This window comes from Rhizobium sp. BT04 (assembly GCF_030053135.1).
GTDB lineage: Bacteria > Pseudomonadota > Alphaproteobacteria > Rhizobiales > Rhizobiaceae > Rhizobium > Rhizobium binxianense.
In genome coordinates this window covers 3,205,514-3,261,134 of sequence record NZ_CP125652.1, presented here as the reverse complement: position 1 = coordinate 3,261,134, position 55,621 = coordinate 3,205,514, and the positions used below count along the sequence as shown (strand labels likewise).

58 protein-coding genes and 1 tRNA gene (2 of these 59 cut by a window edge) are annotated in these 55,621 nt (G+C 62.0%); 28 read left to right on the top strand and 31 right to left on the bottom strand.

All coding sequences use genetic code 11. From position 1 onward, the window contains the following. Window positions 1-1,254, top strand: the 3' portion of a protein-coding gene (locus tag QMO82_RS24075; RefSeq protein WP_183610043.1) for an amidase. It extends 171 nt beyond the left edge of the window; only the last 1,254 of its 1,425 coding nucleotides appear in the window; its start codon lies off the left edge, out of view; its stop codon occupies window positions 1,252-1,254. 56 nt (window positions 1,255-1,310) lie between these two features. On the opposite strand, the gene QMO82_RS24070 is transcribed toward QMO82_RS24075, so the two are convergent. The 3 genes from QMO82_RS24070 to QMO82_RS24060 form a co-directional block, all read right to left on the bottom strand. Further along, complete coding sequence (locus QMO82_RS24070) at window positions 1,311-2,168, bottom strand: NlpC/P60 family protein (protein ID WP_183610042.1); 858 nt, start codon at window positions 2,166-2,168, stop codon at window positions 1,311-1,313. A 23-nt stretch (window positions 2,169-2,191) separates the two neighbouring features. Further along, a complete protein-coding gene (locus tag QMO82_RS24065) occupies window positions 2,192-2,542 on the bottom strand; it encodes a MarR family winged helix-turn-helix transcriptional regulator (RefSeq protein ID WP_183610041.1) in 351 nt (116 codons plus the stop codon). Between the two features lie 167 nt (window positions 2,543-2,709). After that, window positions 2,710-4,101, bottom strand: coding sequence for a M17 family metallopeptidase (locus QMO82_RS24060; RefSeq protein WP_183610040.1), 1,392 nt, complete (start codon window positions 4,099-4,101; stop codon window positions 2,710-2,712). Between the two features lie 144 nt (window positions 4,102-4,245). On the opposite strand from QMO82_RS24060, the gene QMO82_RS24055 reads away from it, so the two are divergent. Then, window positions 4,246-5,082 carry a tetratricopeptide repeat protein gene (locus QMO82_RS24055; protein ID WP_183610039.1) on the top strand — a complete coding sequence of 279 codons (837 nt, stop codon included), beginning with the start codon at window positions 4,246-4,248 and terminating at the stop codon, window positions 5,080-5,082. A gap of 69 nt (window positions 5,083-5,151) precedes the next feature. Here the strand turns inward: QMO82_RS24055 and QMO82_RS24050 are convergent, their stop codons facing one another. The 10 genes from QMO82_RS24050 to QMO82_RS24005 form a co-directional block, all read right to left on the bottom strand. Further along, window positions 5,152-5,784 (bottom strand): LysE family translocator, encoded by a 633-nt coding sequence (locus tag QMO82_RS24050; protein ID WP_183610038.1) that lies wholly within the window; start codon window positions 5,782-5,784, stop codon window positions 5,152-5,154. A gap of 74 nt (window positions 5,785-5,858) precedes the next feature. After that, window positions 5,859-6,845 carry a type II secretion system F family protein gene (locus QMO82_RS24045; protein WP_183610037.1) on the bottom strand — a complete coding sequence of 329 codons (987 nt, stop codon included), beginning with the start codon at window positions 6,843-6,845 and terminating at the stop codon, window positions 5,859-5,861. Between the two features lie 15 nt (window positions 6,846-6,860). Further along, complete coding sequence (locus QMO82_RS24040; protein ID WP_183610036.1) at window positions 6,861-7,868, bottom strand: type II secretion system F family protein; 1,008 nt, start codon at window positions 7,866-7,868, stop codon at window positions 6,861-6,863. A 5-nt stretch (window positions 7,869-7,873) separates the two neighbouring features. Beyond that, window positions 7,874-9,349: a CpaF family protein gene (locus QMO82_RS24035; RefSeq protein WP_183610035.1), complete on the bottom strand. Its 1,476-nt coding sequence runs from the start codon at window positions 9,347-9,349 to the stop codon at window positions 7,874-7,876. Between the two features lie 112 nt (window positions 9,350-9,461). After that, entirely contained in the window at window positions 9,462-10,739 is a 1,278-nt protein-coding gene (locus tag QMO82_RS24030) for a CpaE family protein (RefSeq protein WP_183610034.1), read from the bottom strand. 14 nt (window positions 10,740-10,753) lie between these two features. Further along, on the bottom strand, window positions 10,754-11,512 hold the full coding sequence (locus QMO82_RS24025) for a CpaD family pilus assembly protein (RefSeq protein WP_183610033.1): 759 nt from the start codon (window positions 11,510-11,512) through the stop codon (window positions 10,754-10,756). Next, the gene (locus QMO82_RS24020) at window positions 11,509-13,008 is read right to left on the bottom strand and encodes a type II and III secretion system protein family protein (RefSeq protein ID WP_183610032.1); all 1,500 of its coding nucleotides are present in this window, start codon (window positions 13,006-13,008) and stop codon (window positions 11,509-11,511) included. The genes QMO82_RS24025 and QMO82_RS24020 overlap by 4 nt, the downstream gene beginning before the upstream one ends. A 12-nt stretch (window positions 13,009-13,020) precedes the next feature. Next, on the bottom strand, window positions 13,021-13,836 hold the full coding sequence (cpaB, locus tag QMO82_RS24015; protein ID WP_183610031.1) for a Flp pilus assembly protein CpaB: 816 nt from the start codon (window positions 13,834-13,836) through the stop codon (window positions 13,021-13,023). Between the two features lie 110 nt (window positions 13,837-13,946). Continuing rightward, on the bottom strand, window positions 13,947-14,459 hold the full coding sequence (locus QMO82_RS24010) for a prepilin peptidase (RefSeq protein ID WP_183610030.1): 513 nt from the start codon (window positions 14,457-14,459) through the stop codon (window positions 13,947-13,949). A gap of 124 nt (window positions 14,460-14,583) precedes the next feature. Continuing rightward, complete coding sequence (locus QMO82_RS24005; protein ID WP_183610029.1) at window positions 14,584-14,784, bottom strand: Flp family type IVb pilin; 201 nt, start codon at window positions 14,782-14,784, stop codon at window positions 14,584-14,586. 378 nt (window positions 14,785-15,162) lie between these two features. On the opposite strand from QMO82_RS24005, the gene QMO82_RS24000 reads away from it, so the two are divergent. The 7 genes from QMO82_RS24000 (at window position 15,163) to QMO82_RS23970 (ending at window position 20,615) form a co-directional block, all read left to right on the top strand. Next, window positions 15,163-15,573 carry a pilus assembly protein N-terminal domain-containing protein gene (locus QMO82_RS24000; RefSeq protein ID WP_183610028.1) on the top strand — a complete coding sequence of 137 codons (411 nt, stop codon included), beginning with the start codon at window positions 15,163-15,165 and terminating at the stop codon, window positions 15,571-15,573. A gap of 114 nt (window positions 15,574-15,687) precedes the next feature. Next, the gene (locus QMO82_RS23995; protein ID WP_183610027.1) at window positions 15,688-16,323 is read left to right on the top strand and encodes a TadE/TadG family type IV pilus assembly protein; all 636 of its coding nucleotides are present in this window, start codon (window positions 15,688-15,690) and stop codon (window positions 16,321-16,323) included. Then, window positions 16,323-16,904, top strand: coding sequence for a TadE/TadG family type IV pilus assembly protein (locus QMO82_RS23990; RefSeq protein ID WP_183610053.1), 582 nt, complete (start codon window positions 16,323-16,325; stop codon window positions 16,902-16,904). Before QMO82_RS23995 ends, QMO82_RS23990 begins: the two co-directional genes overlap by 1 nt. 105 nt (window positions 16,905-17,009) lie before the next feature. Then, window positions 17,010-18,230, top strand: a complete 1,221-nt coding sequence (locus QMO82_RS23985) for a phosphopentomutase (protein WP_183610026.1) — start codon at window positions 17,010-17,012, stop codon at window positions 18,228-18,230. Continuing rightward, on the top strand, window positions 18,227-19,195 hold the full coding sequence (locus QMO82_RS23980) for an adenosine deaminase (RefSeq protein WP_283196552.1): 969 nt from the start codon (window positions 18,227-18,229) through the stop codon (window positions 19,193-19,195). The genes QMO82_RS23985 and QMO82_RS23980 overlap by 4 nt, the downstream gene beginning before the upstream one ends. 93 nt (window positions 19,196-19,288) lie before the next feature. Next, on the top strand, window positions 19,289-19,918 hold the full coding sequence (upp, locus tag QMO82_RS23975) for a uracil phosphoribosyltransferase (protein ID WP_012759721.1): 630 nt from the start codon (window positions 19,289-19,291) through the stop codon (window positions 19,916-19,918). Window positions 19,919-20,045: 127 nt separating this feature from the next. Then, complete coding sequence (locus QMO82_RS23970; RefSeq protein ID WP_183610024.1) at window positions 20,046-20,615, top strand: TIGR02281 family clan AA aspartic protease; 570 nt, start codon at window positions 20,046-20,048, stop codon at window positions 20,613-20,615. A gap of 3 nt (window positions 20,616-20,618) precedes the next feature. On the opposite strand, the gene deoA is transcribed toward QMO82_RS23970, so the two are convergent. The 9 genes from deoA to QMO82_RS23925 all read right to left on the bottom strand — a co-directional run bounded on the left by deoA (window position 20,619) and on the right by QMO82_RS23925 (window position 29,348). Further along, the gene (deoA, locus tag QMO82_RS23965; RefSeq protein WP_183610023.1) at window positions 20,619-21,926 is read right to left on the bottom strand and encodes a thymidine phosphorylase; all 1,308 of its coding nucleotides are present in this window, start codon (window positions 21,924-21,926) and stop codon (window positions 20,619-20,621) included. 1 nt (window position 21,927) lies between these two features. Next, on the bottom strand, window positions 21,928-22,704 hold the full coding sequence (gene deoC / locus QMO82_RS23960) for a deoxyribose-phosphate aldolase (RefSeq protein ID WP_183610022.1): 777 nt from the start codon (window positions 22,702-22,704) through the stop codon (window positions 21,928-21,930). A 114-nt stretch (window positions 22,705-22,818) separates the two neighbouring features. Next, window positions 22,819-23,619 carry a purine-nucleoside phosphorylase gene (locus QMO82_RS23955; RefSeq protein ID WP_183610021.1) on the bottom strand — a complete coding sequence of 267 codons (801 nt, stop codon included), beginning with the start codon at window positions 23,617-23,619 and terminating at the stop codon, window positions 22,819-22,821. After that, window positions 23,616-24,005, bottom strand: a complete 390-nt coding sequence (locus QMO82_RS23950) for a cytidine deaminase (RefSeq protein WP_004673557.1) — start codon at window positions 24,003-24,005, stop codon at window positions 23,616-23,618. Before QMO82_RS23950 ends, QMO82_RS23955 begins: the two co-directional genes overlap by 4 nt. A 3-nt stretch (window positions 24,006-24,008) precedes the next feature. Then, on the bottom strand, window positions 24,009-24,980 hold the full coding sequence (locus tag QMO82_RS23945) for an ABC transporter permease (RefSeq protein ID WP_183610020.1): 972 nt from the start codon (window positions 24,978-24,980) through the stop codon (window positions 24,009-24,011). 10 nt (window positions 24,981-24,990) lie between these two features. After that, window positions 24,991-26,094: an ABC transporter permease gene (locus QMO82_RS23940; protein WP_183610019.1), complete on the bottom strand. Its 1,104-nt coding sequence runs from the start codon at window positions 26,092-26,094 to the stop codon at window positions 24,991-24,993. Window positions 26,095-26,101: 7 nt separating this feature from the next. Beyond that, complete coding sequence (locus QMO82_RS23935) at window positions 26,102-27,613, bottom strand: ABC transporter ATP-binding protein (protein ID WP_183610018.1); 1,512 nt, start codon at window positions 27,611-27,613, stop codon at window positions 26,102-26,104. Window positions 27,614-27,701: 88 nt separating this feature from the next. Continuing rightward, a complete protein-coding gene (locus QMO82_RS23930; RefSeq protein WP_183610017.1) occupies window positions 27,702-28,694 on the bottom strand; it encodes a BMP family protein in 993 nt (330 codons plus the stop codon). 336 nt (window positions 28,695-29,030) lie between these two features. Beyond that, window positions 29,031-29,348 (bottom strand): hypothetical protein, encoded by a 318-nt coding sequence (locus QMO82_RS23925; protein WP_183610016.1) that lies wholly within the window; start codon window positions 29,346-29,348, stop codon window positions 29,031-29,033. Window positions 29,349-29,576: 228 nt separating this feature from the next. On the opposite strand from QMO82_RS23925, the gene QMO82_RS23920 reads away from it, so the two are divergent. Then, window positions 29,577-29,666: transfer RNA gene (locus QMO82_RS23920), tRNA-Ser, on the top strand. Window positions 29,667-29,946: 280 nt separating this feature from the next. Here the strand turns inward: QMO82_RS23920 and QMO82_RS23915 are convergent. Next, window positions 29,947-30,693, bottom strand: a complete 747-nt coding sequence (locus QMO82_RS23915; RefSeq protein WP_183610015.1) for a hypothetical protein — start codon at window positions 30,691-30,693, stop codon at window positions 29,947-29,949. Between the two features lie 225 nt (window positions 30,694-30,918). Here QMO82_RS23915 and QMO82_RS23910 point away from each other — a divergent pair, with 225 nt between their 5' ends. Together QMO82_RS23910 and QMO82_RS23905 are read left to right on the top strand one after the other, a co-directional pair. Continuing rightward, complete coding sequence (locus tag QMO82_RS23910; RefSeq protein WP_183610014.1) at window positions 30,919-31,128, top strand: KTSC domain-containing protein; 210 nt, start codon at window positions 30,919-30,921, stop codon at window positions 31,126-31,128. A gap of 431 nt (window positions 31,129-31,559) precedes the next feature. Beyond that, on the top strand, window positions 31,560-31,799 hold the full coding sequence (locus QMO82_RS23905) for a CrpP-related protein (protein WP_097617186.1): 240 nt from the start codon (window positions 31,560-31,562) through the stop codon (window positions 31,797-31,799). Here QMO82_RS23905 and pncB read toward each other — a convergent pair. The 7 genes from pncB to QMO82_RS23870 form a co-directional block, all read right to left on the bottom strand. Next, window positions 31,781-33,085, bottom strand: a complete 1,305-nt coding sequence (pncB, locus tag QMO82_RS23900; RefSeq protein ID WP_183610013.1) for a nicotinate phosphoribosyltransferase — start codon at window positions 33,083-33,085, stop codon at window positions 31,781-31,783. The genes QMO82_RS23905 and pncB overlap by 19 nt on opposite strands. Window positions 33,086-33,272: 187 nt before the next feature. Beyond that, on the bottom strand, window positions 33,273-33,638 hold the full coding sequence (locus tag QMO82_RS23895; protein ID WP_183610012.1) for a hypothetical protein: 366 nt from the start codon (window positions 33,636-33,638) through the stop codon (window positions 33,273-33,275). Between the two features lie 378 nt (window positions 33,639-34,016). Next, window positions 34,017-34,976, bottom strand: coding sequence for a glyoxylate/hydroxypyruvate reductase A (locus QMO82_RS23890; protein WP_097617313.1), 960 nt, complete (start codon window positions 34,974-34,976; stop codon window positions 34,017-34,019). Window positions 34,977-34,984: 8 nt separating this feature from the next. Beyond that, a complete protein-coding gene (locus QMO82_RS23885) occupies window positions 34,985-36,622 on the bottom strand; it encodes an ABC transporter ATP-binding protein (protein WP_183610011.1) in 1,638 nt (545 codons plus the stop codon). Next, window positions 36,619-37,767: an ABC transporter permease gene (locus QMO82_RS23880; protein WP_183610010.1), complete on the bottom strand. Its 1,149-nt coding sequence runs from the start codon at window positions 37,765-37,767 to the stop codon at window positions 36,619-36,621. Before QMO82_RS23880 ends, QMO82_RS23885 begins: the two co-directional genes overlap by 4 nt. Further along, the gene (locus tag QMO82_RS23875) at window positions 37,767-38,855 is read right to left on the bottom strand and encodes a microcin C ABC transporter permease YejB (protein ID WP_183610009.1); all 1,089 of its coding nucleotides are present in this window, start codon (window positions 38,853-38,855) and stop codon (window positions 37,767-37,769) included. The genes QMO82_RS23880 and QMO82_RS23875 overlap by 1 nt, the downstream gene beginning before the upstream one ends. A gap of 150 nt (window positions 38,856-39,005) precedes the next feature. Beyond that, window positions 39,006-40,838, bottom strand: a complete 1,833-nt coding sequence (locus QMO82_RS23870) for an extracellular solute-binding protein (protein WP_183610008.1) — start codon at window positions 40,836-40,838, stop codon at window positions 39,006-39,008. Window positions 40,839-41,103: 265 nt separating this feature from the next. On the opposite strand from QMO82_RS23870, the gene mepA reads away from it, so the two are divergent. The 6 genes from mepA to QMO82_RS23840 all read left to right on the top strand — a co-directional run bounded on the left by mepA (window position 41,104) and on the right by QMO82_RS23840 (window position 47,126). Further along, window positions 41,104-42,180: a penicillin-insensitive murein endopeptidase gene (gene mepA / locus QMO82_RS23865; RefSeq protein ID WP_183610007.1), complete on the top strand. Its 1,077-nt coding sequence runs from the start codon at window positions 41,104-41,106 to the stop codon at window positions 42,178-42,180. Between the two features lie 85 nt (window positions 42,181-42,265). Continuing rightward, window positions 42,266-42,646 carry a methylglyoxal synthase gene (locus QMO82_RS23860; RefSeq protein WP_097617193.1) on the top strand — a complete coding sequence of 127 codons (381 nt, stop codon included), beginning with the start codon at window positions 42,266-42,268 and terminating at the stop codon, window positions 42,644-42,646. Between the two features lie 17 nt (window positions 42,647-42,663). Further along, complete coding sequence (locus tag QMO82_RS23855; RefSeq protein WP_183610006.1) at window positions 42,664-43,689, top strand: glucokinase; 1,026 nt, start codon at window positions 42,664-42,666, stop codon at window positions 43,687-43,689. 152 nt (window positions 43,690-43,841) lie between these two features. Next, window positions 43,842-45,629 carry an ABC transporter ATP-binding protein gene (locus QMO82_RS23850; RefSeq protein ID WP_097617195.1) on the top strand — a complete coding sequence of 596 codons (1,788 nt, stop codon included), beginning with the start codon at window positions 43,842-43,844 and terminating at the stop codon, window positions 45,627-45,629. 15 nt (window positions 45,630-45,644) lie between these two features. Then, window positions 45,645-46,469 (top strand): 4-hydroxy-tetrahydrodipicolinate reductase, encoded by an 825-nt coding sequence (gene dapB, locus QMO82_RS23845; RefSeq protein ID WP_183610005.1) that lies wholly within the window; start codon window positions 45,645-45,647, stop codon window positions 46,467-46,469. Window positions 46,470-46,490: 21 nt separating this feature from the next. Then, the gene (locus tag QMO82_RS23840) at window positions 46,491-47,126 is read left to right on the top strand and encodes a 2,3-bisphosphoglycerate-dependent phosphoglycerate mutase (protein ID WP_097617197.1); all 636 of its coding nucleotides are present in this window, start codon (window positions 46,491-46,493) and stop codon (window positions 47,124-47,126) included. Window positions 47,127-47,179: 53 nt separating this feature from the next. Here the strand turns inward: QMO82_RS23840 and phnF are convergent, their stop codons facing one another. Beyond that, window positions 47,180-47,917 carry a phosphonate metabolism transcriptional regulator PhnF gene (phnF, locus tag QMO82_RS23835; RefSeq protein WP_183610004.1) on the bottom strand — a complete coding sequence of 246 codons (738 nt, stop codon included), beginning with the start codon at window positions 47,915-47,917 and terminating at the stop codon, window positions 47,180-47,182. A gap of 117 nt (window positions 47,918-48,034) precedes the next feature. Between phnF and phnG the strand changes: the two genes are divergently transcribed. The 10 genes from phnG to phnE all read left to right on the top strand — a co-directional run. Continuing rightward, window positions 48,035-48,511, top strand: a complete 477-nt coding sequence (gene phnG, locus QMO82_RS23830) for a phosphonate C-P lyase system protein PhnG (protein WP_183610003.1) — start codon at window positions 48,035-48,037, stop codon at window positions 48,509-48,511. Next, a complete protein-coding gene (gene phnH / locus QMO82_RS23825) occupies window positions 48,511-49,119 on the top strand; it encodes a phosphonate C-P lyase system protein PhnH (protein WP_183610002.1) in 609 nt (202 codons plus the stop codon). The genes phnG and phnH overlap by 1 nt, the downstream gene beginning before the upstream one ends. A gap of 4 nt (window positions 49,120-49,123) precedes the next feature. Beyond that, window positions 49,124-50,230, top strand: a complete 1,107-nt coding sequence (locus tag QMO82_RS23820; protein WP_183610001.1) for a carbon-phosphorus lyase complex subunit PhnI — start codon at window positions 49,124-49,126, stop codon at window positions 50,228-50,230. Next, window positions 50,227-51,102, top strand: coding sequence for an alpha-D-ribose 1-methylphosphonate 5-phosphate C-P-lyase PhnJ (locus QMO82_RS23815; protein ID WP_183610000.1), 876 nt, complete (start codon window positions 50,227-50,229; stop codon window positions 51,100-51,102). The genes QMO82_RS23820 and QMO82_RS23815 overlap by 4 nt, the downstream gene beginning before the upstream one ends. Next, window positions 51,099-51,875, top strand: a complete 777-nt coding sequence (gene phnK / locus QMO82_RS23810; RefSeq protein ID WP_183609999.1) for a phosphonate C-P lyase system protein PhnK — start codon at window positions 51,099-51,101, stop codon at window positions 51,873-51,875. The genes QMO82_RS23815 and phnK overlap by 4 nt, the downstream gene beginning before the upstream one ends. A gap of 26 nt (window positions 51,876-51,901) precedes the next feature. Beyond that, entirely contained in the window at window positions 51,902-52,609 is a 708-nt protein-coding gene (phnL, locus tag QMO82_RS23805; protein ID WP_183609998.1) for a phosphonate C-P lyase system protein PhnL, read from the top strand. Then, the gene (locus QMO82_RS23800) at window positions 52,606-53,223 is read left to right on the top strand and encodes a DapH/DapD/GlmU-related protein (protein ID WP_183609997.1); all 618 of its coding nucleotides are present in this window, start codon (window positions 52,606-52,608) and stop codon (window positions 53,221-53,223) included. The genes phnL and QMO82_RS23800 overlap by 4 nt, the downstream gene beginning before the upstream one ends. A 117-nt stretch (window positions 53,224-53,340) precedes the next feature. Then, window positions 53,341-54,186: a phosphonate ABC transporter ATP-binding protein gene (gene phnC, locus QMO82_RS23795; protein WP_183609996.1), complete on the top strand. Its 846-nt coding sequence runs from the start codon at window positions 53,341-53,343 to the stop codon at window positions 54,184-54,186. An 83-nt stretch (window positions 54,187-54,269) separates the two neighbouring features. After that, on the top strand, window positions 54,270-55,175 hold the full coding sequence (gene phnD / locus QMO82_RS23790; RefSeq protein ID WP_183609995.1) for a phosphonate ABC transporter substrate-binding protein: 906 nt from the start codon (window positions 54,270-54,272) through the stop codon (window positions 55,173-55,175). Window positions 55,176-55,349: 174 nt separating this feature from the next. Continuing rightward, a protein-coding gene (gene phnE, locus QMO82_RS23785; RefSeq protein WP_183609994.1) for a phosphonate ABC transporter, permease protein PhnE crosses the window boundary here: on the top strand, window positions 55,350-55,621 show its start. Its footprint extends 688 nt past the window's final position; only the first 272 of its 960 coding nucleotides appear in the window; its start codon is at window positions 55,350-55,352; the stop codon falls past the right edge of the window.

The window sequence follows — 55,621 nt, the reverse complement described above, 5'->3', positions numbered from 1 at the left end:
TCGGCTGAGCGCTGGGCGAAGGGAGAAACGCTCGGCGCCCTCGACGGCATCCCGGTGACGCTGAAAGAGCTGATCGCCACGAAGGGCCAGCCGGTGCCGCTCGGCACGAAGGCGATGGAGCTGATACCGGCTGACGCCGATGCGCCAGCCGCCGCCAGGCTGCGGGAGGATGGCGCGGTGATCTTCGCCAAGACCACCTGCCCGGATTACGGCATGCTGTCCTCCGGGCTTTCGAGCTTTCATCCTCTCAGCCGCAATCCCTGGGACGCCACGCAGAATCCCGGCGGATCGAGTGCCGGGGCTGCGGCTGCGGCTGCGGCCGGTTACGGGCCGCTGCATATCGGCACCGATATCGGCGGCTCGGTGCGCCTTCCCGCCGGCTGGACCGGCATCTTCGGCTTCAAACCGAGCCATGGGCGCATTCCTGCCGATCCCTATTATGTCGGGCGCTGCGTCGGGCCGATGGCCCGCACCGTCGAGGATGCGGCCTTTTCGATGGCGACGCTGTCCCGGCCGGACTGGCGCGACGGCACCAGCCTGCCGCCAAACGATTTCAACTGGATGGATCTCGACATCGACATGTCGGGCATGAGGATCGGGCTGATGCTCGATGCCGGCTGCGGGCTTGCGGTGGAGGACGAGATCAGGGTCGCGGTCGAATCGGCGGCGAAACATTTCGAGAAGGCCGGCGCAACCATCGTATCCGTCCAGCCGGTACTGACACGCGCGATGCTGGATGGGCTCGACACTTTCTGGCGGTGCCGGCTCTGGGGCGATATCGCCGAGCTCGACGACAACAGACGCGACAGCATCTTGCCCTATATCGGGGATTGGGCAAAAGGCGGCGCCGACATCTCAGGCGTCGATGCGGTCAAGGGCTTCAACCAGACGATCGAGATGCGCAAAAGCTGCGGACGGCTGTTCACGCAAGTCGACGCCGTGCTGTCGCCGACCAATCCGATTGTCTCCTATCCGGCCGAATGGGCATCGCCGACCAACGATCCGGCCCTGCCGTTCGAGCATATCGGTTTCACGGTGCCGTGGAACATGTCGGAGCAGCCGGCCGCCTCGATCAATTGCGGCTTCTCCCGATCGGGCATGCCCATCGGCCTGCAAATCGTCGGGCCGCGCTTCGACGACATGCGGGTTCTGAGACTATCGAAAGCCTTCGAGGACTGGACGGGCGGGGTGCGATCCTGGCCGCGGCCGGTTACGGCGCCGCGCGTCTTTTCAGACGCGCAAAGCACGTTGTAAGACTTTAAATTGCTGCATAATTTTATCCTTAAATCGATTCCGAAGGAATTATGCAGTCAGCTGATCGGGCGGCGATAGCCTGTGGGCTGATCGTAGAGCCAGCCGATGCGCTTGACGGCGGCCTCGAAATTCTCGCGCGCCACCGTCATGCTGTGGCCGTTGGCGTGGAGGATGGTTTCCGGATCCTCGAAGACGGCGACATGGCCCTTCCAGAACACCAGGTCGCCGCGGCGGATGTCGGAGCGGTCGATCGGCTCACCGAGGCCGGCTGCCTGCATGTCGGTATCGCGGGGCGCAGCTCTGCCGGTCATCAGCATCGCCAGCTGGACGAGACCGGAGCAATCGATGCCGAGGCCGGAACGTCCGCCCCAGAGATAGGGCGTCTCCAGAAAACGAGCTGCGATGTCGACGTAATCGGCGCCATCCAGCGCGCCGATCGGCTGGACGTGCCTGGCGAAGATCGCCGTTCCGTCCTCGAGCACGACATAGCGATTGCCGCGCGCTTCCGCCTCGCCGGCGACATGGACGCGGCTTCCCATCGACAGGATCGCCTGGTGGGGTTTGCGCAGTTCCGGTTCCGGATAGAGAAAGCTGCGCTGAACGGTGACGATATGGGTCGGCGCCGGCCTGCCTTCCGACAGCGCCGCTTGCCGGAGATACCCGACATAACCGTCCGAGGCGGCTTTCACCCAGCACCAGCCGTCGGCGCGATCGAAAACCGTCACATCTTCGCCGAGAAGCAGTTCGGTATCGATGCCGCGCGCAAGATCCGGTTCAGGGCGCAAGCCCACGACCGGAACGGCGACGCGGGCCGCCGCACCTTCGACGAAGCGCAAAGCCTCGACCTTGCCTTCGAGCCCCGCTTCCGCGAGATCGGGCCTGTAGGCATGCAGGCGGCGGTCGAGCATCGTCATCGGCATTCCTTTCAGATCGCCCTTCAGATCAGTAGCCGGCGGCCCTGATCGCGGACGAGATCGCCGAGCTTTTCCAGGTAAAGCGCCCCGTCGACGGTGCGCTTGATAAGCACATTGCGCCGGTCGGCCTGGTCGCGCACCCGGTCGACCAAGCCCATCTCGCCCATCGTGTCCAAGGCCCGGGTGATGACCGGCTTGGTGACGTCAAGCGTCGCGGCAAGCCCGCGCACCGTATGCGGCGGCGGCACCAGATAAATATGCAGCAGGATCGCCATCTGGCGCAACGTCAAATCGCGGTCGTCATGGCGGACCTGATCGAGCGCCACGCCATGCCAGAGCCCCAGAGCCTGCGAGGCGGTCAGTTCGATCGGCACGGCCCCTCCGGAAGATCGTTACGCTAGCGTTCCATTTTCCGGCAGTTGCCGCGGACATGCAAGGGCCGTGGGGAATTGCCGCCCGGCAAGGTGAATAAAATTTTAACGATCGGCAGCGAGGCGCAGCGCGTGACCACGCAACGCCTCACCGCGTTTCGCGCATGGCTTTAGCGCAGGCTCTCGCGGATATGATGGAAGAGTGCGCGGATCGCCTGTGCCTCACCACCGCCCGGCGAATGCGGCCGTTCGGACTGGGCCCAGCCGTAAATGTCGAAATGCGCCCAACTCTTCGTCTTGCTGACGAAACGCTTGAGGAAGAGGGCCGCGGTGATCGCCCCGGCCATGCCGCCGGCCGGCGCGTTGGTGAGGTCGGCAAACTTGGTGCGGATATCCTTTTCATAGCCGGAATATAGCGGCAGGCGCCAGATCGGATCGTCGGTTTCCAGGCTCGCTTCGGTCAGGTCATGCGCCAGATTGCCGTCATCGGTGAAGAAAGGCGGCAGATCCGGACCGAGGGCCACGCGGGCTGCCCCCGTCAGCGTCGCCATGTCGATCAAGAGTTCAGGCTCTTCCTCGTCGGCATAGGCCAGCGCATCGGCCAGGATCAGGCGGCCTTCGGCGTCGGTATTGTCGATCTGCACGGTCAGGCCCTTGCGGCTGCGGTAGATGTCGCCGGGGCGGAAGGCATTGGACGAGATGGCGTTTTCGACGACGGGGACGATGACGCGCAGATCGACCTTCAGCTTGGCGTCCATGATCATCAGGGCAAGCCCCATGACATTCGCCGCGCCGCCCATGTCCTTTTTCATCAGCAGCATCGAGGCGGCGGGCTTGATGTCGAGACCGCCGGTATCGAAGCAGACGCCCTTGCCGACGAGCGTCACCTTGCGATGGCCCTTCTTGCCCCACCGCAGTTCGAGGAGGCGCGGCGCATCGGCGCTGGCGCGGCCGACGGTATGGACCAGCGGGAAGTTCTGCGTAAGCAGGTCGTCGCCCGATATAACCGACACCTCCGCCTTGTAATGTGCGGCCAGGCCGCGGAAGATGGCCTCGAGCTGGTTCGGCCCCATGTCGTTCGTCGGCGTATTGATGAGGTCGCGGGCGAGGAAAACGCCGGCGAGCTGGCGCTTGATATCGGCACCGTCGGCATCGCGGGGGATCATCAGCGTCGCCGCCGGCGATTTTTCCGATTTGTAACGGTCGAACCGGTAGCTGCCGAGCCCGAAGCCGAGGGCCAGGCGATTGGCCGTCAGCGGCGCCGTCTCGATGTGCCAGTCACCGGCCGGCAGCGCACGGGCGAGCCTGCCGGTGATATAAGGCTGCTCGGATGGATTGGTGCCGAGGCCGAAAAGCGCGCCGCCGAGATGGCCTTCGGCCGTCGGGATCAATAGCAGCGACCCGCTTTCGGCCTTGTAGCCCGCCCTTTTCGCCCAATCGAGCGCGATCGGATCGATCGTGCCGGTCTCGATATGGGCAGGCGTGACGGCAAAGATCGGCAGCGTCGAACCGCCCTTGGTGTTGAAAGGGGTCGGTCTCTCGATGAACTGATAGGGGGCCATGATTGTCCTTCGGCGGTCGTAAGGAATCGTTCCTTAACGGTCTGTTAGGGTTAACAGACTATTGCTGGAGCGAAGATTGCGTCAAACCTTTCCCTGTTCCGCGTTCGAGGTCAGGCGCCGATTTTCCGAATCCAGGAACGCGCCATGCCTGCCTCGCTCACCATCACATTCACCCATCGTATCCTGCAGAGTGCCGCGGCATCGCTGATCGTGCTCGCACTTGCCGGTTGCTCGACCACCAAGGACCGGATGACGACAGGCTCGGTACCGAAGCTCACCAAACCTGTTGAAGAGATGGACGCGACCGAGCTGCGCGCGGCGACGGACCGGCTCGGCCAAGCCTATGAAAAGAACCCGCGCGATCCCGTCACCGGCGTCAGCTATGCCAATCTGCTGCGCATGAACGGCCGCGACACGCAGGCGCTCGCCGTCATGCAGCAGGTGGCGATCGCCAACCCCAGCGACCGTAATGTGCTGGCCGCCTACGGCAAGGCGCAGGCGGCGGCCGGCCAGTTCCAGCAGGCGCTCGACACGATCGGCCGCGCCCAGACGCCGGACCGTCCGGATTGGAAGCTGATCTCGGCCGAAGGTGCGATCCTCGACCAGATGGGCAAGGCAAGCGACGCCAGACAGCGCTATCGTGATGCACTCGACATCCAGCCGAACGAACCCTCCATCCTTTCCAACCTTGGCATGTCCTACGTGCTGACCGGCGATCTTCGCACCGCCGAAACCTACCTGCGCTCGGCCGCCAGCCAACCCACAGCCGACAGCCGCGTCAGGCAGAATCTTGCCCTCGTCGTCGGCCTGCAGGGACGCTTTCCGGAAGCCGAGCAGATCGCGCGGCGTGAGCTTTCGCCACAGCAGGCCGATGCCAATGTCGCCTATCTCAGAAGCATGCTCTCCCAGCAGAATTCCTGGCAAAAACTCGCCGCCAAGGACAAGACGCCGGGAGCGACGGACGGCAGCAATACCAACTGACCGAATGATCCGGATTGTGTCGTCAACAGTCCGGCCTTCTTAACGGCCACTCACTTAACGAGCGCTCACTTAACGGGCACTCAGGCCCGAAAGAATGAGACGCAGGCCAAGGCCGCCCATGACGGCACCGGCGGCCCGGTCTATCCAGCTCTTCGCTGCGAGATAGAGCCGCCGCGGGTGGCGGGCCGAGAAAACGAATGCCACGATCGAATACCACCCCGCTTCCACCGCAAAGACGCCGAGCGGCAGCGCAATCATCAGATCAAGCGGTATCGTCCTTGGCAGAAGCGCGGCAAAGAGGCTGGCATAGACAATGATGGTCTTCGGGTTGCTGAGCTGGGTCAGCAACGCGGTCGTGAAGCTGCGCATCGGTGCTCGGTGGCTATGGACGGCGTCGGAAACCTCGAGCGGCTGCGCCGCGCCTCTCCAGATGTTGACGGCGATATAGAGGAGATAGGCACCGCCTGCGACCTTCAGCAAGATATAGAGCCATTCGAACTGCGACAGCAGTGCCGTCAGACCGGCGAGCGCCAGCACGGCAAAAACCACACCGCCGGCGCCCATGCCGAGTGCCGCCGCAAGACCGTCCAGCCGTGACCGCGAAATAGCAATCCTGGAGACGACCACGAAGCTCGGGCCGGGACTCATGGCACCGACCGCCAGGGCTGCCACGATGCTGATGAAAACGCCTGCAGAAGACATTCGGGAACCCTCGTTTGCGATCGAAGGCTAATGCATAATTGCTGAAATCGGAATCGATTTAACGGCGGCAAGCCTCAGAACTTGTCTGCCACCTGGATGCCGGCCGGACCGAGAATGACGGCGATCAGCACCGGCAGGAAGAACAGGATCATCGGCACCGTCAGTTTCGGCGGCAGGGCGGCCGCCTTCTTTTCCGCTTCGTTCATGCGCTCGTCACGTCCTTCCTGGGCGAGAACGCGCAGCGCCTGGGCGACCGGCGTGCCGTAGCGATCGGCCTGGATCAGCGCCTGGGTGACCGAGCGCACCAGCTCGATCTGGGTGCGCGTGGCAAGATTTTCGAGCGCGACGCGGCGGTCCGGCAGGAAAGAGAGCTCGGCCGTGGTCAGCACCATCTCTTCGGCCAGCGCCGGCGACTGCTCGCCGAGCTCTTCCGACACGCGACGCATCGCGGCCTCGATCGAAATGCCGGATTCGACGCAGATCAGCATCAAATCAAGCGCATCCGGCCAGGCGCGCTTGATCGAGTGCTGGCGCTTGCCCATGCGGTTCGAAATATAGATGTTCGGCGCGTAGAAGCCGAGATAACCGATGCCGATGACGGCGAAAAGGCGGATGGGCATGCCCCTTTCGGCGAGATTGCCGAGGCCGAAGACCCAGAAGGCGGCGAGCGCCAGGAAGAGAAAGGGCAGCAGGAAACGCGCGACAAGGAAGGTATTCAGCGCATTCTCCGAGCGGAAACCGGCGGCACGCAGCTTGTTGACAGTATTGTCGTCGACGAGCGCCTTGCGCAGGTTGAAGCGCTCGACGATCTGGCGGACCGAGCGGTTGTTCTGGCTCCTGAGCGAGGCCTTGCCGGCGCCGGGTTCGGTGTTCATGCGGGCGCGTTCGCGAGCGCGGATCTGCTCGCGCTCGGTCGAAACAGCCTTCATACGCTTGTTGAGATCGCCACGCTCGAAGAAGGGAATGGCGATCGTGTAAAAGGTGGCGAAGACGGCGATCGCGACGAAGAGGGCGATCAGCATGCTCGGATTGGTCAGGGTTGCGGCAAGATCCTGCGACATGGTGCTTCCTTCCCGCTAGATGTCAAAATTGACCATGTTGCGCATGACGAAGATGCCGATCGACATCCAGATCGCCGAGAAGCCCATGATGAAATGGCCGCGCGGATCGGTGAAAAGGATCATCATGTAGTTCGGCGACGTCATGTAGACGAGGGTCGCGACGATGAAGGGCAGAGCACCGATGATGACGGCCGACGCCTTGGCTTCCATCGACAGCGCCTGGACCTTGGACTTCATCTTCCTGCGCTCGCGCAGCACCTTGGAGAGGTTGCCGATCGCTTCCGACAGATTGCCGCCGGCCTGCGACTGGATGGCGATGACGATGGCGAAGAAGTTGACTTCCTGAAGCGGCATATGGATCGTCATGCGGGCGCAGGCATCGGGAATGCTGAGGCCTACCTGCTGCGCCTCGATCACGCGCCGGAATTCGCTTTTAACAGGCTCAGTGCCTTCGGTTGCGATCAACCGGATCGCATCGTTGAGCGGCAGACCCGATTTGATCGAGCGGGTGATGACGTCGAGCGCATTGGGGAGTTCGTTGAGGAACTTGTTCTGGCGGCGCTTGATCAGGAAGCCGACGACCCAGCGCGGCAGGCCGAGACCGGCGACGACGGCGACGCCGATCATCACCATCAGCGATGCACCGACGATGAAGGCCATGAGCAGCACCACGCAGGCAAAGATGGCGCTGAAGAGATAGAATTTCCCCAACGTGATCGTCAGGCCGGCCTGCACCAGCCGGGATTTCAGCGACAGGGCCTTCTTGGCCTTTTCGTGCTGGCGCTTTTCCAGATCCTTGAGATTGTCCTGCACCGATTTGCGGCGCTTCGACAGTTCCTGCACCCGGTCGCGGGCAGCCTTGACTTTGACCCGGTCACTTTCGGCCGATTTGACGCGGTTGATGCGGCTTGCCGATTTCTTGTCGGCCTCGATCCGGGAAAACATCAGGGCATAGGCCACCGCCGCCGCCGAGACGGCGGCGAGGACGACGATTGCCAGCACTATCGGATCGAACCCGAACATCTCGCCTATTCCTTCGATTTCGCTTCCATCGCGTCGAGGGCAGCGGCAAGACGCTTTTCCTCGTTGAAGTAACGGGCGCGATCCCAGAAGTGCGGCTTGCCGACGCCGGTCGACATGTGCCGGCCGATCAGGCGGCCGCCCGCATCCTCGCCTTCGATCTCGTAACGCATCAGGTCCTGGGTGATGATGACGTCGCCTTCCATGCCGATCACCTCGGTGATCTGGGTGATGCGGCGCGAACCGTCGCGAAGGCGCGCCGCCTGGATGATCACGTCCACCGAGCTGGAGATGATCTCACGCACCGTCTTTGCCGGCAGGGTAAAACCACCCATGGCGATCATCGATTCGATACGGCTCAGGCATTCGCGCGGCGTGTTGGCGTGGATGGTGCCCATGGAGCCGTCGTGACCGGTGTTCATCGCCTGCAGCAAGTCGAAAACCTCAGGTCCGCGCACTTCGCCGACGATGATGCGCTCGGGACGCATACGCAGGCAGTTCTTGACGAGATCGCGCATGGTGATCTCGCCCTCGCCTTCGATATTCGGCGGGCGTGTTTCCAAACGCACGACATGCGGCTGCTGCAGCTGCAGTTCGGCCGTATCTTCGCAGGTGATGACGCGTTCATCCCTGTCGATATAGTTGGTAAGGCAGTTCAGCAGCGTCGTCTTGCCCGAGCCGGTACCGCCCGAGATGACGACGTTGCAGCGCACGCGCCCGATGACCTGCAACACGGTCGCGCCCTCCGGTGTGATCGCGCCGAAACGGACGAGCTGATCGAGCGTCAGCTTGTCCTTCTTGAATTTGCGGATGGTGAGTGCCGGCCCATCGATCGACAGCGGCGGCGCGATGACGTTGACGCGCGAACCGTCCGGCAGGCGGGCGTCGCAGATCGGGCTCGATTCGTCGACACGGCGGCCGACCTGGCTGACGATACGCTGGCAGATCGACAGAAGCTGCGCATTGTCGCGGAAGCGGATCTCCGATTCGATCGTCTTGCCGCCGACTTCGATGAAAGTCTGGCCGGCGCCGTTGACCATGATGTCGGCGATATCGTCGCGCGCCAGCAACGGCTCCAGCGGGCCGTAGCCGAGAACGTCGTTGCAGATATCCTCGAGCAGCTCTTCCTGCTCGGAGATCGACATCGCAAAGTTCTTGATGGTGATGATGTCGTTGACGATGTCGCGGATTTCCTCGCGGGCGCTTTCGCCGTCGAGCTTGGAAAGCTGCGAGAGATCGATCGTATCGATCAGGGCGGAAAAGACCTGCGCCTTGGTGTCGTAATATTCATCGGTGCGGGCCGGGCGCTTGCGCTGCGGCGTCTGCATCGGCGGCGGCGTCACCTGCTGGCGTGCGGACTCGCGCGAAGGTTCGACCAGAATGGAGGGGGACGAGGCCGCAGGGGCAGCGGCCGGGGCCGGCGGCGGAGGAGCAATCGCCCCTCCGACCTTTCCGGAACCTTCATTTCCGCGTTTTCCAAACATGCCGCTTAATCCAATCTGCTCTATCTTTTTGTTTTCACGCAATTCCCAGCAAAAGTGTTTCACGCTTTGCCTAGCAAAACCGCTGCACAGTTTTGCCGGAATTGCTCATCGTCTACTTGCGCTTCAGGAGGCCCAGCAGGCCGCCCTTCTTCGCCTTCTTGATCGCGACACGGCCGGTGACGATGTGCGATATCTGCGAAAAGGTTTCCGCCGTCGGCGACTTCGGGTCGACCTCCGAGATCATCCGGCCGCTATTGGTGGCATTGCCGAAAAGATTGATGTCGAAGGGAATGATCGCGATCGGATCGATCTCCAGCGGCTCGCAGAAATCCGACGGTGAAATCTCCGGACGTTTCGGCATGCCGACCTGATTGAGGATGAGATGCGGCGGCTTGTCGTTCGGCCGCATCTTGCGCAACGCGTCCAGCATGTTCTTGGCGTTGCGCAGGTTGGCGAGATCGGGAACCGCGGTGATGACCACTTCGTCGACGCTCGACAGCACCGAGCGCGTCCATTCCGACCATGCATGCGGAACATCGAGCACGGTAACGGGCGCGCTGCGCTGCAGGACATCGAGCACCGGCTGGAAAGCCTGGCCGTCGAAATCATAGGCACGGTCTAGCAGCGAGGGGGCCGCAAGCAGGGAAAGATGCTCGGAGCATTTCGTCAGCAGGCGGTCGAGGAAGACCTCGTCGAGACGATCGGGCGCGAAGACCGCCTCGGCGATGCCCATGGCCGGATCCTGGTCGAAGTCGATATTCGCCGTGCCATAGGGCAGGTCGAGATCGGCCAGGATCGTCTCGGTGGAGAAGAGATTGGAAATACCGAAGGCGCAATTATGGGCGATGGTCGAAGCGCCGGCGCCGCCCTTCGAACCGATGAAGGCGATGCTGCGGCCGAGCGGCTCGGCTTCCGGATCGACGAAGATCGATGCCATCGACGCCAGGATATCGGGCATGGCGACGGGCTGGACCATATATTCGGAAATGCCGTTGCGAATGAGCTCGCGATACAGCCCGATATCGTTGTAGTGACCGATGATCACGACCTTGGTCGTCGGATCGCAGACCGCGGCGAGCGGCGCGAGTTCGCCGAGGAGGTTTGCGGCATTCGACTTGGTCTCGAGGATGATGAGGTTCGGCGTCGGGGCGCCGGAAAACATATTGGCGGCAGCGGCGATACCGCCGCTGGTGATGCGCATGCTGACCTTCGCCAGGCGCCGATCGTTGGCGCAGCGTTCCATGACCTGCTGCAGGGCCTCGCTCTCGCAGAATGCGTGGACGGAGATGCGCGGCAGCGGCCGCATGTTTTCCAGATCCGCCATGCGCACCGCCTCTTCGGCGTGGCGAAGCTCGCTGGGATTCTTGATTTCGTATTCGATCGCGCTCATCGTCCCGTTCCGCCTCAGAAGCTGCTGTCGCTGCCGGCGACCTCTTCGATCGTCGACGTCGTCGTCCGGTATTCCTGGATCGCATTGTTGCGCCGCTGTGCGTCGATCGGGGTCATGCCGCGGGGCGCCACCAGATCCTCCGGATTGGCGATCTGAGCGGCAAGGTTGTTCTGCGAGGCGCAGCCGAAATTATAGTAATTCTGGTTGGTGAAATCGTTGGAGATGTCCTTCGGCCACTGACCGCATTGCGTGGTGATCGCGGTGGTGCCGGTAAAGCTCAGCCGGATCGGCGCCGCATCGCCGGGACCGACCGCGGCATAGGAGGTGTTGACGATTTTCGAGCTGGCGATCCCTCTCGACGCCAGTTCGGCGCGGACCTGATTGCGCAGCTGATAGGCTGCCGCCGAATTGGGCGAGCCTTGCGGCGACAGCACGTAGACCGGACCCGAGGCGCGCGCGATGTAATTTGCGGCAAAACCGCGGATGAGGTCACGCTGAGCGATGGTCAAGCGGCGATCGGTGGAGGCGACGGGTATATCCACCGTCTGCTCCGCTTCCGTCACGATGATCGGGTGGCGGGCGCGGTAGTCATCCGGAATACCGCCTGTTGTCAGCTGGTCGTGCGGGCCGGCACATCCGGAAAGGATCATCACCGAAACGCCGGCTGCGACCATGAGCGCCTTCGAGATTCCGAGGCGGGGTGTCGTCGATTTCATCTGGGCCATCGCCTGATCTCTGTTCTCGTCCATTGCTGCCGATCCTGCCCCGCTCATTTGTAGATGAACCCGATCGAGCCGTGGAACTGCGCATCGGCGACGGGCGCCTCGCGCCGGCCATAGACCTTGTTGACACGATTGAGGAAGAAGGTTGCGCCGTCATTCTCGGGGCTGAAATTATCGTCCGGCCGATTGAGCTGATTGCGCGCCACCGGACGCACCAGATAGGGGGTCGCGATGATGACGAGCTCAGTTTCCTGACGATCGAAACTTTTCTGGCGGAAGAGGGTCCCGAGCAGCGGGATCTTCGAAACGCCCGGTGTGCCGCCCATGGTCTGGGAAACGGTGTCGCGGATCAGGCCGGCCAGTGCGATCGAGCCACCCGAGGGCAGTTCCACCGAGGTCTCTGCCGACCGGCGCTGAAAAGTGGCGCCGTTGCTGCCGGCCACCGGTTCGGAGACATTGGTCTTGATCTCCAGGCTGATGCGTCCCGATGACAGCACCACCGGCTTGAAGGCGAGATTGATACCGAAGTTGAACGGCACGACGGTGACGTTGCCGTTGCTGTCGGTCGTGGAAAAAAGCTGCTGGCCGCCCGAATTGAAGGTCGCGGCCTGGCCCGATATCGCCGTCAGCGTCGGCTCGGCCAGCGTCTTGACGACCTTGGCCTGTTCCAGCGCGTTGAGGTAGGTCGAAATGTCGTATTTGCCGATCGAACTCTTGAAGAGCGCCGCCAGGCCGCCGCCGATCGTCGATGCAGCGCTATCAGTGCTGGGAGTGCCGAGCTGGGCGACCGTCATGCCGGAGGAACTAGAAACCAGATTGTCGAAGCCGAGCTGCTTCAGCACCTCGCGGCGAACCTCGGCGATCGTCACCTTGAGGGTGACCTGGTCCTCGCCCTCAATCTGCAGAAGGTTGACGACCTGCGAGGCTTGGCGGCCTTCGGCAAAGAGCGCCACCGAGCTATCGCCGCCGGTTCCGGATGCGGTCTCGGTTCTGGTCGTCGCCTCGCCGCCCTTCAGGAAGACCTGCGCCAGATCGGCCGCCTGCGTGGCATCCTGCGGGGTGCGTACAGTGCCGGTCAGAACGATGTTGTCGGAGACGATTTCGACGTTGATGTTGGAGTCGGGAATGAAGCGGCGGAGATTGACTTCAAGGCCGGAAACGTCACGCTCGATCTCGATGTCGAGATTGACGATCTCCTGTCCACCGGCGCCAAAGACAAAGATATTCGTCTGTCCGACCTTCTTGCCGAACAGGTAGATGCGCCGCGAGGTGCGGGTCACGGCATCAGCCATGGTCGGATCGGATACGAGGATATCATGCGCATCCTCGGGCAGGTCGACGACGACAGCCTTGTTCAGCCCGAGCTTCAGCCGACGGTGGGCATCGCGGCCGGTCTGCGAGATGCGAACCAGGTTTTCGGAATCGGCACGCGCCTCGCCTGCCCCGAGAAGCGGCGCGAAAGAGGCCGGCGCCATACCGGAAACGCCGACTGCCAGCGAAAGGCAAGCTGTCAGGAGAAGCCCGGCGCGCCGCGTTGAATTGCCCATTTGCACGTCCTCTTACTCCGCCTTCGGCGCTGCGCCGGCATCCGTAACGATGGCGCCCGATTTGATGACCTGGATGATCGCACTGCCGTTGTCACCGCTCAGCAGATAGTCGGCGGCACTGGTATCCTGCTCCTGCGCATCGGCGACCGAGCGCAGCGCCAGGGACAGCCGGTCCGCCATCTGCTGGGCGACGGCGAGAACCTTCGTTTGATCGGGCGTGAGCTCGAGCGTCGCGGTCGTGCCGACCACCGATTTCGAGCCGTCGTCCTTTTCCTGGATCTGCTGGTCGATGGCGAGGACGCGGACATTGCTCAGCACGGTTTCGGTGATAAGCTTGTTTGCCTCAGTGCCCTTGCGAACCATGATGACGTCGACGCGGTCGTTCGGCAGGATGAAACCGCCGGCACCTGTTGCCACCGATATCTCGGTCGCGACGGCGCGCTTGCCGGCCGGCAACAGCGAGGACAGGATGCGGCTGTTGGAATCGGCGATCTTCTCCGGCCGGATCGGTTCGCCTTCGAAGATCGGCAGACGCACGACGGCGCCCTGCAGATCCTTGATCGCATCCGGCTTGTCGGTTTCGGTGATGAGGCCCGCGACGACGCCGCCCTGCGGCCAGGCCATCCAATGAACCGACTGGTCGCCCAGTCTTTCGCCGACCGCCAGATTGCCGGTGGAGACGAGGACGTTGACGGTCGGTTCCTTCTCGATCACCGACTGAACCTGGGTGACGACACCGCCACTGCCTGCCATTTGCATCGCCAGCAGGCCGGCGAGGCCGGCTGCCGTCACGGCGACAGCTAGGATTATAAGGCGGGCCGGTTTCATCAATCATTCCTCAGGGCACGATATGTTCGCCCCGCAGAATGCTCAGCAATTGGTATAATTATGGTTAATGGAACGCTTAGATTTTAAGTTAACGAGCATTTAAAATGCCGTTATTTCAGGCTTTCCAGCGCGGCGAGAAACAGCGGCGAGGAAGGAAAGGCCATGAAGCCGCCGATCGCGATTGCGATGCCGTAGGGAATCTTCTTGGCCAGCAGGACCGAGTTCGGCACCGGCAGGCCGATGGCGAGGATGGTGTCCGATTGCGCTCTGACCAGCAGGATCAGCAAGGTGATCAGGCCGCCGATCATGGCAACGTCGGTCATCAGGAAAGCAAGGGACTGGTCCAGGCCGAACCAGAGCGCAGTCGCCGTCAAGAGCTTGGCGTCGCCACCGCCCATTACGTTGAAGGCAAAAAGAGCAAAGCAGGCGCAGAAGACGATGGCAGCGCCAGCAAGATGCATGCCGATCGTCTCCAGACCCAGGCCGGAAAGCGGCGCGAGGACGAGGAAGGAACCGATCAGGATCAGCGAAACACGGTTCGGGATCGTCATGGTGAACAGATCCGAGAAGGCCGCCATGGCGAGGCAGAGTGGCAGTATCACGAAGACTGCAGCTGCGATCATGGGTATGCCCCTTCGGAACGAGATTCGAAAAGGCTCACGGCCTTTCAGCCTGTGAGCCCACACGAGAGATCGGCCGGATCCAATCCGACCGGCACTATGCGGATGCCGCTGGGCGGCACCTAAATTAGTTGGACGGAGCGGCGGCAGTCGCGGTTACAGCGTTATCCATCTTGGTACCCAAGTTGGTGAACGTGGTGCTGATCTTGCCGCCGAGGGTCGTTGCGCCGGTGATGAGCGCTACGGAAATGAGAGCGGCGATCAGGCCGTATTCGATTGCGGTCGCGCCGGATTCGTCCTTCAGAAAACGGCTAAAAAGCTTGGTCATGGTAACTCCTAACTCCAGTTGATGTTCAGCACGTCCGCCAACTGTTGCCGTTGATCGGATGACTGCAACCTAGCGAATGGCCGTTTCCATCGGCTTAAGGAAAAGAGTTAACAAGATCTGAACCGGACAATAGGCCCTTGTAGAGTAAGTATTTTCTTACGCGGACCCTTCAATATTTAATGATATTCCTGATATAACATCGCATTCATCCGGGAATAGCACAAGCATCGCCTCCAACCGATGCGTGCGCTGCCCGAGGCCGTGCCAAATCGGATCATTTACGCTTCATTCCGGAACAAGGTAGCGGGTTTAAGGCTTCATTCACCATTTTTTTCCATTCTATGCGGATATTGCGCTGTGATCGTGAAAGAGGACCCAATGTCATCGAGCGGCAAAACCATTTTCTTTGCCGGCATGATCGCCGTTTTCGGTATTTCGGGAGTTTCCGCGGCCGCAGACGATGACATGCTGCGCGTCTATATGGATCACGCGCGCGTATTGAAGCTCGACCGCCCGGTCAGCAAGGTCATCGTCGGCAATGCCAAGGTTGCCGATGCGACCGTCGCCGACGCCAAAACCATCGTGCTGACCGGACGCAGCTTCGGCACCACCAATCTGGTGCTGCTCGATGCCGACGGCAATGCGATCCTCGACGAGCGCATCCTGGTGTCGATCGACGAGGGCAACACGGTGCGCGTCTATCGGCAGACCGAACGCTCGGTGCTGTCCTGTACGCCGAACTGCGAGCAGCATGCACAGCAGGCGACCACCGGCACCACGTCGCCCTGATCGGCTAAACTCACGTCTTCGGCCATTCGTTAAAATCGTCGTGTCAGACTGAAACGGAAAATCAACGAACAGACCCTAGTGTGACGGACGGAGAATGTCGCTCGGGTCCAGGCTATGACGGTAATTGATCAGAAGACGGATAAGGCGCACTCCCTCGCGCCGTTCCGTTTCTTACGGTTTCGCGCTCTCGCCCGGTCGCGCGAGGGTGCTGCGGCGATCGAATTCGCCTTGCTCGCCATTCCCTATTTCCTGGTGATTTTCGCAATTCTCGAAACCTTCGTCGCCTTTGCTGCCGAGGAACTCGTCTCCAACGCCGTCGATACGATGAGCCGCAAGATGCGAACCGGGCAAATTACCTATAATCTCGGCCGCACGACCGATATGAATCAGGCGCAGTTCCGCCAGGCTTTCTGTGACGAGATCTCGATCCTGATCCGCTGCTCTGCGAGCGAAGTCGCCACGCCGAGCAAGCTCTACCTGGATGTGCAGACGTTCGGCAGCTTTTCAGCCATTCCGACGACAATCCCCAAGCTTTCCACCAACAGATATGCCGACATCAACACGGCAGCGTTCAAATATGCGCCGGGCGGCGCCGGCACCATCAACATGGTCCGCGCCTATTATCGCTGGGAAATCATCACCGATCTGGTCCGCCCTTATATCACGACGATACGTCCCTCTGACGGTTCGATGCCCAGTCAATATCTGATTGTCGCGACCGCGGCCTTCCAGAACGAGCAGTATCCATGATGGCGTTGCACAACCCGTTCTCCAGACTGGCGTTGTCGGCGCGGCGGCTGATCCGAGACCGCAAGGGCGCCGGCGCGATCGAATTCGCGATCCTCTTTCCCGTGCTCGTCATGCTCTATATCGGCGCTTTCGAGATCACGATCGGCCTCAGCGTCAGCAAGCGCGTAACACGCGCGGCAGGTTCGATCGCCGACCTCGTCACCCAGCAGCAATCCGTCACCAAGAGCGCGCTTGCGCAGATGCCCTCGGTCGCAACCGCGATCTTCGTGCCTTACAACTCGACGTCGCTGACGTTGAAGATCACCGGCATTACCATCGACGCCGGCGCCAATGCGAAGGTGCTGTGGTCCTGGGCGCAGGACGGCACGGCGCCCTATGCCAAGAACACCGCAGTGTCCAACGTGCCGTCCGATATGAAGACGGCGAACAGCTTCCTGGTTCGCACCGAGCTTAGCATCCCCTATACGATGTTCCTGTTTGCGCCGAACTTCATGCCGGATGGCATGCGCACGATCACCATCAGCCGCAGTTACTTCTACCGCCAGCGGCAAGGCGACTCGATCCCCTGCGGCGATTGCTGACGACTCTCTCTCTCGAATTTGCCAAGCCGGCCGCAGCATTATATGCCTGAGCGCGAGCTGCTTCCGATGTCCCGGAGGCCGGCGATCTGCTCTTTCGGGTGTTAAATGGCGCGTGCTTTTCTTTTCGTTCTGGATTCTTTCGGCGTCGGCGGTGCGCCGGATGCGGCGGCCTATGGCGACGAGGGCGCCGATACGCTCGGCCATATCGCCGAGTTCTGCGCAGCCGGAGCCGCAGACCGCGCCGGATTGCGCAGCGGGCCGCTTTCCCTGCCCAACCTGTCGGAACTCGGGCTGATGCAGATCGCGCGATCGGCCTCGGGCCGGTTTCCGGCCGGCATGCCGGTTCCCGAGAAGGTCTACGGTATTTATGGCGCCGCCACCGAAATCTCCCGCGGCAAGGATACGCCGTCAGGCCATTGGGAGATCGCGGGAACACCTGTCAGTTTCGATTGGGGTTATTTCCCGACAGAGGGCGACGCCTTTCCGCCGGAGCTGCTGGAAGCGCTGTGTAAAGAGGCGGGCGTGCCCGGCATTCTCGGCAATTGCCATGCCTCGGGAACGGACATCATCGCTCGGCTCGGCGAGGAGCATATCCGCACCGGCAAGCCGATCTGCTACACCTCATCGGACTCGGTCTTCCAGGTCGCGGCGCACGAAGTGCATTTCGGCCTCGATCGCCTGCTCACTTTCTGCCGTTTGGCCCGAGGGATGCTCGATCGCTACAATATCGGCCGCGTCATCGCCCGGCCCTTCGTCGGTCAATCCGCCTCTACCTTCCAGCGCACCGGAAACCGGCGCGACTTCTCCGTGCTGCCGCCGGAGCCGACGCTGCTCGACCGGCTTATCGAAAACGGCCGGCAGGTGCACGCTGTCGGAAAGATCGGCGACATCTTCGCGCATCAGGGCATATCAAGGGTCATCAAGGCGAACGGCAACGAGGCGCTGATGGATGCGACGCTTTCCACCATCGACGAGGCTGCGGACGGCGATCTCGTCTTCACCAATTTCGTCGATTTCGACATGATTTACGGCCATCGCCGCGACGTGCCGGGATATGCCGCCGCACTCGAAGCCTTCGACGCACGCCTGGGCGAAGTCCACAAGAAACTGAAGCCGGGCGACCTCGTCGTGCTCACCGCCGACCACGGCTGCGACCCGACCTGGCGCGGCACGGACCATACGCGCGAGCGCGTGCCGGTCATCGCCTATGGCCCCGGCATCCGGTCGCGTTCCATCGGTCTGCGCCGCAGCTATGCCGATATCGGCGAAAGCGTCGCGCGCCATCTCGGCATTCCGGCCGGGTCGCATGGAAGGAGTTTTCTGTGACATCGCATCTGAAGAAGGTCGAACTGCACTGCCATCTGGAGGGTGCGGCACCTCCCGCTCTGACCGAGGCGCAGGCGCGCAAATACGGCGTCGACATCAGCGGTGAGCTTCGCGGCGGCGCCTATGTCTGGCATGATTTCGCAAGCTTCCTCGAATGTTACGACAAGGTATCCGAGGTCTACCGGACCGAGGAGGACTATGCGCTTCTGACCGAAACCTATCTCGACGAACTCGCCGGCATCAATACGATCTACAGCGAACTGATCGTTTCGCCCGACCACGGCAAACGCATCGGGCTCGGCGCCGACGCCTATATATCAGGCGTCTGCGAGGGCATCCGGCGGGCCAGGGAAAAAAGCGGCATCGAGGCCCGCCTGATCGTCACCGGCGAGCGGCATTTCGGTCCGGAGAGTGTGATCGGCGCCGCCGAATACGCGGCCAGGGCCGGCAATCCCCTGATTACCGGCTTCAACCTTGCCGGCGAGGAGCGCATGGGACGCGTCGCCGACTATGCCCGCGCCTTCGATATCGCCCGCGATGCCGGCCTGGGTCTGACGATCCATGCCGGCGAGGTCTGCGGCGCCTTCAGTGTTATCGATGCGCTCGATGCCGTGCGTCCCTCGCGCATCGGCCATGGCGTGCGCGCCGTCGAGGATCTAGATCTGGTAAAGCGGCTTGCCGACCTCGGCACTGTGCTCGAGGTCTGCCCGGGCTCGAATATCGCGCTCGGGGTCTTTCCCGATTTCGCCTCCCATCCGCTGCGCCGGTTGAAGGAAGCCGGCGTGCGGGTGACGATCAGCTCGGACGATCCGCCTTTCTTTCATACCTCGCTGGAGCGGGAATACGAACCTGCCGCCGGGGCTTTCGGCTTCAGCGACGCCGAGATCGATGGCATGACGCGCACGGCGATCGAGGCGGCCTTCGTCGACGAAGAGACACGCAAGACCCTGCTTGCCCGGATTTAAGGGCGAGAGGCTGGGGAAGATTGGCCTCCACTCTTGCAGTCGGGCCGATTTCCGTGAAAGAAACATTCGATAGAAAGAATGAAAGGCTTCCCCATGGACGGCGTCACGGTCATCGATCACCCGCTGGTGCAGCACAAACTCACCATCATGCGGCGCAAGGAGACATCGACGGGAAGTTTCCGGCGGCTGCTGCGCGAAATCTCCACCTTGCTCTGTTACGAGGTGACCCGCGATCTCGAACTGACGATGGAAACGATCGAGACGCCGCTACAGACGATGGAATCGCCGATCCTCGAGGGCAAGAAGCTGGTCTTCGCCTCGATCCTGCGCGCCGGCAACGGGCTGCTCGAAGGCATGCTCGATCTCGTACCATCAGCCCGCGTCTCCCATATCGGCGTTTATCGCGACCACGAGACGCTGCAGCCGGTCGAATATTACTTCAAGGCGCCGGAGGATGTGGCCGAGCGCCTGATCATCGTCGTTGACCCGATGCTGGCGACCGGCAATTCGTCGATCGCGGCGATCGACAAGCTCAAGGAACGCGGCGCTCACAATATCCGCTTCCTCTGCCTGCTCGCCGCCCCGGAAGGCATCCGCAACTTCCGCGCCGCCCATCCGGATGTTCCGGTTTTCACCGCATCGATCGACAGCCATCTCAATGAGAAGGGCTATATCGTGCCCGGCCTCGGTGATGCCGGCGACCGCATGTACGGCACCAAATAGTTTCAGCCTTCCTTTACCAAATCGAAAGAGTTTAAAGGCCCGGATGGTTCGTTCCGGGCCTTTTGGTATGGATATTAGCAACTTATCAGGATTTGGAGTTTAGCAAGCTTGAAGCATGGGGCCCTGCATGAAGCCGGGTTTATACAGGAAGGATTTCTGTTTCATGCTCGTGCGTACCGTCATATTCGCCAGCATCGCCGCGGTGCTGGCCACACAGGCGCCTTCCTTCTTCGGAAGCACCGGCCAGCAGCCCACCGACGCTCTTTCCGCCAATTACGTATCGCCTGAAAGCGACAAGCCCGCCGCACCCGCGCCGGTTTCCGGCAGCAACGCGATCCGTCTGCAGGCGGATGCGCAGGGCCACTATACCGGCAGCTTCAAGATCAACGGCAAGCCGGTGCAAGGCCTGATCGATACCGGCGCCACCTATGTGGCGCTCAACGAGACGCTGGCCCGCCGGCTCGGCTACACGGCCAACCAGCTCGATTTCCGCTATGGCGTCAACACCGCAAACGGTCAGACGAAGGCGGCGCATGTAATGCTCGACCGGGTCGAGATCGGCGGTATCCGCGTGCGCGAGGTCGAGGCCTTCGTCCTCAAGGACGATGCATTGACGACGACGCTTGTCGGTATGAGCTTCCTGCGGAAACTCGCCTCCTATTCCGTCGCCGACGGCTCGCTTAGCCTCAAGCAGTAGGTGTCAGATAAGGCCTGTGATCACCGGCGTCGGCTCCAGCCGGTCCTCGGTGATGCGGTAATGCGCGGCAAGGGCAGCCGCCGCTTTCTCCGCCGCCGCTTCATCGGCGGCATGAACCAGCGCGATCGGGTCGCCGGCACTGACACGGGTGCCAAGCGGCAGGAGTTCGGAGAAGCCGACGCGATGGTCAATCCGGTCTTTGGGATGGCGTCTGCCGCCGCCGAGATCGATGACGCTGACGCCGATGCCGCGGGCATCGCAGGCGGCAAGCCAGCCGGACCGAGCGGCCGGGACAGATTTTTCCACCGGCGCCCTGGCCAGATATCGGTCGGGATTTTCGATGAGGTCGGCCGGCCCGCCGAGCATGGAGACCATGCGCGCGAAGACTTCAGCCGCCCTCCCCGATGACAAGGCCTGACGTGCCATCCCGTCAGCGTCATCAGACGAGGCGGCAATGCCTGATTTCACCAGCATTTCGGCGGCGAAGGCAAGGACGACGGTCGCAAGCCGTGTGTCCGCCTTCCCACCCGCCAGGAAATCCAGACAATTGCGCATTTCGACAGCATTGCCGGCACTATCGGCGAGCGGTTGGTTCATGTCGGTGATCAGCGCCGAGGTCTTTACGCCTGCGCCATTGGCCACTTCGACCAGCGACCGCGCCAGGATCTCTGCCTGGGCGCGGTCGGCCATAAAGGCGCCGTTGCCGACCTTGACGTCGAGCACCAGCGTCTCAAGTCCGGCCGCCAGTTTCTTCGAGAGGATGGAGGCGGTGATGAGGGGGATGGAATCGACGGTGGCGGTCACATCGCGCACGGCATAGAGCCTGCCGTCGGCAGGCGCCAAGGTGCCGGTCTGGCCGATGATGGCGCATCCCGCCTCTTTTACGACCTTGTGGAACAGATCCGCATCCGGGGTGATCATATAGCCTGGAATGGATTCGAGCTTATCCAGCGTGCCACCGGTATGGCCGAGGCCGCGCCCGGAGATCATCGGAACGGCGAGGCCGCAGGCCGCAGCGATCGGCGCCAGCATCAGCGAAACATTGTCGCCGACGCCGCCGGTCGAATGTTTGTCGGCGATCGGGCGGTCGATGTCAGCCCATAGCAGCCGATCGCCGGAGTCGGCCATCGCCAGCGTCAAGGCGACGGTTTCCTGGCGCGACATGCCCTTGAACCAGACGGCCATGGCGAATGCGCCGATCTGGCCCTCCGACAACTGGCCGGCAGCGAGTGCCGCGATGAAAGAGTTGATATCGGCGGGGCCTAGTTCCTCGCCGTCGCGTTTACGCCGGATGATCTCCTGCGGAATCATCTCAATAGCTCGACGCCGCAGCAGATGACGGCTGCGCTCCGCCGAGAACCGCCAGGATATCGTCGAGCAGGCCGGAGGCGCCGAAGCGGAAGGTCGAGGGCATCGCCCAGTCCGGCGCCATGATGGTTTCGGCAAGGCTCAGATAAAGCGCTGCATCAGCCACCGAGCCGATGCCGCCGGCCGGCTTGAAGCCCACCTTGCGTCCGCTTTCGCGAATGGCGCGGATCATGATGTCGGCGGCTTCGAGCGTGGCGTTGACGGCGACCTTGCCGGTGGAGGTCTTGATGAAATCGGCGCCGGCGTCGATGGCGAGTTCGGAGGCGCGGCGGATCAATGCCGCATCCTTCAATTCGCCGGTCTCGATGATGACCTTCAGCAGGACCGGCCCGGTGCATTCGGCGCGCACCATCCTGACCATGTCGGTCACCGCCTTCTCATTGCCGGCGAGCAGCTTGCGGTAAGGGATGACCAGATCGATGTCGTCGGCGCCGTCGGCAATCGCCTCGCGCGTTTCGGCGGCAACATCGGCCACTTCCATATCGCCTGAGGGGAAGTTGACGACCGTAGCGATGCGCACGGCATGGCCGGTACCGAGGATATTGCGGGCCTGAGCGACGAAGCGCGGCCAGATGCAGATCGCAGCGCTATTGCCGTAAGGCGTCTGCGCGCGGGCGCAGAGCGCCTCGATCTGCGCCTCGGTGCAATCGTCCTTCAAATTGGTGAGGTCGAGAAGGGAAAGGGCGACAGCCGCCGTCTCCCGGATGGAATGGCTATTCATTTTCACTTCCTCTAGAGCATGATGCCGAAACGTGTGAGCGGTTTTCTCATGACATCATGCTCTAACTATATAATTGAGAACAGGATTCAGATTTTAGGCCGACCCGGCCTAAAATCATCCTGTTCTAGCCGCAATCATCTCTTTCAATATGGCGGCGAGACGGGCGCCGCCGATAGGCGCCATGTCCTTGGTTTCATCATGGCTGAGCTCATTGCCTGTCATGCCTGCGCCATAGTTGGTGATAACGGAGGCGGCGGCAACCCTCAGGCCTAGCATTCTTGCGATGATGACCTCAGGCACCGTCGACATGCCGACGGCATCGGCGCCCAGGATGCGCGCCATGCGGATTTCGGCCGGCGTTTCAAAGCTCGGACCGGAGAACCACATATAGACGCCCTGCGCCAGCTCGATCTCGAGTTTCGCCGCCGCCTTCTGCATCGCCGCGGCCAGGCCGGCATCATAGGCATTGGTCATGCCGACGAAACGGTGGTCGCTTTCCTCGCCGATCAGCGGGTTCATGCCGGAATAGTTGATGTGATCGGCAATCCGCATCACCGAACCGGGCGGCATGTCGTCGCGCAGCGATCCGGCCGAGTTGGTCAGGATCAGCACTTCGACGCCGAGCGCCTTCAGCACCTCGATCGGCAGGCGCATGGCGTTGGCATCGCCCTTTTCGTAATAATGAACCCGGCCGGAGAGCATGACCACGGGTACGCCGCCCAGGCGGCCGGCGACGACTTCGCCCGCATGGCCGGACACGGCGCTGACGGGAAAGCCCGGCAGATCCTTGTAGGGAACACGGACGGCGCCTACCAGCTCTCCGACGAGCGAGCCGAGGCCAGAGCCGAGCACAATGCCGTGGCGCGGCTTGATGCCGCCGAGCAATGCGGCGAGCAGGTTGACCGTCGCCTTCATCCGAGTTCCGTCTCGAAGCTGAAGGGAAGAAGCTCTTCCATCGTCATGGTCTTCTGCACGCCCGCCTCATCACAGAGGTAGATCTTCGTGTCCTTGGAAGCGAATTCGGAGATCTTCTGGCGGCAGCCGCCGCAGGGCGGGCAGAGCGGCAGTTTCTCGGCAATGACGGCCATTTCGACGATCTTCCTGGCGCCGCCCATGATCATGGCGCTGATCGCCGTCGGCTCGGCGCACCATCCTTGCGGAAAGGAAAGGTTTTCGATGTTGGCGCCGGTATAGACCTTGCCGTCCTCGGCGCGGATCGCCGCGCCGACCGGGAATTTCGAATAGGGCGCATGGGCAAAGGCCATGGCGCCGCGGGCGGCCTCGAACAGATCGTGAGACATATATCAACGCTCCTTCGTATAGGGCACGCCGCCGGCCTTCGGCGGGATCGCGACGCCGATGAAGCCGGCAAGCAGGATGCAGGTGAGGATATAGGGCAGCGCCTGGAAGACCTGAACTGGCACCTCGCCGATCAGCGGCACCTGCTTGCCCTGCATGAAATTCGCCAGCGCATCGAGGAAGCCGAACAGCAGGCAGGCAAACATCACGGGCACCGGTTTCCATTTGGCGAAGACCAGGGCGGCGAGCGCGATATACCCCTTGCCGGCGGACATGTCCTTGATGAAGGCGGCGGACTGGGCGATCGCCAGATAGGTACCGGCAAAGCCGCAAAGGATGCCGGCGCACATGACGGCGCGGTAACGCAGCCAGGCGACCGAAATGCCGGCCGTATCGACCGCGCCCGGATTTTCGCCGACGGCACGCAGCCTGAGGCCGAAGCGCGTGCGATACAGCACCCACCAGGAGAAGGGCACGGCGAGGAAGGCGAGATAGGTGAGGATATTGTTGCCCGATATGACGTTGGCGTAAACCGGGCCGACGATCGGTATGTCGCGGGCGACATCGGCGCCCGGCAGGATGATCGGCGCGAAGCGCGCATCCGCCGGCAACTGCGGCGAGCGCCCGCCCTGACCGAACCAGGCCTGACCGAGCACGATGGTGATGCCGGCGATGAAGAAGTTGATCGCCACACCCGAGATGATCTGGTTGCCGCGATTGGTGATCGAGGCAAAGCCATGCACGAGGCTGAGCGCCACCGAACAGACTACGCCGGCGCCAAGGCCTGCCCAGGCCGAGCCCGTGAGATAGGCCACACAGGCGGCGGCGAAGGCCGAGCCAAGCATCTTGCCTTCGAGACCGATATCGAAGATGCCGGCGCGTTCGGAAAACAGGCCGGCAAGTGCGGTGAAGATCAGCGGAATGGAGAGCCGGATCGTCGAGCTCAGAACGCTGATGAAAATGTCATAATATTCCATCATCCGCTCCTCAGGCTCGCTTGAACTGCTGGTAGATGTGCACCATTGCCGGGCGGAACATATATTCAAGCGCGCCGGCAAACAGAATCACCAGACCCTGAATGACGAGGATCATCTCGCGGGTGATGTTGGGCATTTCGAAGGAGATCCAGTCACCGCCCTGATAGAGGACGCCGAAAAGAATCGCAGCGAAGATAATGCCGAGCGGATGGTTTCGTCCCATCAGCGACACGGCGATGCCGACGAAGCCCGCGCCACCGACGAACTCCACCTGCAGACGGGCCGACGAGCCCATGACCGGATTGAGCGCCATCATGCCGGCGAGCGCGCCAGAGAGCAGCATGGCGATGATGATGGTGCGCGCATGGGGCGTGCCGGCATAGTCGGCGGCTGTCGGGCTCATGCCCAGCGTACGCATATCAAAGCCGAGCTTGCTGCGCCAGACCAGCACCCAGACGAACCAGGCGGCGAACAGCGCGATGATGAAGGAGACGTTGAACGGGGCGGCGCCCAGTTTGGCTCCGAACATCGTCATGACCCAGCCGAGCTTCGGAAGCTGTCCGCCTTCGAGGAAGGTGCGGGTTTCCGGCGCCATCTTGCCCGGCACGATCAGCACATGCACCAGCAGATAGACCATGAGGGCAGCTGCGATGTAATTGAACATGATCGTCGTGATGACGATGTGGCTGCCGCGCTTTGCCTGCAGGAAAGCTGGAATGAAGGCCCAGGCTGCGCCAAAGATACCTGCGCCGATAACGGCGATCGGCATCGTCACATACCAGGGCACATAATTGTCAAGCGCCAGCGCCACCAGCGCACACCCAAGCCCGCCAATATAGGCCTGACCTTCCGAGCCGATGTTGAAGAGGCCGGCATGGATGGCAACGGCGACGGACAGGCCGGTGAAGATGAAACTCGTCGCATAGTAGAGCGTGAAGCCTATACCTTCGCCGCTGCCGAAGGCGCCCTCGATCAGCAACGAGAGGGCGGCAAGCGGGCTTTCGCCGATTAGCCAGACGACGAAACCTGAGATCAGGAAGGCGACGACAAGGTTCAAAAGCGGGATCAGACCGTAGTTGATCCAGTTTGGTAGCGGAACGGAAGCAGTGCTCATAAAGGCCTCACGCGGCAATGCCGGCCATCATCAGGCCGAGGGTCTGTTCACCGGCATCGGGCGTCTTCTCGCCGACCATATGGCCGGCGAACATGACAAGGATACGGTCTGAAAGGGAGCGGATTTCATCGAGTTCGACGGAGACGAGCAGGATCGCCTTGCCGGCGTCGCGCATTTCAATGATCCGGCGGTGGATGAATTCGATGGCGCCGATATCGACGCCGCGGGTCGGCTGGCCGATGATCAGCATCTTCGGGTCGCGTTCGATCTCGCGGGCGACGACGATCTTCTGCTGGTTGCCGCCGGAGAAATTCGCCGTCTTCAGCCGCGGGTTCGGCGGGCGGATGTCGTATTTTTCGATCTTCTCCATCGCATCCTTGCGGATCGCTTCGAGATCGAGCAACGGGCCTTTGCCGTAGCCCGGGCGGCGATGGTAGCCGAGCACGGAATTTTCATATTCCTCGAACTTCAGAACCAGGCCCATATGATGACGGTCCTCGGGAATATGGGCGAGGCCGAGTTCGCGCAGGCGGGCGGGATCTGCCTTGTCGATCGTCTGGCCGTCGAGAAGGATTTCGCCGGAGGCCGGCTTGCGGATGCCGGCAATCGCTTCCAGCAATTCGGACTGGCCGTTGCCGGCGACACCGGCAATGCCGACGATCTCGCCGGCGCGCACGTCGAAGGAGACATTGTCGACCATGGTGACGCCGCGATTGTCCTTGACCGAGAGGTTGCGGACGGAGAGCACGGCGGCGCCCGGGTTGGCTTCACCCTTCTGCACGCGCAGCAGCACACGGCGGCCGACCATCAGCTCGGCAAGCTCCTCCACCGTCGTTTCCGCCGTCTTGCGGGTGGCGACCATCTCGCCGCGGCGCATGACGGAAACCGTATCGGTGATCGCCATGATCTCGCGCAGCTTGTGGGTGATGAGGATGATCGTCTTGCCCTGGTCGCGCAGCACCTTGAGGATGCGGAAAAGGTGATCGGCTTCAGCCGGCGTCAACACGCCCGTGGGCTCATCGAGGATCAGGATCTCGGCGCCGCGATACATGGCCTTCAGAATTTCGACGCGCTGCTGCAGGCCGACCGGAAGCTCTTCGATCAGCGCGTCCGGATCGACCTCGAGGCCGTATTCCGTTTCCAGCCGCTTGAGTTCGGCACGGGCCGAGGCCACGCCTCTCGCCAGCAGCATGCCGCCTTCAGCGCCGAGCATGATGTTCTCAAGCACGGTGAAATTATCGACCAGCATGAAATGCTGATGCACCATGCCGATGCCGGTGGCGATCGCCGCCTGGCTGTCACGGATGGTGACCGGATTGCCGTTGACGCGAATCTCGCCGCTGTCGGCATGGTAGAAACCATAGATGATCGACATCAGCGTCGATTTGCCGGCGCCGTTTTCGCCGATGATGCCGTGGATCGTCCCCTTGGCAACGGTAAGGTTGATGTCCTTGTTGGCATGGACGGCACCGAATTTCTTATCGATGCCGACAAGCTCGATAGCGGGCTTATCTGTCACAGCAGGCTCCAAATAAGAAAAGGGCGTATGGCGAAAATCCCCTCCGCCATACGCCCGATCTCAATCGTCGATTACATCAGGGCGCGGTTCACTTCGGGCAAGCATTGTCCGAGGTATAGTCGTGAACCTTGACGGTCCCCGCGATGATATCGGCCTTGGCCTTGTCGACGGCAGCCTGCATTTCCGGCGTGATCAGCGACTTGTTGTTGTCGTCGATCGCAGCACCGACACCGTCTTCCTTGACGCCGAGCGCCTGGACACCAGCGGTGAACTTGTCGTTCTTGGTGTCGTTATAGGCGTTGTAGACGGCGAGGTCGACGCGCTTGACCATCGAGGTCAGGACCGAACCCGGATGAAGATGGTTCTGGTTGGAATCGACGCCGATCGACAGCTTCTTGTTGTCGGCGGCAGTCTGCAGAACGCCAAGGCCGGTGGCGCCGGCTGCCGCGTAAATGACATCGGCGCCCTGGTCGATCTGGTTCTTGGTGAGTTCGCCGCCGCGAACCGGGTCATTCCAGGCCGCGCCCGTGGTGCCGGTCATGTTCTGGAAAACTTCGACATCGGCCTTGGCAGCGCGCGCACCCTGCTCGTAACCGCATTCGAACTTGCGGATCAGCGGAATATCCATGCCGCCGACAAAGCCGACCTTGCCTGATTTCGATGCCATGCCGGCGAGAATGCCGACGAGGTAGGAGCCTTCTTCTTCCTTGTAGACCACCGAGCGGACGTTCGGCTTGTCGACGACGGAGTCGACGATGATAAACTTGGTATCCGGGAACTCAGCCGCGACCTTCTCGATCGCCGAAGTCCAGGCGAAGGATACGGCAACCACCGGATTGAAACCGCGGCTTGCGAAGTTGCGGATGGCCTGTTCGCCCTGGGTGTCGCCCGTCGGCTCGAAATCGCGATAGGCGATGCCGGTCTCGGCCTTGAATTTTTCGGCGCCGTTATAGGCCGCTTCGTTGAAAGACTTATCGAACTTCCCGCCGGTGCCGTAAACCAGCGCCGGCTTGACATCGGCGGCAAGCGCCGTCGTCGACATGGCAGCCACGGCAAGGAGAGTGAGAAGGGATTTTTTCATTGTGCAGCCCTGTTGTTGCTATTCGTTAGGGGTCCTCCCGCAAGCCCTTTTCGGACATGTCTGCGGAACCACCGACCTCCCCCCGGAGGCCTGGCTGCGCGCATCCTTGCATGGCTCACGGAAAAATTCACCAGAAATTTTTCAGGCGGTAAAGATTTGCAGGGATTGCCGAAAATCCATTCGTCGGGGCTGATTTTTAGACGTTTCTGCCGCCTGGATGCCAAAATTCCAGCCAATCCGACAGCCATGTGGGGGCTTATGGAAACATTGGACGCCGATCGGATCCCGGCCGGGCCGCGGCGGCAAAATCCGCTTCCCTATGCGATAAAGCGACCCCTATGCCGTGAAACGACCGGTCACCGGCGGCTTCTTGTAGCCGATCATCCAGAGAAGCAGCGCGATCACCAGGAAAACCGCAAAGGCCGGCTGGAGCATCAGCCATTGGAAGATGAAGGTGTAGAAACGCGGGTGGATATAATAGGAAAGCGAGGATTGCAGCGAGGTCAGGGTTGCCGGGCTGACATCCTGCCAGGCATCGGAGATCGGCGTCATCACCACGGCGGAGGCCGCAACCGATTGGATCGAATCGATGGTCCCGGCAATAACGGCCGCCGCAAGCGCGACAAGACTCGCCAGACGCAACAGGAAACGCATCAATTCCTCCGACGCTTCGATTTGCCGGACAATCCCGGCCGGCCGCGCCATTCTCCACCTTGAGAATTACATAGTCGTCGCTGAGGTGAAGCACAATGGACGGGCGGAGGCGAGTTTTATCGGAAGAAGTCAAAAAACTGTTAGATTTCGGTTGATCGACAAAAATTCATCGGTATATATCGCGCCGTTCCGACGATTTGCTCCTCTCCGGGCGCGAACGCCAAAAAAGGACAGGTGGCCGAGTGGTTTAAGGCGCACGCCTGGAACGCGTGTGTACGTGAAAGCGTACCGTGGGTTCGAATCCCACCCTGTCCGCCATTTTCGTTAAAACCATTGCTGCTTTCTCTCTTTAGCGAGGCCCTCAAATCTCTCGCAAGAATCCAATTGCATGCGGCAGCCGAAACTCTGCACCCCGGCCGAGATCCACGGCGATCAACGACCCGTAGCTGTGCGTCAGAAGGAACCTGTTCCCTTCCAACCACGGGCAGTAGTGATCGACACCAGGCTGAAAGTGGGAAGGCGACTTGAGCGGCCGAAAGCTAATTAACCGGACGGTCGCCGATGCGACCGGAGGGATCAGCGTGAGGACAGCCAGACTCTATTCGAATACCTCCGAGACATTTGCCGCTGAGACGGCACCCCCTAGAGGCCCTCTTTCGGAAATCTGGAATTTGCGAGCCAGAACAATTGAAACATAGCATATTCCAAATGTCGACGCGGATTGAGAGATCACCAGCAACGCCAAAGCGATCAGGTTTAGTTTTCCGCCCTGAAAGACGCTATCGGCTTCGTATGACATCGATGCCGCTGCCGTTATCAATATGAAGGCAGCAACGAAGGGAAGAACAAGACCGGCAAACAGGCGCAGAAAGGTCGGAACTAAACCATATCGTCCCCTGCTCAAAGCATCGGCAAGCCCGCTCTTCGAACCCGCAATTCCGGCAGTGGGCCAAGTTCCGACAAGGGCAAGGAGCAGCGGATAGACGATTGCAATCACCGCAAGGCATAGGAGCAGGAATACGTCCCTCGAAAAGGACGCGGCACCCAATGCGATGGGGAGGCCGACCCCGACTCCCATCACGGCGAGCATGATGAGCAGGTTTTTCCAGATGTAGCCACCGATGCCGCCCATGCCTCCGCTGTTGAGGCCTAATACTTTCCCGTCTCCATTTAATATTGCACTCTGAACGCAATATCCAAAATAGAGAACAATAAAATACCGCGTCGAACTACTGCCGCCTCGACCGCTGTAATCCTCAAAAGCGACGACCGCGCAACCGATTGCAACAAAAACACACGCAAAAGACAGATTACGTCTTATAAAGGAAATCGTTTCACCTAGCATTGCACCCCTGCCATCCCTCGCCTCTGGATCGAAGATATCGTCATTAAAAGATCACGCTGTCAAACGCCCGAGTCTGTTCCACCAAGTTTGTGCAGGGAAGGGGGATCAAGCGAACCCTGAGGTGACGACTCTCGCAAGATTCCTGATTTTTTACCATGCGGCTTCACCGTGTCTTTGCACGTTTGGGTTTAGGTTCTGCCAAACCAAAAAACAGAGGTAAAACAGGTGGAAGAACTTTCGATAAAGTCGAAGATCATCAAATCCGTCTATTTCAGCCAGGACGACGGGCGGCTCAGGATTTGTTTCAAGAATGGCGAGGAGCGTCTGTTTGCGGGCGTTCCCTCCTCGGAAGTCCATGCGATGACGGCAGCGCCGTCTCCCGGCCACTATTACCTCGACCGGATCAGAACCCGGTTTCGCAGACTGGCGGCCTGAAAAGCCGAGGGACGCTGCCGGCCGACGATGCAGGATGCACTGGATCGGAACAGGTCCGGTGGATATTAACCGGCCGTTAGCCATCGATGACATCTTGGTTGGATCGCACCGGCCGGAACGCGGCAACGTGTCGGCGCTGCCGGCTTGTTCAAGGTCGGCCAGCCGGGAGGCTTGGCGGCGGACCCCAGCCAGGAAGCCGAGCCTCCCCGTCACAAGGTGTTTGTGGAGCATGATGCCGAAACGCCCGAGCGGCTTTCAGGCGCCAGCAAGCTCCCTTGTCTGACCGACATGGGATGGTACCGGGGCCGGTCACCCCTGAATTAGCGCATTGGGGCTAATCCTGTGAAAAACCCGAATTATCGAATCCGGACTCGACAATGCTTTATTAGCATGCTTGCATAAAGCTATCGGATAGGACCCGGGGGGTGATAATGTTCGAGAATCTGCTGGAGATGCAGGAGCGTGGCGTGCGGGACCGCGCGCGCGGCCGCAGCCTGGACGACAATCCGATGTCGAAACCGGATGTCCTGCCGATTGCCGATTTCCAGGAATGGTACTCGATGTTCGACGCCTGGCGATTCGGCTGGTCGATCGAGGATGCGATGGCGGGACATGGCAATGCGCCACGGGAGGGCGGCGCCTCGTCGCGGACCTACACCAGAACGGTCTGATCGATCCTGTCTTCGGCGCCGAAGAATTTCAGATAGCGCTCGACCTCTGCCGGTTCGCCGGTCGCCTTCTGCGGATTGTCGGAGAGCTTCACCGCCGGGCGGCCGTTGGCGTCGCTGACCTTGCAGACGATGGAGATCGGGTTGAGGCCGGAAATTTCGGTCGGCGCGCAGCCGGAAAAATCGTTGGTCAGGTTGGTGCCCCAGCCGAAGCTCATGCGCACGCGGCCTTCGAAATGCCGGTAGGTATCGATGATAGCGTCGACATCGAGGCCGTCGGAGAAAATCAGCAGCTTCTGGCGCGGATCGCGACCCATCTTCTTCCACCAATCGATAATCTTTTCACCGCCTTCGATCGGCGGGGCACTGTCCGGACGGAAGCCGGTCCAGTCGGCGACCCATTCCGGCGCGTCGCGCAGGAAAGCAGCAGTACCGAAAGCATCCGGCAGTACGATCAGCAGGTTGCCGCCATAGAGCTTGTTCCAGTCGCGCAGGATCTTGTAGGGCGCATTGCGCAGCTGCTCGTCGGTTTGCGCAAGGGCGGCAGCCACCATCGGCAGCTCGTGGGCATTGGTGCCGACGGCTTCGAGATCGGAATCCATCGCCAGCAATACGTTGCTGGTGCCGGTAAAGGCCGGGCCGATGCCCTCCTTCAGCGCCTCGACGCACCAGCGCTGCCAGAGGAAACTGTGACGGCGGCGGGTGCCGAAATCGGAGATGCGCAAGCCCGGCAGTTCCTTCAGCCGTTCGACCTTCGACCACATCTTCGCCTTGGCGCGGGCATAGAGCACATCGAGGGTGAAGGGACCGAGCGCCTTCATCGCCGAGCGCGACCTGAGCTCGTTGACGATGGCAAGCGCCGGGATCTCCCACATGGTGGTTTCCTTCCAGGCCCCATGGAAATCCAGTACATATTGCCCGTCCTTCTTCGACAGCTCGTATTCGGGAAGCTGGAAGTTGGAAAGCCAGGCGAGGAATTCCGGCTCGAAGATCTGGGCGCGACCGTAGAAGCTGTTACCCGCCAGCCAGATCATCTCCTTCTTGGAGAGTTTCAGCGTGCGGGCGTGATCGAGCTGTTCGCGCAATTCGCCTTCGTCGATCTCATCGGCGAGGCGCACGCGCTTGGTGCGGTTGATGAGGGTAAAGGACGCGTTCACGTCGGGATAGAGCTTCCAGATCATCTGCAGCATCAGCAGCTTGTAGAAGTCGGTATCGATCAGGCTGCGGACGATCGGATCGAGCTTCCAAGCGTGATTGTAGACGCGTCTTGCGATATCGGTCCTGGCCATGAGATTCCTGCCCCTGTCCACTCCGGTCAGGTGCTGCCAAGTTCCCGAGTGCTGCCAAGTGCGGGGCCGGCACACGAAACCGGCTCGTGCGCCTTCTTATCGAAAAATCGGCAGAGAAAGTCCAGACAAATCAATAAACATCCCGCCGCGGTACGGCGGCGGGATGCGGGAAATCATCTGCCGACGCTCATTGCGCCGGCGCGGCAGGTTGAGCCGGGGTTGCAGGCGTGACGCCGGAGGCGGCCGGGGCGGTATTCTCAGTCTCTGTGGGAACCGCAATGCCGTTCTGGAGCGTTGGCGCAGGCGCCGCATCAGGCCGCTGCGACTGTAGCTGCTGGCCGGGCTGCTGTGGCGCCACCTCATTTGCTTCGCGCTTGCCCCAGATCTCAACCGGTATCCAGACCACGAAAGCGAGCACCAGTGCGGCAAGCAGCACCAGCAGGACGCGATAACCCGTCCGCCCCTGCCTTGCCTTCACCGGCGGGATCTGCTCTTCGCGATGAAGCTTGCCGTCGGACTTTTCCCAGCGTGTTTCCGTCTGATGCGCCATCATCGTCTCCTTCCGCTGCCTTGACGGGCCGATCCGGCCCCAAAGAATTCCGCAGAAGAAACGGGTGGGTGTCGGGAAGGTTCCCCCGGGGTTTTGGAGCCTTTCCGGATTAGATTGCAGCATTCTGTTGGCTCAAACGGAGTCGGATGGTCGACCGGCCGGCGCGCGTCGTAGCCCAGCTCTACGGCCAAGCCGGCCGGTCGATCAGCCGGCCCGTTTCAGCCAACCCTCCCGCAGATTTGCCTGGCAAATCTGCAAGACTTAAAATCGCCGGACGCGCTAGTCGCTTCGCATGGCGAAGCGGTGCGGCCGGTGGGCCGGGCATCTTTGCGTCAGGGCAAAGATGCCCGGCAGAATGCTTCAATCTAACCCGGAAAGGCTCTAGTAGCCGACGGCGCGGTCGACCACGAATTGCAGCGGCTCGCCGCGCTCGAAACGGGCGATCTGCGCCTCGACATGACGGAATAGCGCGTTTTCTTCAGAGACTGCCGCGTCGTGCGGCGTGATGAAGACGTTCTCCAATTCCCACAACGGGTTGTCGGGGCCAAGCGGCTCCACCTCGAAGACATCGAGGGAAGCACCGCCCAGCGTACCGCTGCGGATGGCGGAAACGATATCGGCCTCGACCTGGCTCTTGCCGCGGCCGGCATTGATGAAGACCGGCATTCCGAGCGCGCCGTTGCTGCGGAGCTTTTTGAATAGCCCGCTATCATAGAATCCCGTCGTCTCCGGCGTCAGCGGCAGCAGGCCGACGAGGATGTCGGTCTTGCCGAGGAAGCTGTCCAACCCGCCGGCATCGAAGGTTTCGACGCCGTCGATGTCTTTGCGGGTGCGCGACCAGCCGATGACGTTGAAACCCATCACCTTCAGCTTGGCGACCGCATCCAGCCCGAGAACACCGAGACCCATGACGCCGACCGTGACCTCCGCCGCTTCCGGCGCGGTCAGCTTGGCCCACTCACGCCGCCGCTGATGGCTGTCATGGGCATATTGCCCGCGCAGATGCAGCAGGCATTGCATGACCACCCATTCGCTCATGCGGGTCGTCAGGCTGCGGTCGACGAAACGCACGATCGGGATCTCGGGCAGGCCGTCCATGCCGATAATATGGTCGACGCCGGCGCCGCCCGAGAAAATCGCCTTGAGGTTCGGCGCCCGCGCGAAAAGGTCGGCGTCCGGCTTCCAGACAAGCGCGTATTCGAGACGGCTGAGATCACGCTTCCCGTTGGCGGGATCGGCGAGATTGACGCTGCCGCGATCGGCAAAGGCCGTCTTCAAAACGCGGGCGACGCCTTCCGGATTGAACTTGATATCGACGAGAACGGGAGGAGGTGTGGGCATGATCAACTTTACTGCTGCACGGCGGGCGTCGGCACCGCCTCGATGTTGAAGGCGGCGGCCATCAGCGCCCTGGTGTAATCGTCCTTCGGCGCACGGAAGATTTCCGCGGACGGTCCTTGTTCCACCACCTTGCCGAAACGCATGACGATGACGTCGTTGGCGAGCGCCTTCACCACCTTCAGGTCGTGGCTGATAAAGAGATAAGCGAGATCGTGCTTCTGCTGCAGATCGCGCAGCAGATCGACCACCTGGGCCTGCACGCTCATATCAAGCGCGGAGGTCGGCTCGTCGAGCATGACGAAGCGCGGCTTCAGCACCATGGCCCGGGCAATGGCGATGCGCTGGCGCTGGCCGCCGGAGAACTCGTGCGGATAACGCCAGCGGGTCATGGGATCGAGACCCACCTCCTCCAGCGCCCAGCAGACGCGCTGGTCCCGCTCTTCCGATGTCAGTGCGCGCTCATGCACCTTCAACCCTTCGGCGACGATATCGCCGACCGACATGCGCGGACTGAGCGATCCATAAGGATCCTGGAAGACCACCTGCAGCTGGTTGCGCAGCGGCCGCATCTCGCTGAACGAATAGCCGGCTATATCCTTACCGACAAAGGCGATCCGCCCTTGCGAGGAGATCAGCCGGGTGAGCGCCAGGCCGAGCGTGGTCTTGCCTGAACCGGATTCGCCGACGACGCCGAGCGTCTGGCCGGCGCGCAGCGAAAGGTCGATGCCGTCGACCGCCCTGACGTGATCTACGACACGGCGCATCAACCCAGCCTTGATCGGGAACCAGACGCGAATGTCAGACCCTTCCATCACCACCGGCTTCGACGGATCGGCCAGCGGCGGCTCGCCGCGCGGTTCGGAGGCGAGAAGGTGGCGGGTGTATTCGTGCTTCGGGTTGGTGAAGACGTCCTCGACGGTTCCGGTTTCGACGATCCTGCCCTTGGTCATGACGCAGACGCGATCGGCGAATTTGCGGACGATGCCGAGATCATGGGTGATGAACAGCATCGACATGCCGTGCATGGCCTTCAACTGCCGCAGCAGCTCAAGGATCTGCGCCTGCACGGTAACGTCGAGTGCCGTGGTCGGCTCGTCGGCGATCAGCAATTCCGGCCGGTTGGCAAGTGCCATGGCAATCATGACGCGCTGGCGCTGGCCGCCTGACAGTTCATGCGGATAGGCCTTCAAGCGCTTTTCCGGCTCGCGGATTCCGACCTGGTTCAGCAATTCCAGCACGCGCTCACGCGCCGGCTGGCCGGTGAGGCCCTGGTGCAGCGCCAGGATTTCGGCGATCTGCTTTTCGATCGAATGAAGCGGATTGAGCGAAGTCATCGGCTCCTGGAAGATCATGGTGATGTCGTTGCCGCGCACCTCGCGCAACGCCCGCTCCGACGCCTTCAACAGGTCCTTGCCCTTGAACAGGATTTCACCGGAGGGATGGCTTGCCGAGGGATAAGGCAGAAGCCGCAGGATCGAATTGGCCGAAACCGACTTGCCGGAACCGGATTCGCCGACGAGCGCCACGACCTCGCCCTTGGCGATGTCGAAGGAGATGTGATCGACGGCCAGCGAAGTCTCACCGCCCTGGTGAAAGGCAACCGAGAGATCGCGGACGGAGAGCAGCGTTTCTGTCATGTCACTCATTGGAACGTCTTTCTCGGATCGAAGGCATCGCGCACGGCTTCGCCGATGAAGATCAGCAGGGACAGCATGATCGACATGGCGAAAAAGGCCGTCAGCCCGAGCCAGGGCGCCTGCAGGTTGCTCTTGCCCTGGGCGATCATCTCGCCGAGCGAAGGAGAGCCCGGCGGCATGCCGAAGCCCAAGAAATCGAGCGAAGTCAGCGTGGTGATCGAGCCGGAGAGGATGAAGGGCAGGAAGGTGAGCGTCGCGACCATGGCATTGGGCAACAGGTGGCGCCACATGATGGTGCGATTATTGACGCCGAGCGCGCGGGCGGCGCGGACATATTCAAAATTGCGGGCGCGCAGAAATTCGGCGCGCACGACGCCGACGAAGCCGACCCAGGAGAAGAGCAGCATGATGCCGAGCAGCACGAAGAAGCCGGGCGGCAGCAGTGCGGCGATGATCAGCAGGATGTAAAGCACCGGCATCGACGACCAGATCTCGATGAAGCGCTGCAACAGCAGATCGGTCCAGCCGCCGAAATAGCCCTGCACCGCGCCTGCCGTCACACCGATGATTGCCGAGCAGATGGTCAGCACCAGGCCGAAGAGCACGGATATGCGGAAACCGTAGATGACGCGGGCCAGCACGTCGCGCGCCTGATCGTCAGTGCCGAGCCAGTTGAGATTGCCGAGCGTGCAATCCGGATCGTTCACGCCTTGCGGATAACCGGCGCAGCGCTCCTCCTTGGTCATCAGCCAGAAGGGGGCGGTGGGGGCCGAATGCGGAATGTTGGAATTGACCGAGCGGTAGGAATAGCGGATCGGCGGCCAGATCATCCAGCCATTGGCATTGATCTCATCGGCGATGATCGAGGAGCGGTAGTCGGTCTCGGCCAGGAAGCCACCGAACTTCTCCTCGGGATAGTCGACCAAAACGGGAAACAGGATTTCGCCCTTGTAGGAGGCAATGATCGGCCGGTCATTGGCGAGGAATTCGGCAAACAGGCTGAGGACGAACAGCAGCAGGAACAGCCACAGCGACCAGTAACCGCGGCCGTTCGCCCGGAAATTCTGCCAGCGGCGGATGTTGGTCGGCGACAGCAGACCCTTGCGCGGCGGCTTGACCGGCGTCGTGACGGCGGGATTTGCGGCGGCGTCCATCAGACATCCCTCCGCTCGAAATCGATGCGCGGATCGATCCAGGTGTAGATCAGGTCGGAAATCAGGCTGACGACCAGGCCGAGCAGCGAGAAGATGTAGAGCGTGGCAAAGACGATCGGGTAGTCGCGATTGACGACCGAGAGATAACCGAGGCGGCCGAGGCCATCCAGCGAGAAGATGTTTTCGATCAGCAGCGAGCCGGTGAAGAAGGCGGAGATGAAGGCGCCGGGAAAACCGGCGATGATGATCAGCATAGCATTGCGGAAGACATGGCCGTAGAGCACCTGCCGCTGGTTCAGGCCCTTGGCGCGGGCGGTGACGACATATTGCTTCTTGATCTCCTCGATGAAGGAGTTCTTGGTGAGCAGCGTCGTCGTCGCGAAGGCGGAGAGCGAAAGCGAGATCAGCGGCAAGGTGAGGTGCCAGAAATAGTCGAGCGGCTTCTGCCACCAGGCCAGCTGGTCGAAATTGTCCGAAACCAGGCCGCGCAGCGGAAACCAGTCGTAGAAGGAGCCGCCGGCGAAAAGCACGATCAGCAGAATGCCGAAGAGGAAGCTCGGCACGGCATAGCCGACGACGATGACGCCCGACGTCCAGACATCGAAGGTCGATCCATCCTTGACCGCCTTGCGGATGCCGAGCGGGATGGAGATGGCATAGGAGAAGATCAGGATCCAGATGCCGAGCGAGATCGACACCGGCAGCTTCTCCTTGACGAGTTCGAGCACCGAGGTATTGCGGAAGAAGCTCTCGCCGAAATCGAAGCGGATGTAATTCCACATCATCTCGCCGAAACGGGTCAGTGGCGGCTTGTCGAAGCCGAATTGCTTTTCGAGCTTGGCAATCAGTTCCGGATCGAGCCCCTGGGCACCGCGATATCTGGAGCCTTCGTCACTGCCGCCGCCGCCGAGAAGATCACCACCGCCGGACAGGCGCTGGTCAGCACTGTCGGCCTGGCCGGTCAATTGGGCGATCACCTGCTCGACGGGACCGCCGGGGGCGAACTGAATGACGATGAAAGAGATGGCCATGATGCCGACGATGGTCGGGATCATCAGAAGCAGGCGGCGAAGGATATAGGCGCCCATCAGCCTTCAGCCTCCGGGAATGTTTTTCTTGTGTGCCTGCCGTCCAGTCTCATGCCGCTCAATCCGCCAGCCTTCCCTTGCCGGTCCTGCCGGCTTGTCGTGATTCGCTTGTGCCATTTGGAGCCGAGGGCCCCTGCATTGCAAGCCCGCTCATTTTGCCGAGGTGGACCACCAGGCATCCGGGAAGCCAAGGCCGTAAGCCGGAAACTCGGCCGGATGCGTGACCGTGTTCCAATAGGCGATGTTATAGGTATTACGGTAAAACAGCGGGATGACGTAGTGATTTGCTAGCAATACGCGATCCATGGCCTTGATCGCCGCGACCTGCTCCTCTCGGTTCGGCGCAAAGATGACCATGCGAATGAGCTCATCAACGGCGGGGTTGGCAATGCCGGCATAATTGCGGGAACCCTGCTGATTGACCGAACCGGATCCCCAATAGTCGGCTTGTTCGTTGCCCGGATTCATGGTCTCCGCCCAGACATTCCAGATCATATCGTAGTCGAAGCTGCGTTCACGGTTGACAGATTGCGAGGCGTCGACTGTCCGGATCCGCGCATCTATGCCGATTTTCCTGAGATTGTTGGCATAGGGCACCGCCCAGCGCTCCAACATGGGGCTCGACAACAGGATCTCGAAACTCATCGGCTGGCCGGTCTTGGGGTTGACCATGCGATTGCCCTTGATCTCCCAGCCGGCTTCTTTGAAAAGCGCAATCGCCTTGCGGAGGTTATCGCGGCTCTTCTGCGGATCGCCGCCGACGGGATTGGTATAGGGCGTGGTGAAGATTTCTGCGGGCACCTTATCCTTCATGCCCTGCAGAATTTCCAGTTCTCTACCCTGCGGCAGGCCGGAGGAGGCGAGTTCGGTATTCCAGAAATAGCTGTCGATGCGTTTGTAACTGTTAAAGGCAACGGTGCGGTTCAACTCTTCGAAATCCAGACCATAGTTCAGCGCCTCGCGGACCCTGATGTCCTTGAAGAGGTCACGTCGCATGTTGGGCACGAGAGCCTGCATGATGCCGGTGGCGCGCAGCGGGTTTGCAACCTCCTCTTTTTTCACACGTCCTTCCTTCACCGCGGGAAAATCATATCCCGTCGCCCAACGGGCAGCCGTGGTTTCCTGCCAGTAGTCGCTGTTGCCGGCGCGAAAGGCCTCGAACTCGACATCCCGATCGCCGAAATACGTGTAGATAACGTTGCGGAAATTGTTTTGGCCGACATTCACATTGAGGTCCTTGCCCCAATAGTCGTCACGTAGCTCATAGCGGATTGTCGCGCCCGGCGAGAAGGCAGCAATCTTGTAGGGTCCAGAACCCATCACGGGCTCGAGGGTCGTCTTTGAGATATCGCGTGGCTTGCCGTCCGGTCCCTGCCCCTCCCACCAATGTTTCGGCACGATCACCAACTGGCCGAGAATATTCGGGAGCTCCCGGTTGTTCTTCTCGTCGAAGGTGAAGGTTACGTCGCGATCGCCGGTCTTTTCGGCCTTCGCAACGTGGCGGTAATAGTTTGCCGTGAGGGGATTTAGTTCCTTCGTCTTATCCAGACTGAAGATGACATCCTCGGGCGTTACCGGCTGACCATCCGCCCATTTCGCTTCCTTGCGCAGGCGGAAGGTCGCGCTCGAGACGTCGGTGGGAAAAGACAATCCCTCGGCAAGCAGACCGTAGGAGACGAGGAGCTCGTCGTCGGCGGGCTTCATCAACGTGTCGTAAACGAGCGTCAAGCCCACTGCCGCCTGGCCTTTGGCAAGCAGCGGGTTGAAGGTATCGAAGGCGCCGCTTGCGGAGAGGCGCAGGTCTCCGCCTTTCGGAGCATCGGGATTGACGTAGTCGAAATGCGCAAAGCCCGGCTTGTACTTCATCCCGCTGACGACCGAGCTTCCGATGCGGAACTCCTGATCCTCAGCCATCGACGAGAGCGGAACGAGCACGCCCGCAAGCGATAGAAACAAACCGATCTTCGACCACAGAGCCGCCATTCACGCTTTCCCCTGATTATTGATGGGTTCGACAATACGAAAAATACGGGCGAAAAACAGGAGAGAGTTTGGTTTTTGCCGGGTGCGCGAAATTTTGAGCCATTGGGTCCTCGTCAAGGCGTCGCCTCTTCGAGCCCCCTGAGCCGCCACGTTGATCTGTCACCACCGCATCCTGCGCCTACCCGCCAAATCATCGATTCACCAAAATCGCTTTTCACGATAGATTCGATCGCAAATCACTTCGGCAGCGGTTCAAGGGAATAGTATGGCTTTCGGCTTCGCTCAGGCTTTCAGGACATTCGGCAAACTGACGCTTGCCGGCGCAATCGGCGCAAGCCTTGCCGCCGGCGACGTCGGCGCGGAGCAGAAGACCCCGAGCCCGGGCAGCGCCAAGGGGCAGTTCGGCGCCGTCGGCCTGCCGACGCAGGGGCCGGCGCAGCCAATCGGGTTTTACGCGAAAGGCTGTATGACGGGTGCGGTGGCGCTGCCGACCGACGGACCGACCTGGGAGGCAATGCGGCTTTCGCGCAACCGCCGCTGGGGCAATCCGGCAATGATCGCGTTGCTCGAGCGTCTTTCTGAGGATGGCGCCAAATATGCCGGCTGGCCGGGCCTGCTCGTCGGCGACATCGCGCAGCCGCGTGGCGGGCCGATGTTGAACGGTCACGCCTCGCATCAGATCGGCCTCGATGCCGATGTCTGGTTTACGCCGATGCCGGCGCGCCGCATGACGGCGCAGGAGCGCGAGGATCTGCCCTTCACCTCGATGCTGCAGAAGGACAAGTTCCTGACCGTCGACCCCAAGGTGTGGACGCCATCGCGGGCGCGGCTGTTGATGCTGGCGGCAAGCTATCCCGAGGTGGAGCGTATCTTCGTCAATCCGGCGATCAAGAAGAAGATGTGCGATACTTGGACGGGCGACCGCACCAATCTCGGCAAGCTCCGGCCGGAATACGGCCATGACTCGCATTTCCACATCCGCATCAAATGCCCGGCCGGCGCGGCCGGATGCACACCGCAGCCCCCTGTTGCCGCCGGCGACGGCTGCGACAAGTCGCTCGCCTGGTGGTTCACGCCGGCGCCCTGGGCGCCGCCGAAACCGCCGAAGCCCGGCGCCAAGCCGCCGAAGCCGCCGCGCGAGATGATGGTCTCCGACCTGCCGAAGGCCTGCGCCGCCGTGCTCGATGCCGCTTCCGTCGCCTCGATGCAGGCCGCCACCTATGGCGGGCCTTCGGCCGCAAGCGCCCTCACCGCCGCTCCGGCAGCGGAGCCCGCTGCCGATGCCGACGGAGAACTGCCCGATGTCGGCCCGGTTCCGAACGACAAGCCGGCGATCCAATAAGGAGCACCGGCGCCTTGTCTTTCAAATCGCAAATTCTTGGTATAGAAGCGGTCAAATCGATTGAATTGCTTGGGCGGAGGGGTTGATGGCCGGCGGTAAATGCCTTGCATTGATTGCGCATGACCAGAAGAAGGACGACATGGCGGACTTCGCCCGCGCCAACCGGGACATTCTCTCCCGCTGGAAGATCGTCGCCACCGGCACGACTGGCGGGCGGGTGCTCGACGCCGCCCCCGATCTCGACGTCACGAGGCTAAAAAGCGGACCGCTCGGCGGCGACCAGCAGATCGGCGCGCTGATTTCGACCGGCGAGGTCGGCGCCCTGATCTTCTTCGTCGACCCCTTGACGCCGATGCCACACGATGTCGACGTTAAGGCGCTGATGCGGCTCGCCATCGTTTACGATATTCCGATGGCGCTCAACCACGCGACCGCTATAAAACTTCTTCCCACACTCGAAGCCTGATCAGCACGGAACCGGCCATGCCAAAACCGAACAACAGCACCGCTCCGCTGCCTTTCCCGATCCTGATCGGCGATATCGGCGGCACCAATGCCCGCTTCTCCATCCTGACCGATGCCTATGCCGAGCCGAAGCAGTTTCCGAACGTGCGCACGGCTGATTTCACCACCATCGACGAAGCGATCCAGAAAGGCGTGCTCGACAAAACAGCCGTGCAGCCGCGCTCGGCGATCCTTGCCGTCGCCGGCCCGATCAACGACGACGAGATCCCGCTGACCAATTGCGACTGGGTGGTGCGGCCAAAGACGATGATCGAAGGCCTCGGCATCGAGGACGTGCTCGTCGTCAACGATTTCGAGGCGCAAGCGCTGGCCGTCGCCGCCCTTTCGGACGAGAACCGCGAACGCATCGGCGACGCCACCGGCGACATGATCGCGTCGCGCGTCGTGCTCGGACCGGGCACCGGCCTCGGCGTCGGCGGGCTGGTGCATGCCCAGCACAGCTGGATCCCGGTTCCCGGCGAAGGTGGTCATATCGATCTCGGGCCGCGCAGCAAGCGCGACTATCAGCTCTTCCCGCATATCGAGACGATCGAGGGGCGTGTTTCGGCCGAGCAGATTCTCTGCGGGCGCGGTCTCGTCAACCTCTATAACGCCATCTGCGTGGTCGACGGCCTCAAGCCGACGATGAAGGATCCCGCCGACATCACCTCGCACGCGCTTGCCGGCAGCGACAAGGCGGCCGTCGAGACCGTCTCGCTGTTTGCCACCTATCTCGGCCGCGTGGCGGGCGACATGGCGATGGTGTTCATGGCGCGCGGCGGCGTCTATCTCTCGGGCGGCATCTCGCAGAAGATCCTCCCGGCGCTGAAGAAACCGGAATTCCGTTTGGCCTTCGAGGATAAGGCGCCGCATACCGCCCTGCTTCGCACCATCCCGACCTATGTGGTGACGCATCCCTTGGCAGCGCTTGCCGGGCTTTCCTCCTATGCCCGGATGCCGGCCAATTTCGGCGTCTCGACGGAGGGCCGCCGCTGGCGGCGTTAGGCTCGGGCGCGCACGGCAAAGAGAGCGTCCCCGGTGCGTCCTATCCGGACGCCTGGGCGCTCTAGCCAAACCGGTCCCAACTCTTTATAGACCCCGGCAAAAGTGCGCCTCGCCTTCGCGGAGCGCTTGGTCCGAGACAGGAAACCTCATTTTTGGAAGCGGCGGAAAGCAGAACGCAGAGCGTCAGCAGCGATACCGTAACCGGCATCCTGAAGCGCATCATCGCTGAAAACGGCCGCGACCATCTCTGGGGCTATGTCTTTGCGATTGTCTGTCTCATCGTGGTGGCGCTCTCGACGGCGTTTACCGCCTGGATCATGCGGGCGATCATCGACGAGGCCTTCGCCAACCGCCGCGCCGACGTCGTCTGGATCATCTGTCTTTCGATCTTCATCGCCTTCGTGCTGCGTGGTTTTGCGAGCTACGGCCAGGCGGTGGCGCTTTCCAAGGTCGGCAACAATATCGTCGCGCGTTACCAGCGCCGGCTGTATTCGCATCTGATGACGCTTTCGGTCGGCTTCTTCAGCGAGGCGCGCTCTGCCCATATCGCCGCGCAGGTGAGCCAGAACGTCAGCGGCATCCGCGACGTGCTCAACCTGACGATCACTTCGACCGTGCGCGACCTCTTGACCTTCATCTCGCTGCTCGGCGTGATGATCCTCCAGGATCCGCTGCTCAGCCTTGCCGTGTTCATCATGGCGCCGCCGCTGCTTTATGCGCTGCGCTATGTTTCCAAGCGGCTACGCTCGGCGACCCGCGAGGCGGTGCATTTGAACAGCCATGTGCTCGGCGCCATGCAGGAGACCATCCAGGGCATCGCCATCGTCAAAGCCTTTACGATGGAAGAGGAGCTGGAGCGCAAGGTCAACAAACTCATCACGGGCGCCGAAAACCGGGCGAACCGGATAGCCCGGCTGTCCGAACGCACCTCTCCGCTGACGGAGAGTTTCGCAGGCTTTGCCGTTGCCAGCGTGCTTGCCTATGCCGCCTACCGCTCGATCTACTACAATGTGCCGCCGGGCGCCTTCTTCTCCTTCGTGACCGCGCTGCTGCTGGCCTATGACCCGGCCCGCCGGCTTGCCCGCCTGCAGGTGCAGATGGAGCGTGCCGTCGTCAATGCGCGGATGATCTACGAACTGCTCGACATGGAACCGCGCCAGCGCGACCTGCCGGATGCAAAGCCGCTGGCGGTGACGCAGGCGAGGATCGAATTCCGCAATGTGTCCTTCGCCTACGGCAATGAGAGCGTGCTCAGCGGCGTGAGCTTCATCGCCGAGGGCGGCGCCACCACGGCGCTGGTCGGTCCCTCGGGCGCCGGCAAATCCACCGTCATCAGCCTCATTCCGCGCTTCTACGATCCGCGCGAAGGCGAAATCCTGATCGACGGGCAGGATATCGCCCACATCACCAAGAAGTCGCTGCGCCAGCAGCTCGCCTATGTCTCGCAGCAGCCCTATCTGTTCGAGGGCACGATCCGCGACAATATCCGCTACGGCCGGCCGGAGGCGACGGATGCCGAGGTGGAAGAAGCGGCCCGGCTTGCCTATGCGCATGACTTCATCTCGGCACAGCCGCAGGGTTACGAGACGGCCGTCGGCGAAAACGGCGTGACGCTTTCGGGCGGCCAGCGCCAGCGGCTGTCGATTGCGCGTGCGCTGGTGCGCAATGCGCCGATCCTGCTTCTCGACGAGGCGACGTCGGCCCTCGACACCGAATCCGAGGCGGCGGTTCAGAAGGCGCTCGACGAGGCGATGACCGGACGCACCGTCGTTGTCATCGCCCACCGGCTTTCGACCGTGGTGCGCGCCGACAAGATCGTCGTCATGCAGCAGGGCCGTGTCGTCGAGCAAGGCAATCACGAGACGCTTGCGAAGGTCAGCGACGGTCTTTACGCTCGCCTCAACAATCTGCAGAGGCCTTCGGCCTCCGATTCACACTGAGCTGGTGAGACTGAGATGAGCGATGCTGCGATGAAACTGGTGGTGGTCGGCGCGGCAGGGCGCATGGGGCAGACGCTGATCCGGCTCATCCATTCGATCGACGGCGTGAGGCTGCATGCCGCGGTCGAACGCACCGGCTCGCCCTTTATCGGCAAGGATGCCGGCGAGATCGCCGGTCTCGGCCCGACCGGCGTCATTATCGGCGACGATCCGCTCAACGCCTTTCTCGATGCCGAAGGCGTGCTCGACTTCACCTCGCCTGCCGCAACCGTGGAATTCTCGGGCCTCGCCGCGCAGGCGCGCATCGTACATGTGATCGGCACGACCGGCTGTTCGGCAGAGGACAACGCGAAGATCGCCGCCGCCGCCCGCCACGCCCGCGTCGTCAAGTCGGGCAATATGAGCCTCGGGGTCAATCTGCTCAGCGTGCTCGCCGAGCAGGCGGCACGGGCGCTCGAGCCGGCCGACTGGGATATCGAGATCCTGGAAATGCACCACAAGCACAAGGTGGATGCGCCTTCCGGCACCGCCCTTCTGTTCGGCGAGGCCGCGGCCAAGGGGCGCGGCATCGAACTCGCCTCGAAATCGGTCAGGGTGCGCGACGGCCATACCGGCGCCCGCGAGGCGGGCACGATCGGCTTTGCGACGCTGCGCGGCGGTTCCGTCATTGGCGAGCATTCGGTGCTTTTTGCGGGAGAAGGCGAAATCGTCACGCTGTCGCACAGTGCGGCCGACCGCTCGATCTTTGCGCGCGGCGCCATCAAGGCGGCCCTTTGGGCGCGCGACAAGAAGCCGGGTCTCTATTCCATGCTCGACGTGCTCGGGCTTTCTTCCCAATAACGATACTACGGAGGCATATTCATGAGCGGTACCCTCGTCCTCGTTCGCCACGGCCAGAGTGACTGGAACCTGAAGAATCTCTTCACCGGCTGGAAGGATCCCGATCTGACCGAACTCGGAATTCAGGAAGCCAAGGCCGGGGGTGAGGCGCTGGCCGAATACGGGATCAAATTCGACGTCGCTTACACCTCGGCGCTGGTGCGCGCGCAGCACACCTTGAAGCTCGTCCTCGACAAGGTCGGCCAGCCCGATCTCCAGACGATCCGCGACCAGGCGCTGAACGAGCGCGACTATGGCGATCTCTCCGGCCTCAACAAGGACGATGCGCGCGCCAAATGGGGCGAGGAACAGGTGCATGTCTGGCGCCGCTCCTATGACGTGCCGCCTCCGGGCGGCGAAAGCCTGCGCGACACCGGCGCCCGCGTCTGGCCCTATTACCTCACCGAAATCCTGCCGCGCGTGCTCAGGGGCGAAAAGGTGCTAGTTGCCGCACACGGCAATTCGCTGCGCTCGCTTGTCATGGTGCTCGACAAGCTGAGCAAAGAAGGCGTGCTCGCCCTCAACCTCGCGACCGGTGTGCCGATGGTCTACAAGCTGAAGGCGGATTCCACCGTCGCCTCCAAGGAAGTGCTCGGCGACATGTCCGGCGCGCACTGAATTCGGTACGGCGTGCCACTGGAATCGGCTGGCACGCCTTCCAATTCTGGGCCTCAGTTCTCGATCGTGAACTGCACCCGGTCGGCCGCAAAGCGGCTGATCGAATATTGTACCGGCACGCCGTCAAGATCGGTATTCATCGCCTTGGTAATCAGCAGGATCGCGCCGGGGGTGAGTTCGAGGTCGGCCATGTCGGCGGCACTCGCATGAGCGGCCGTCACCTCGGTGGTCGCTCTGATATAGTCCGACAGGCCGAGTTCGGCGAAAGCCTTGGTGATCGATTCATGCTTCCGGTAGGCTTGACCGATCCCGGCGAAGCGGATGGCGGGAAACCAGCTCGTCGCCTTTGAAACCGGCCGCCTGTCGGCATGGCGCAGGGTTTCCAGCCGGATCACCTCTTCTCCCGACTTCAGGCCCAGCCAGCGGGCAATCTCGGAACTTGCTTCCTCCTTCGCCTCATCGAGCAGAAGGCCGCGCATCTCACGCGCCTGATCGCCGATGCCGGCGCTGAAGCGCGTACGCTTTGTGATCGGGAAATTCAGCCGCTCCTTGCGCTCGATCAGCGTGCCGCGACCTTGTACCGCACGCACGATTCCCTCCTGCGCCAGCGCCGCCAAAGCGCTGCGCACCGTATGCCGGTTGACGCCGAATTGCTGCGCCAGGATCGTTTCCGGCGGCACCATGGCTGTTTCGTCATAGGCTCCGCTGCTGATCGCCTCGCGAATCCGGTCGGCGATCTGGCGCCAGAGCGCCACGCCAGTCTGCCTTTGCACCTGTTTCAATCCCGCCATTCGCCCCGTCCTGCCATTTCAAACCGACGACGTCACACGCTTGTCACGACATCGATTTAAGCGTAGGCATATCTTGTATGGTTGTCTATATCAATAGACATTTGAGAGGAAGCAGCGATGATCTCAGCGGACAGGAAAGACGCTGCGTCACAGACGGCATCCGGGCGCAAGCGCGCCGCCGATCTGCTGGCGCGCGCGGAACGCAGCGAACTCCAGGCGGTCTGGGACGCGTTGCCGCAAAAGCCTGCGGCGCATCCGGTGCGCGGGCCGGAGACCGGGCTGGTGATGGTGCGGGGGCGCATCGGCGGCGGCGGCGCGCCCTTCAATCTTGGCGAAGTGACGGTGACACGGGCGACGGTTCGGCTGGATTCCGGCTCGGTCGGCCATGCGCAGGCACTCGGCACCGACCGTGAGAAGGCCCGGCTTGCGGCGGTCTTCGACGCGCTCTGGCAGGAGGAGGCGACAAAAGATTTCGTCGAACAGGCACTGCTTTTGCCGATCGCTGGACGGATCGCCGATGCCGAACGCCGCAAGGCCGACGAGACGGCGGCGACCCGCGTCGATTTCTTCACCATGGTGCGGGGAGACAACTGATGGGCCTGAAGACAGAAGCGCTGACCGGCGGCTTTGCCGAGCCGGTTTTCCACGCCCAGAGCGTCTTCAAGATGCTGATGGACGGCATGGCGCGCCCCGGCACGATCCAGACCGTTCAGCCCGATGCCGCGCCGCCGGCGCCGCTCGGCATCGCCGCCGGCGCGATCGCGCTGACGCTTTGCGACCACGACACATCAGTCTGGCTTTCCCAGGGACTGGCGAAATCGGCCGTGCCGGAGTGGCTCGGCTTCCACACCGGTGCGCCGCTGACCACCGAAAAGGCCGAGGCGCGCTTTGCCTTCACCGAGGCCGGCACCGCCCTTTCCTCTTTCGGTCTGTTTGCGTCCGGCACGCAGGAATATCCCGACCGCTCGACGACCGTCGTCATCGAACTCGCCGATCTTGAGGGCGGCCGCAGGCTGGCGCTGATGGGTCCGGGCATCCAGAGCGTGACGGAGATCGCCCCCGTCGGTCTGCCGGAAACTTTCCTCAGGCTCTGGACCGAGAACCGCGCGCTCTTTCCGCGCGGCATCGACATCGTGCTGACGGCGGGCAAACATTTCCTCTGCCTGCCGCGCACCACCAAGATCACAGCAACGGAGATCTGAGCTCATGTATGTTGCCGTCAAAGGTGGCGAGGCCGCCATCGCCAATGCCCATCGGCTGCTCGCCGACCGCCGTCGCGGCGACCGTTCGCTGCCGGCGATCGGCATCGACCAGATCGTGGCGCAGTTGGCGCTCGCCGTCGACCGCGTGATGGCCGAGGCTTCGCTTTTCGACCGCACGCTCGCGGCGCTTGCCGTGCGCCAATCGCGCGGCGATATGATCGAAGCCATCTTCCTGCTGCGCGCCTACCGCACGACGCTGCCGCGCTTCGGCTATTCCAAGCCGCTCGACACGGCTGATATGACGATCGAACGCCGCATCTCGGCGACCTACAAAGATCTGCCGGGCGGACAGCTGCTCGGGCCTACCTTCGACTATACCCACCGCCTGCTCGATCCCTCGCTGCTTCAGGACGAGGCGGTCGAGACGCCGGCCCAGCGTCCGGCCGAGACCGGCCGCGTCATGCGCGTCTCCGAGATCCTCGGCGAGGAAGGCCTGATCGAAGCCGACGGCGACATGCCGGAGGATCACCAGATCGGCGATCTGACCCGCGAGCCGATGGAATTTCCGATGACCCGGGATCTGCGCCTGCAGGCGCTTGCCCGCGGCGACGAAGGTTTCCTGCTGGCGCTCGGTTATTCCACCCAGCGCGGCTATGGCCGCAACCACCCCTTCACCGGCGAAATCCGCATCGGTGACGTCGAGGTGGAATTCGACGTGCCGGAACTCGGTTTCACCGTCTCGCTCGGCACAATCCAGATCACCGAGTGCCAGATGGTCAACCAGTTCAAGGGTTCGGCCAAGGCACCGCCGCAATTTACCCGCGGCTACGGCCTGGTGTTCGGCCAGAGCGAGCGCAAGGCGATGGCGATGTCGCTCGTCGATCGGGCGCTACGCGCCGAAGAGCTCGGCGAGGATATCACCGCGCCGGCCCAGGACGAGGAATTCGTCATCTCGCATTCCGACAACGTCCAGGCGACAGGCTTCGTCGAGCACCTGAAGCTGCCGCATTATGTGGACTTCCAGGCCGAACTCGATCTCGTCCGCCGCATGCGCCGTGAATTCGAAGCCGCCCGCAACGGCGGCGAAGACATGAAGGAAGCCGCCGAATGAGCGATCTGGCCAGCTACAACTTCGCCTATCTCGACGAACAGACCAAGCGGATGATCCGCCGCGCCATCCTGAAGGCGATCGCCATTCCGGGCTACCAGGTGCCCTTCGCCTCGCGCGAAATGCCGATGCCCTATGGCTGGGGCACCGGCGGCGTGCAGGTGACGGCCTCGATCATCGGGCCTGACGACGTGCTGAAGGTCATCGATCAGGGTGCCGACGATACGACCAACGCCGTTTCGATCCGCGCTTTCTTCCAGAAGGTCGCCAATGTCGCGGTGACCACCCATACCAGCGAGGCGACGATCATCCAGACGCGCCACCGCATCCCCGAGGAAAAGCTCGGAGCCGGCCAGGTGCTCGTCTATCAGGTGCCAATCCCGGAACCGCTGCGCTTCCTCGAACCGCGCGAGACCGAGACCCGCAAGATGCATGCGCTCGAGGAATACGGCCTGATGCATGTGAAGCTCTACGAGGACATCGCCCATAACGGCCGCATCGCCACGACCTATGCCTATCCCGTCAAGGTGCATGGCCGCTACGTCATGGATCCCTCGCCGACACCGAAGTTCGACAATCCGAAGATGCACAGGTCGGAAGCGCTGCAGCTTTTCGGCGCCGGCCGCGAAAAGCGCATCTACGCGGTGCCGCCCTATACCGATGTCGTCAGCCTGGACTTTGAAGACCATCCCTTCGAAATCCAGCGCTTCGGCAAACCCTGCGCCCTTTGCGGCGCAGAGGAGGTCTACCTCGACGAGGTCATTCTCGACGACAAGGGCGGGCGCATGTTCGTCTGCTCCGATACCGACCATTGCGAAGACCGCCGCGCACAGGGGCATGCCGGCGAAATGCTGGCCCGGGAGGCTGCAGAATGACCGACACACCGCTTCTCAAAGTCCATGACGTTTCGAAATTCTACGGCAACCGCATTGGCTGCCGGAACATCTCCTTCGAGCTCTGGCCCGGTGAAGTGCTGGCCATCGTCGGCGAATCCGGTTCGGGCAAGACGACGCTGCTGAACTGCATCTCCACCCGGCTGATGCCGACGACCGGCAGCGTCGAATACCACATGCGCGACGGCAGCTACCGTGATCTCTACCGCATGAACGAGGCCGAACGGCGCTTCCTGATGCGCACCGACTGGGGTTTCGTGCACCAGAACCCGGCCGACGGCCTGCGCATGGCGGTCTCGGCCGGCGCCAATGTCGGTGAACGGCTGATGGCGATCGGCGACCGGCACTACGGCAAGATCCGCGCCTCGGCGATCGACTGGCTGGAACGCGTCGAGATCGACGCCGACCGCATCGACGACCAGCCGCGCGCCTTTTCCGGCGGCATGCGCCAGCGCCTGCAGATCGCCCGCAACCTCGTCACCGGCCCGCGCCTCGTCTTCATGGACGAACCCACAGGCGGCCTCGACGTCTCGGTGCAGGCGCGCCTGCTCGATCTCGTGCGCGGCCTCGTCAACGATCTCGGCCTCTCGGCCATCATCGTCACCCACGATCTCGCCGTCGCCCGCCTGCTCTCGCACCGGATGATGGTGATGAAGGACGGCTACATCATCGAGCACGGCCTCACCGACCGGGTGCTCGACGATCCCAGAGAACCTTACACGCAGTTGCTCGTCTCCTCGATCCTGCAGGTTTGAGGCCCGAAACAAGGAAGAAGACATTCATGCCAACGCCCCTCGTCGTTTCCGAAGTCTCGAAGAGCTTCACCATGCATCTGCGCGACGGCATCAAACTGCCCGTCGTCTCCGATGTCGCCTTTTCGGTCGCAGCAGGCGAATGCGTCGTGCTCGGCGGCCCCTCGGGCATCGGCAAGAGCTCGCTGCTGAAGATGATCTACGGCAATTATGCCGTCGACACCGGCCAGATCCTGATCCGCCACGACGGGCGTATCGTCGATCTGGCCTCTGCCGATCCGCGCACCGTGCTCAACGTGCGGCGCCATACGCTCGGCTATGTCAGCCAGTTCCTGCGCACCGTGCCGCGCGTGGCGGCGATCGACGTGGTCGCCGAACCGCTCGTGGCGCGCGGCGAAGAAGCCGCCACGGCACGAGAAAAAGCGGGCGCCCTGCTGGCCCGGCTCAATCTGCCGGAAGCGCTCTGGCAGCTTCCGCCCGCGACCTTCTCCGGCGGCGAGCAGCAACGTGTCAACATCGCCCGCGGCTTCATCACCGAACACACGATCCTGCTTCTCGACGAACCCACAGCCTCGCTCGATGCCAGGAACCGTGCCGTCGTCGTCGGCATGATCGCGGAAAAGAAAACGGCAGGGGTGGCCCTTCTCGGCATCTTCCACGACGAAGAGGTGCGCGAAGCCGTCGCCGACCGCATCCTCGACGTCCAGCAATTCTCACCCAGAAAGATCGCTGCATGAGCCGCAAGCTTGGTATCGAGCCCTATTTTCATGAGACGGCCTCCGTCAGCGACTCCACCTTCGGACGCTATACGGAGGTCTCGGAACGCTGCCGCATCAGCGAGGCCGCCTTCGGCGATTATTCCTACATCATGCAGGACGGCTCCGTCTGGTGTGCGACGATCGGCAAATTCGTCAATATCGCCGCCGCCGTGCGCATCAATGCCACAAACCATCCGACCTGGCGCGCGACGCTGCATCATTTCACCTATCGCGCCGCCGACTACTGGCCGGACGGCGACATGGAGACGGACTTCTTCGCCTGGCGGCGCGCAAACCGCGTGACGATCGGCAACGACGTCTGGATCGGCCATGGGGCGACCATCTTGCCCGGCGTCAGCGTCGGCAACGGCGCGGTGATCGGGGCCGGCGCCGTCGTGTCCAAGGACGTTGCATCCTACACGATCGTCGGCGGCGTGCCGGGCAAACTCATCCGCGAGCGCTTTCCGAAAGAGATCGGCGAGCGGATGGACAGGCTTGCCTGGTGGGACTGGGAGCACGAGCGGTTGCGTCAGGCGCTGCAGGATTTCCGCAACCTGAGCGCGGAAGATTTCCTGTCCCGCTATAGTGGCTAAACCCTCGATATAGGGGCGGAGAATTGTGACAAGACTTACACAAATATGACATGCGAGGTTCATCAAGCGGGACTAATGCGATGCTGATCAAGGCCTGGATCGCAAGGGAAGAGCATGATGTTCGAGCTGAAGAATGTCACACGTCGGTTCGGAAAAAAGCTCGCCGTCGATGCCGTCACGCTCGACATTCCCCAGGGCCAGATGGTCGGCATCATCGGCCGCTCCGGCGCCGGCAAGTCGACGCTGCTGCGCATGATCAACCGCTTGCAGGAGCCGAGCTCCGGCTCCATTCACTTCGCCGGCGTCGAGGTCTCTGGGCTTCGCGGCCGGGCGCTGCGCAACTGGCAGCGCGACTGCGCGATGATCTTCCAGCAGTTCAACCTGGTGCCGCGCCTAGATGTTCTCACAAATGTCATGCTCGGCCGCCTCAATCACCGCTCGACGCTGATGAGCCTGCTCAACATCTTCACCCGCGAGGAGCGCGTGCATGCCATCGCGGCGCTGGAACGCCTCGGCATCGAGCAGACGGCGCTGCAGCCGGCCGGCACGCTGTCCGGTGGCCAGCAGCAGCGCGTAGCAATCGCCCGCGCGCTGATGCAGAACCCGAAGATGGTGCTCGCCGACGAACCGATCGCCTCACTCGACCCGTTGAACGCCAAGATCGTCATGGATGCGCTGCGCGATATCAACGAGCGCGAGGGCATCACCGTCATCACCAACCTCCACACGCTCGATACCGCCCGCAATTATTGTGAGCGCATCGTCGGCATGGCCGGCGGCCGCGTCGTCTTCGACGGCAAGCCCACGGAATTGACGGCCGAAGCGGTGAAGGAAATCTACGGGACGGATAAGGACGGCGCCGGCATCGACGAAACGGTGACCTCGACATCGATCAATATCGCCCCCGAGCGGGCAGACAATCAATCCGCCGGCACCCAACCGCTGGCGCTGGCCGGTCTTTAGAGACGGCCGCGATCGAGCGCCCGCGTCAAGGGCACACTTCTTCGTAACGGGAAGGCCGGGGACACCGGTCAATAGGAGAGAACATGTTGAAGAAAGCACTCTTTGCGGCAACGGCGCTCTTCGCGCTCGCCGGCGCCGGCCATGCTGCAGATCTCAAGGAATTCCGCATCGGCATCCTCGGCGGCGAAAATGAAACCGACCGCCTGCGCAATTACGCCTGCCTTGCCGACCACCTGAAGCAGGAGTTCGGCTTCGAGAAGGTTTCGCTCTTCCCGGCCGCCGATTATGACGGCGTCATCCAGGGCCTGCTCGGCGGCACGCTCGACTTCGCCGAACTCGGCGCTTCCGGCTACGCAGCCGTCTACATCAAGGATCCGAAGGCTGTCACGCCGATCCTGACGACGCAGCAGAAGGACGGCTCGACGGGCTACTACTCGATCGGCCTCGCGCTGAAATCATCCGGCATCAAGTCCATCAAGGACGCCAAGGGCAAGAAGCTCGGCTACGCCGATCCAGACTCCACCTCCGGCTATCTCGTTCCGCTGACGCAGATCCCGAAGGACACGGGCATGCCGAACGACAAGTTCTTCGCTTCGACGCAGTTCAACGGCGGTCACGAGAACAACCTGCTTGCCGCTTATGACGGCAAGGTCGACGTCGCCGTCGACGACAGCTCGGGCCTCGGCGATTTCAAGGATGGCTACACCTCCGGCACCTTCCGCAAGGAAGTGGACAAGGGCGCCGTCGACCCGAACAAGCTCGTTGAAGTTTGGCGCTCGCCGCTGATCCCGAACGGCCCGCTCGTCGTTCGCAACGCTCTCGGCCAGGACTGGCAGAAGAAGCTTGCAGCCTTCTTCACGGCTCTGCCGGAGAAGGATCACAAGTGCTTCGCGGCTGTCGAAGGCGGCGACTACAAGGGCTATTCGCCCGTCAAGCACGACTTCTACAACGCCGTCGTTGAAGTTCGCAAAGCTGCTATCGGCGGCTGATCGGCTTTCCGGAATGCGGGGCGGTCGGAAACGGCCGCCCTTTTCTTAGTGACTACAGCGCCGCGCGTCTCGTAAGACGCGCAAAGGACGCTGTAGCACTTTGAATTGCTGCATAATTCTATCCTCAAATCGATCTCGATTTGAGGATAGAATTATGAAGTAGGCGAGGCGTTGATGACTATTGCCGATACACAGCCGCACATGCAGAGCACGCAGGAGATCGCTACGGCCTGGGACCGGATGGTCGCCAAGCGCCGCTTCTACACGGTTCTCGGCCTGGTTATCCTCATTGCGGCTTTCGTCAGTTCCGTCCGCTTCGCCGACGAGAGCAATGCCGGCCATTTCTTCGAGCGCCTGCCGCATCTCTTCGATTTCCTGAGCTGGCTCATCCCCAAGGATTGGAACGACGTCTGGCGCGCGCTGTTCGACATAGCGAGCGTGAACGA

Bases quoted from the DNA above. Each gene is read 5' to 3' on its own strand.
- QMO82_RS24070 (WP_183610042.1), bottom strand. From the start codon at position 2,168: ATGACGATGCTCGACCGCCGCCTGCATGCCTACAGGCCCGATCTCGCG.
- QMO82_RS24060 (WP_183610040.1), bottom strand. From the start codon at position 4,101: ATGGCCCCCTATCAGTTCATCGAGAGACCGACCCCTTTCAACACCAAG.
- QMO82_RS24055 (WP_183610039.1), top strand. From the start codon at position 4,246: ATGCCTGCCTCGCTCACCATCACATTCACCCATCGTATCCTGCAGAGT.
- QMO82_RS24050 (WP_183610038.1), bottom strand. From the start codon at position 5,784: ATGTCTTCTGCAGGCGTTTTCATCAGCATCGTGGCAGCCCTGGCGGTC.
- QMO82_RS24045 (WP_183610037.1), bottom strand. From the start codon at position 6,845: ATGTCGCAGGATCTTGCCGCAACCCTGACCAATCCGAGCATGCTGATC.
- QMO82_RS24040 (WP_183610036.1), bottom strand. From the start codon at position 7,868: ATGTTCGGGTTCGATCCGATAGTGCTGGCAATCGTCGTCCTCGCCGCC.
- QMO82_RS24035 (WP_183610035.1), bottom strand. From the start codon at position 9,349: ATGTTTGGAAAACGCGGAAATGAAGGTTCCGGAAAGGTCGGAGGGGCG.
- QMO82_RS24030 (WP_183610034.1), bottom strand. From the start codon at position 10,739: ATGAGCGCGATCGAATACGAAATCAAGAATCCCAGCGAGCTTCGCCAC.
- QMO82_RS24025 (WP_183610033.1), bottom strand. From the start codon at position 11,512: ATGAGCGGGGCAGGATCGGCAGCAATGGACGAGAACAGAGATCAGGCG.
- QMO82_RS24020 (WP_183610032.1), bottom strand. From the start codon at position 13,008: ATGGGCAATTCAACGCGGCGCGCCGGGCTTCTCCTGACAGCTTGCCTT.
- cpaB (WP_183610031.1), bottom strand. From the start codon at position 13,836: ATGAAACCGGCCCGCCTTATAATCCTAGCTGTCGCCGTGACGGCAGCC.
- QMO82_RS24010 (WP_183610030.1), bottom strand. From the start codon at position 14,459: ATGATCGCAGCTGCAGTCTTCGTGATACTGCCACTCTGCCTCGCCATG.
- QMO82_RS24005 (WP_183610029.1), bottom strand. From the start codon at position 14,784: ATGACCAAGCTTTTTAGCCGTTTTCTGAAGGACGAATCCGGCGCGACC.
- QMO82_RS24000 (WP_183610028.1), top strand. From the start codon at position 15,163: ATGTCATCGAGCGGCAAAACCATTTTCTTTGCCGGCATGATCGCCGTT.
- QMO82_RS23995 (WP_183610027.1), top strand. From the start codon at position 15,688: ATGACGGTAATTGATCAGAAGACGGATAAGGCGCACTCCCTCGCGCCG.
- QMO82_RS23990 (WP_183610053.1), top strand. From the start codon at position 16,323: ATGGCGTTGCACAACCCGTTCTCCAGACTGGCGTTGTCGGCGCGGCGG.
- QMO82_RS23985 (WP_183610026.1), top strand. From the start codon at position 17,010: ATGGCGCGTGCTTTTCTTTTCGTTCTGGATTCTTTCGGCGTCGGCGGT.
- upp (WP_012759721.1), top strand. From the start codon at position 19,289: ATGGACGGCGTCACGGTCATCGATCACCCGCTGGTGCAGCACAAACTC.
- QMO82_RS23970 (WP_183610024.1), top strand. From the start codon at position 20,046: ATGAAGCCGGGTTTATACAGGAAGGATTTCTGTTTCATGCTCGTGCGT.
- deoA (WP_183610023.1), bottom strand. From the start codon at position 21,926: ATGATTCCGCAGGAGATCATCCGGCGTAAACGCGACGGCGAGGAACTA.
- deoC (WP_183610022.1), bottom strand. From the start codon at position 22,704: ATGAATAGCCATTCCATCCGGGAGACGGCGGCTGTCGCCCTTTCCCTT.
- QMO82_RS23955 (WP_183610021.1), bottom strand. From the start codon at position 23,619: ATGAAGGCGACGGTCAACCTGCTCGCCGCATTGCTCGGCGGCATCAAG.
- QMO82_RS23950 (WP_004673557.1), bottom strand. From the start codon at position 24,005: ATGTCTCACGATCTGTTCGAGGCCGCCCGCGGCGCCATGGCCTTTGCC.
- QMO82_RS23945 (WP_183610020.1), bottom strand. From the start codon at position 24,980: ATGGAATATTATGACATTTTCATCAGCGTTCTGAGCTCGACGATCCGG.
- QMO82_RS23940 (WP_183610019.1), bottom strand. From the start codon at position 26,094: ATGAGCACTGCTTCCGTTCCGCTACCAAACTGGATCAACTACGGTCTG.
- QMO82_RS23930 (WP_183610017.1), bottom strand. From the start codon at position 28,694: ATGAAAAAATCCCTTCTCACTCTCCTTGCCGTGGCTGCCATGTCGACG.
- QMO82_RS23925 (WP_183610016.1), bottom strand. From the start codon at position 29,348: ATGCGTTTCCTGTTGCGTCTGGCGAGTCTTGTCGCGCTTGCGGCGGCC.
- QMO82_RS23915 (WP_183610015.1), bottom strand. From the start codon at position 30,693: ATGCTAGGTGAAACGATTTCCTTTATAAGACGTAATCTGTCTTTTGCG.
- QMO82_RS23905 (WP_097617186.1), top strand. From the start codon at position 31,560: ATGTTCGAGAATCTGCTGGAGATGCAGGAGCGTGGCGTGCGGGACCGC.
- pncB (WP_183610013.1), bottom strand. From the start codon at position 33,085: ATGGCCAGGACCGATATCGCAAGACGCGTCTACAATCACGCTTGGAAG.
- QMO82_RS23895 (WP_183610012.1), bottom strand. From the start codon at position 33,638: ATGATGGCGCATCAGACGGAAACACGCTGGGAAAAGTCCGACGGCAAG.
- QMO82_RS23890 (WP_097617313.1), bottom strand. From the start codon at position 34,976: ATGCCCACACCTCCTCCCGTTCTCGTCGATATCAAGTTCAATCCGGAA.
- QMO82_RS23885 (WP_183610011.1), bottom strand. From the start codon at position 36,622: ATGAGTGACATGACAGAAACGCTGCTCTCCGTCCGCGATCTCTCGGTT.
- QMO82_RS23880 (WP_183610010.1), bottom strand. From the start codon at position 37,767: ATGGACGCCGCCGCAAATCCCGCCGTCACGACGCCGGTCAAGCCGCCG.
- QMO82_RS23875 (WP_183610009.1), bottom strand. From the start codon at position 38,855: ATGGGCGCCTATATCCTTCGCCGCCTGCTTCTGATGATCCCGACCATC.
- QMO82_RS23870 (WP_183610008.1), bottom strand. From the start codon at position 40,838: ATGGCGGCTCTGTGGTCGAAGATCGGTTTGTTTCTATCGCTTGCGGGC.
- mepA (WP_183610007.1), top strand. From the start codon at position 41,104: ATGGCTTTCGGCTTCGCTCAGGCTTTCAGGACATTCGGCAAACTGACG.
- QMO82_RS23860 (WP_097617193.1), top strand. From the start codon at position 42,266: ATGGCCGGCGGTAAATGCCTTGCATTGATTGCGCATGACCAGAAGAAG.
- QMO82_RS23855 (WP_183610006.1), top strand. From the start codon at position 42,664: ATGCCAAAACCGAACAACAGCACCGCTCCGCTGCCTTTCCCGATCCTG.
- dapB (WP_183610005.1), top strand. From the start codon at position 45,645: ATGAGCGATGCTGCGATGAAACTGGTGGTGGTCGGCGCGGCAGGGCGC.
- QMO82_RS23840 (WP_097617197.1), top strand. From the start codon at position 46,491: ATGAGCGGTACCCTCGTCCTCGTTCGCCACGGCCAGAGTGACTGGAAC.
- phnF (WP_183610004.1), bottom strand. From the start codon at position 47,917: ATGGCGGGATTGAAACAGGTGCAAAGGCAGACTGGCGTGGCGCTCTGG.
- phnG (WP_183610003.1), top strand. From the start codon at position 48,035: ATGATCTCAGCGGACAGGAAAGACGCTGCGTCACAGACGGCATCCGGG.
- phnH (WP_183610002.1), top strand. From the start codon at position 48,511: ATGGGCCTGAAGACAGAAGCGCTGACCGGCGGCTTTGCCGAGCCGGTT.
- QMO82_RS23820 (WP_183610001.1), top strand. From the start codon at position 49,124: ATGTATGTTGCCGTCAAAGGTGGCGAGGCCGCCATCGCCAATGCCCAT.
- QMO82_RS23815 (WP_183610000.1), top strand. From the start codon at position 50,227: ATGAGCGATCTGGCCAGCTACAACTTCGCCTATCTCGACGAACAGACC.
- phnK (WP_183609999.1), top strand. From the start codon at position 51,099: ATGACCGACACACCGCTTCTCAAAGTCCATGACGTTTCGAAATTCTAC.
- phnL (WP_183609998.1), top strand. From the start codon at position 51,902: ATGCCAACGCCCCTCGTCGTTTCCGAAGTCTCGAAGAGCTTCACCATG.
- QMO82_RS23800 (WP_183609997.1), top strand. From the start codon at position 52,606: ATGAGCCGCAAGCTTGGTATCGAGCCCTATTTTCATGAGACGGCCTCC.
- phnC (WP_183609996.1), top strand. From the start codon at position 53,341: ATGTTCGAGCTGAAGAATGTCACACGTCGGTTCGGAAAAAAGCTCGCC.
- phnD (WP_183609995.1), top strand. From the start codon at position 54,270: ATGTTGAAGAAAGCACTCTTTGCGGCAACGGCGCTCTTCGCGCTCGCC.